This window comes from Telluria sp. ZB2R32 (genome assembly GCF_059685715.1).
The window spans coordinates 1-57,671 of the sequence record NZ_JCASIG010000011.1 but is presented as its reverse complement, the minus strand read 5'-3'; the positions used below and the strand labels follow the sequence as shown (position 1 = coordinate 57,671).

Genomic DNA, 57,671 nt, shown 5'->3' with positions numbered 1-57,671 from the left:
CCCAGCCACAGGTAGCCGAAAAAGGCGGCCGCGGCCGGCTCGAAGGCGTAGACCACGGCCGCTTCGTTGGCCGTGGTGCGCGACTGGCCCCAGGTCTGCAGCGCGATGATGGCAGCGGTGGCGACCACGCCGAGGTAAGCGAAATTCCAGCCGTGCTGGCCGATGGCGATCATGCGTTCGCCCAGCCAGGCACTGCGCGCGGCGGCTTCGCCCGGCAGCTCGCGCCCCAGCAGCCAGACCAGCGCGCACAGGGCGACGGTGCCGATCTGGGCCGCAGTGACGCCCAGCAGGCGCGTGGCGCGCCGGGTGCGCACTTCCATCACCTTGATGTAGACGCCGAAGCACAGCGCGCTCATCAGCGCGAGCGAGTCGCCGGTGCCCCAGGCGCCGCCATCCCAGCACAGGGCAGCCAGGCCGGCGATCGACATGATCAAGGCCAGCACGATGCGCCGTTCGGGCAGGCGCCCGGCCAGCACGCCGAGCAGCGGCACCACCAGCACGTTCAGGCCGCAAATGAAAGCATTGCGGTTCGAGCTGGTCAGCGCCAGGCCCTCGACCTGGAACACGAAACAGAAAAATAGTAACAAGCCGAGGATGGCGCCCGAGCGCACATCCTGCCCCCTGGCGCGCCACAGGAAGGGCGACAGGATGCACGCCGCCAGCGCGAAGCGCACCAGGATGATCCACACTGCCGAAAAGTGGCCGGTCAAATCCTTCATGGCGGGAAAGGTCGTGCCCCAGACCAGGGTGACGAGCAGCAGCGCGAGGATGCCGTGGAAGTGGCGGTGCATAAATAGCGGAATGCAGGATGACGGATCGGCAAAAACGCGTATGGTACGCGCCTCGACCGTAAAAGGCGAACGGTGAACCTTGCCGGCTGCGCGGACGGCTATAATCCCGAGTCATGGGGGAACGATATTTAAAGAGCGTCCGCTTGCTGGCCGAATGCCTGCAAGGCTTCGAGCGGTATTCGGGCGAGTCGGTGCGGCGCTACGGTTTGACGCACGCGCAATTCGACATCATCGCCACGCTTGGCAACACGGATGGCATGAGCTACAAGGAACTCGGCGAGCGTACCCTCATCACGAAGGGAACGCTGACCGGCGTCATCGAACGCCTCGAGCAAAAGGGTATCGTGCTGCGCGAGCGTAGCAGCGACGACAAGCGCTCGTTCCACGTGCGCTTGAGCGATGCCGGCGATGCCGTGTTCCGCGAGGTGTTCCCCAAGGTAATCGCCCATGGCAAGCAATTGTTTGCGCAGTACAGCGACACCGAATTCGACGAGTTGAACGGCGCCTTGACCCGGTTGCGCGAGCGCATCGGCCAGGCCGGGCGCCCTCTCCCGTTATTACCCCAACAAAAGGAAAAATCTTGAAAACGACCCTGATCGACGGCATGACGCCCGCCCATTTCGACAAACACATCATCGGCAACATCCTGCTCGACGTCGCGCCGGAAGACGAAGTGCGCCAGCACAAGATGCTGATCGGCGTGCGCAACGAGGCCGGCGACATCTATCGCCTCATCGGCGCGGCCAAGATCAACAGTTTCATGAACGCCGTCGAAGAACTGGCCGACCTCGGCCTGGTCGACGAGCTGGAAGATACCGAAGAGCCGAAGGATGGCTGCGACGCCATCTTCAGCGAGCCTGATTAAGTATAAGAGCCGTTGTAAAAGTGCCCCAGAGCAAAGTTTGCCTGGGGTACGTTAATACATCCAGAGTATAATTTTTGGATGGACAGACTCGACGCCTTTAAGAGTATCGCGGCCCAGGCCATCCGCGGCGAACTCAGCTTTCCGACGAATGTCGATGCCACGCTCAGGCTGCAACAAGCCCTGAACGACCCCGACTGCCACGCCGACGCGGCCGCCCGCCTGGTGCAGGCCGAGCCGCTGCTGGCGGCGCGCACCGTCGCCATCGCCAATTCCGTGACCTATAACCGCTCCGGCAACGACGTCACCAACGTGCGTGCCGCAGTCCAGCGCGTGGGTTTCAGAACGCTGGGCGCGCTGGCGGCCTCCGTTATCGTGCGCCAGCTGAGCAGCGAAATCGTTGACCCCGCCCTGCGCAAGCGCACCGACGCCCTGTGGCGCCACTCGGCCCACGTGGCGGCGCTGGCGCAGGTAATCGCACGCCGGGTCTCGTTTGTCGATCCGGAAACGGCAATGTTCGCCGGCATCGTGCATGAAGTCGGCGGTTTCTACATGCTGTCGCAGGCGCACTTGTATCCGGGCCTGCTCGACGGCGATGCCGACGAGTGGCTGGAACATGGCGAAGTCGCGGTCGGCCGCGGCGTGCTGCTGCGCCTGGGCGTGCCGGCGCCGGTAATGGGCGCGATCGAAGCCATGTGGAACGGCATGCGCGCCCTGCCGCCGGAAACCCTGGGCGACACTTTATTGCTGGCAAACGACCTGTCGCCGGTGGCCTCTCCCCTGCTCGAGCGGCCGGGAGCGACCACGGTGGCGGCCGCGGCATCGATCGATTTCGCGGTGGGCGACGGTACCCTCGCGCGCATCATGGAAGAGTCGGCGCACGAGGTGCAGAGTTTGACGTCGGCGTTGTTGTAAGCCCTGCTTACCGTTGGCGTCTGCAGCAAAACGTAAGGTGGGCGGATTCTCCGCCCACGCGTTCAATCAGTCCATGATCAGCCTATCCGGTATTTCATCCGATCGTTGAACGCGTGGGCGGAAGACCCGCCCACCTTACGTCCCTATGCTCATACCCACAAAAAAAATGCCCGCTCGGGAAGAGCGGGCAAAGTCCAAAACTAGGGATGTCCTGAAAGAGACAGGTCCATATTAGTTCCCGGTTCTCGCACACTCTGTGCGCCAGTTCACATTTGTGACATTTTGTTGACATATGTGTCGCAGGCTGGACGGGCAAAAAAAAACCCGCTCCGAGGGGGAGCGGGTGAAGTCCAAAACTAGGGATGTCCTGAAAGAGACAGTTTCACTATAAGGTTCGGCCCTCTTCGTTCTCTGTGCGATAACTCACACATGAGACTGAAATTCGTTATTCAGACAATTTCCCTTGTAAAAAATCGGGCTTGCGCCAGGCTTGGGCGGGGCCAGCCTGTCGAAAAAACACGCCAATAATAAAAAATGCCGCCCGATTGAAGCCGGGCGGCATTTTTTTTTAGAAGCTGGACGATCAGACGACGGCGCCGTCGGTCTCGTCCTTTTCCTTGACCGGCTTGATCAGGTCTTCACGCTTGACGCCGAACCACATCGCCAGCGCGGCGGCCACGAACACCGACGAATAGATACCGAAGCAGATACCGATCGTCAGCGCCAGGGCGAAATGGTGCAGTGACGGGCCGCCGAACAGCAGCATCGACAGCACCATCATCTGGGTCGAGGCGTGGGTGATGATGGTCCGCGAGATGGTGCTGGTGATCGCGTGGTCGATGACCTCGGTCACGCTCATCTTGCGTTGCTTGCGGAAGGTTTCGCGGATCCGGTCGAAGATGACGACCGATTCGTTGACCGAATAACCGAGCACCGCCAGGATGGCCGCCAGCACCGTCAGCGAGAATTCCCACTGGAAGAAGGCAAAGAAGCCGAGGATGATGACGACGTCGTGCAGGTTCGCCAGGATCGCGGCGACGGCGAATTTCCACTCGAAGCGCACTGCCAGGTAGATGACGACGCCGACCACGACCATGATCAGCGCGTTCAGGCCGTCAGTGGCCAGTTCGTCGCCGACCTGCGGGCCGACGAAGTCGACGCGCTGCAAGGTCACCAGTTCGGCGCCGGCTGCGTTGGCGCAGGTGGTACGCGCCACTTGCTGGCCCTTTTCGGTCACAGCGATCTGCTTCGGCGTACCGCCTTCGGATGCGCAGATGGCATTGAACGCTTCCGACGACACGGTGGCGCCGGCGGCGGTTTTCACCGGCGGCAGGCGCAGCATGATGTCCTGGGCGGTGCCGAAGCTGGCCACTTCCGGCGCCTCGTGACCGATGCTGCGCAGCGTGGCGCGGATCTTTTCCTGGTCGGCCGCATGCGGATACCGCAGTTCCATCACGGTGCCGCCGGTGAACTCGACCGAGAAGTGCAACTGCTTGGTGATCAGGAAGAACACCGCAGCCACAAACGTCAGCGCCGAGATCACGTTGAAGATCAACGCGTGGCGCATGAACGGGATGTCCCGCTTGATTTTGAAAAATTCCATGACGATTCCTAATTATTTCTTTTCAGCGGGCAGGCCCGGGGTCCAGACGGTACCCACCGACAGCTTGGTGAGCTTCTTGCCGCGGCGGCCGTACCAGAAGTTGGCGATGCCGCGCGAGACGAACACGGCCGAGAACATCGAGGTCAGGATGCCGAGCGTGTGCACCACGGCAAAGCCGCGCACCGCGCCCGAACCGAAGATCAACAATGCCAGGCCGACGATCAGGGTCGTCACGTTGGAGTCGAAAATCGTGTCCCAGGCGTGGCTGAAGCCGTTGGTGATCGCCATCTGCGGCGTGGCGCCGGCGCGCAGCTCTTCACGGATACGCTCGTTGATCAGCACGTTGGCGTCGATTGCCATACCGAGCGCCAGCGCGATGGCGGCGATACCCGGCAGGGTCAAGGTGGCTTGCAGCATCGACAGCAGGGCCAGCAGGAACATCACGTTGGCGGCCAGCGCCAGCGCGCTGAAGATACCGAACATGTGATAGTAGAGAATCATGAAGACGGCGATCGCGACGAAACCCCATACCGTCGAGTGCAGGCCGCGGCTGATGTTTTCGGCGCCCAGCTGCGGGCCGACCACGCGCTCTTCGATGAATTCCATCGGCGCCGACAGCGCGCCCGAGCGCAGCAGCAGCGCCAGTTCGTTGGCGTCTTCGATGCTGCCGATGCCGGTGATCTGGAAGGTCGAGCCGAGTTCGCCCTGAATGGTCGGGGCCGACGGCACCGTGTACTTGCCCTTCTCTTTCAGCAGGATCGCCATGCGCTTGCCGATGTTTTCGCGGGTGGCGAGACGGATCTTGCGGCCGCCGTCGCCGTTCAGGTCGAGCGACACGGCCGGCTGCTGGTTCTGGTCGAAGGTGGCGACGGCGCTCGAGATGTAGTCGCCGGTCAAAATAATGTCTTTCGACACCACGACCGGGGCGCCGCGGCCTTCGGTGAACAGTTCCGAATTGAGCGGAATGGCGGCCGACAGTTCGGTGCCCGGGGTGATGGTCGAATCGACCATGCGCATTTCGAGGGTTGCGGTGCGGCCGATGATGTCCTTGGCACGGGCCACGTCCTGTACGCCCGGCAACTGGACGACGATGCGGTCGGCGCCCTGGCGCTGGATGACCGGCTCGGTCACGCCAAGTTCGTTAATACGCTTGGACAGCGTGGTGATGTTCTGGTTCACGCCTTCTTCGACGGTGCGCTTGAGCGCTTCCGGCTTCAGGGTGACCATCAGTTTCAGGTCGGTACCGTCGGCGGCATCGGCAAAGGCCAGGTCTTGCACCTGGCTCGACAGTGCCGCGCGGGCGGCGCTGCGGGTGGCGGCATCGCGGAAGGTGACTTCCACGGTATTGCCGACGCGCTCGATACCGGCATGGCGCACGTTCTTGTCGCGCAGGATGCTGCGCACGCTCGCTTGCGTGCCTTTCATCTTGGTTTCCAGCACGGCCTTGGAATCGACTTGCAGCAGGAAGTGGACGCCGCCGCGCAGGTCGAGGCCGAGGTTCATCGGCAGCGCACGCATTTTCTGCATCCAGACCGGGGTATTCTTCACCAGGTTGACGGTGACGATGTAATCGGGGTCGGCCGGATCGCGGTTGATCTGGCGTTCGAGCGCGAGCTTGGCCTTGAACTGGGCGTCGGTGGTAGCGAAGCGCGCACGCACGGCCGTCGAATTGCCCTCGCCATCGAGGGTGACCTGGGTCGCTGGAACATTTTCGCGCTTGAGCGCGTCCGCGACCCGGGCAGTCGTCTCGCTCGTGATCTTGACCGTCGTCTTGCCGGTCGTAACCTGCAACGCTGGCGATTCGCCGAAGTAATTAGGCGCCGTGTACAGCGCGCCCAGCAGCAGCGCGACGGCGATCAGTATGTATTTCCAGACGGGATAGCGATTCATAGTGTTCCAGCGTTGGGTGTTGAGCGGCAGCGGCCCTGTTGATACGAGGGCCGCGGCGCGGGCTTACAGGGACTTGAGCGTACCCTTCGGCAGCAGCGTGGTGACTGCGTTTTTCTGCACGACCATCTCGGTGCCGGTCGCGATTTCGAGGGTGACGTAGGCGTCTTTCACCTGCACGACGCGGCCCAGGATGCCGCCGGCGGTGACGACTTCATCGCCCTTGGCCAGCGCTTCCATCATTGCTTTCATTTCTTTCTGGCGCTTTTGTTGCGGGCGGATCATCAGGAAATACATGACCACGAACATGATCAGCAGGGGCGCGAAAGTCGTCAGGTTGCCCATCAGGCCAGGATCGGCAGCGGTGGTGGTTTGCGCGTACGCGTTGGAAATGAACACAAGGACTCCGATTGTGAGATAAAAAAAACAGCGCTGTATTCTAGCACCGGCGAATCGCCAGCGGCCATTTGCGGTAGATGGGATTGACAAGAATGAATTGCAAGGTGGAAATTAGGGATATTGCGTAGGGTATGCACTCGTGCACACGCGGTCGTGCTGTGGCGGACCGCACGATATGATTGCGCTGTGCCTGATGTGCATCCGCTTCAGGCCTGCTGAACCTGTTCGACCATTACCCGCGGTACCGCATGGGCACAAGTTCCCACCCTACAAATTGGGCCCTCGGCAGCAAGCATTTCGGGCCTGTGCGAAAATCTACCCAGGCGAAACGCAGTACCGCATGCGCATGCGGCAGACCTTTCGCCCCAATTCCCTTCTTACCCGCCGCCCGGCGCGCACTTGCGCGCTGGCTGCTTATCTATCGAAAAAAGATTCCCATGTCAGCATTGTTTTCCCCGTTTACTTTAAAAGACGTTACCCTGCGCAACCGCATCGCGGTGCCGCCGATGTGCCAGTACAGCGCCACCGATGGCCTGACGAATGGGTGGCACCAGACCCACTACGAAAGCATCGCCCGCGGCGGCGCCGGCCTGGTGATCGTCGAAGCGACCGGCGTCTCGCCGGAAGGCCGCATCACCCCGGGCTGCCTCGGCCTGTGGGACGACGGGCAAGTCGCCGGCCTGGCGCGCATCGCCGCCAACATCAAGGCGGCCGGCGCCGTGCCCGGCATCCAGATCGGCCATGCCGGCCGCAAGGCCAGCGCCCAGCGTCCGTGGGAAGGCGACGACCACATTCCGACGTCCGACCCGCGCAGCTGGGAAACCCTCTCCCCGTCCGCCGTCGCCTTTGGCGCCAACCTGCCGCAAGTGCCGCGAGCGATGACGATCGCCGACATCGAGCGGGTCAAAGCCGACTTCGTGGCCGCCGCGCGCCGCGCGCTCGACGCCGGCTTCGAATGGCTCGAACTGCACTTCGCCCACGGCTACCTCGGCCAGAGCTTTTTTTCGGTGCACGCCAATCAGCGCGACGATCGCTATGGCGGCGACCTCGCCGGCCGCAGCCGCTTCCTGCTCGAAACGCTGGCGGCCGTGCGCGCCGTCTGGCCCGAGCGCTTTCCACTGACGGCGCGTTTCGGCGTGATCGAATTCGACGGGCGCGATGAAGAGACCTTATCCGAGTCGATCGAACTGACCAGGCAGTTCCGTGCGGGCGGCCTCGACATGCTCAACGTCAGCGTCGGCTTCTCGACGCCGGATGCGAGCATTCCATGGGGTTCCGGCTTCCTGGCGCCGATCGCCGAGCGCGTGAAGCGTGAGACCGGCTTGCCAGTGGCCTCGTCGTGGAACATCGATTCGCCAAAGGTGGCCGAGCAGGTCGTGCTTGATGGCCAGATGGACCTGGTGATGATCGGCCGCGCGCACCTGGGCAACCCGCATTACTCGTATGCGGCGGCCAAGGCGCTGGGCGTGGACAAGCCGTCGTGGACGCTGCCGGCGCCGTATGCGCACTGGCTGGAGCGCTATCGCTCGGCGGATTAAGAAATGAAAAGCGCGGCCGACTGGCCGCGCTTTTTTTGTGGTGGCATCATGAAGTGGTTCGACGACGAGAACGTGCGTTGAACGAATGTACAAAACGCGTGGAGTCAGGACTCCACGCGTCCAAGCGGCATCAGCGCTGCCGCGCCGCCATTTACACCCCGCGCGCCCGGTCCGCCGCGAACTTCAAACGAAACGCATTAAACCCATCCGCATCGATCGCATCGCGCATCTCCTGCATCAGGTTCAGGTAGTAGTGCAGGTTGTGAATCGTATTCAAACGCGCGCCCAAAATCTCGTTCGAGCGGTGCAGGTGGTGCAGGTACGCGCGCGAGAAATTCTTGCAGCAGTAGCAGTCGCAGGACTCGTCCAGCGGCCCCGTGTCTTCCTTGTAGCGCGCGTTCTTGATCTTGACGTCGCCAAAGCGCGTGAACAGCCAGCCGTTACGGGCGTTCCGGGTCGGCATCACGCAGTCGAACATGTCGACGCCGTTGGCCACACCGTCGACCAGGTCTTCCGGCGTACCGACGCCCATCAGGTAATGCGGCTTGTTTTCCGGCAGGCGCGGGCCGACGTGGGCCAGGATGCGCTGCATGTCTTCCTTCGGCTCGCCCACCGACAGGCCGCCGATCGCCAGGCCCGGGAAGTTGATGTCTTCCAGGCCGGCCAGCGATTCGTCGCGCAGGTGCTCGTACATGCCGCCCTGGACGATACCGAACAGCGCGTTCGGATTGCCGCCGCCGGTGAATTCATTCATCGAACGCTGGGCCCAGCGCAGCGACATGCGCATCGACTTCGCCGCTTCTTCGGCGGTCGCGGCGCGGCCGTCGATTTCATATGGCGTGCATTCGTCGAACTGCATCACGATGTCCGAGTTCAGCGCGCGCTGGATCTGCATCGACACTTCCGGCGACAGGAACTTGCGCGAACCGTCGATCGGCGACGCGAAGGTGACGCCCTCTTCCGTGATCTTGCGCATCGCGCCCAGCGAAAACACCTGGAAGCCGCCCGAGTCGGTCAAAATCGGCTTGTCCCAGCCCATGAAGCCGTGCAGGCCGCCGAACTTGTTGAACACCTCGATGCCCGGGCGCAGCCACAGGTGGAAGGTGTTACCGAGGATGATCTGCGAACCGACCGTTTTCAATTCGGTCGGGTCCATCGCCTTCACGGAACCGTAGGTTCCGACCGGCATGAAGATCGGCGTCTCGATGGTGCCGTGGTTCAGGGTGAGGCGGCCGCGGCGCGCATGCGACAGGCCGCTGGTGTCTTTTTTAAGGAGCGTAAATTCGAGCATCAGTGTTATTGGCGGGATTGGGTGGTCAACAGCATGGCGTCGCCATAACTGAAGAAACGGTATTCGTTGGCGATCGCATGGGCATAGGCCTTGCGGATCTCGGCGTAGCCGGCAAAGGCCGACACCAGCATCAGCAGCGTCGACTTCGGCAAATGGAAATTGGTGATCAGGCGCGTCACCGTCTTGAATCGGTAGCCGGGCGTGATGAACAGCGCGGTGTCGGCGCTGCCGGCCACCAGCTCGCCCGATTGGGACGCCGATTCCAGTGCGCGCAAACTGGTGGTGCCCACCGCAATCACGTCGCGTCCGGCCGCTTTGGCGGCGCGCACCGCATCGACCGTCTCCTGCGCGATCGTATACCACTCGGTATGCATGTTGTGCTGCGAAAGGTCTTCCACGCGCACGGGTTGAAACGTGCCGGCGCCGACGTGCAGGGTGACGTAGGCGAAGTTCACGCCCTTGGCTTTTAATTTGTCGAGCAGCGGCTGGTCGAAATGCAGGCCCGCGGTCGGCGCGGCGACGGCGCCCGGCTCTTTCGAGTACACGGTCTGGTAGCGCTGCTCGTCGAATTCGTCGGCGGTGTGCTCGATGTAGGGCGGCAGCGGCAGGCGGCCGTGCGCTTCGATCAGGTCGAACACGTCGCCCTCGAAGTGGAGAGTAAAAAACTCGCCGGCGCGTTCGCCGGTGGTGACCTCGAAAGCGTCGGCCAGGCGGATGCGGTTGCCGGGCTTCGGCGACTTCGAGGCGCGCACTTGCGCCAGCACCGTGCGGTTGTCCAGCACCCGTTCGACCAGCACCTCGACCTGGCCGCCGGTTTCCTTGACGCCGAAAAAGCGCGCTTTTAATACCCGCGTGTTGTTCATCACCAGCAGGTCGCCGGCTTGCAGCTGGTCGAGGATATCGGCGAAATGGCGGTCAGTGATCTGCTCGCCATCGAGCTGCAGCAGGCGCGAGGCGCTGCGGTCCGGCAGGGGCAATTGCGCGATGCGCTCGGGCGGCAAATCGAAATCGAAGTCGGAAAGCGAATACATTCTGGTCAATTCTGGGAAAATGGTACTGGCAGCCTTACAATATGGCCCCAAATGTGTACGGCGAACCCTCTATTTTACGCTGTTGCGCGCCAAACTGCTGCATCTATGCCCGCTCCCAAGACTCCCCCCGCCCCGAAAACGACACAAACGAAACTCGCCAAGCTCGGCCTGCGCAGCGACATGGACCTGATCCTGCACCTGCCGCTGCGCTACGAGGACGAGACGAAAATCGTGCCGATCCGCGAAGCCTGCCTGCGCGGCGGCCACGTGTCGCAGGTCGAGGGCATCGTCATCAAGAACGAGATCGCCCTCAAACCGCGGCGCCAGCTCCTGGTGACGATCGCCGACGACAGCGGCGAGCTGCTGCTGCGCTTCATGAACTTCTACGGCAGCCAGACCAAGCAGCTGGCCGAAGGCGTGCGCGTGCGTGCGCGGACCGAAATCAAGCACGGCTTCTTCGGCGCCGAGATGGTGCACCCGACCTATAAAGTCGTGAACGAGAATGCGCCGCTGCCGACTTCGCTCACGCCGGTGTATCCGTCGGGCGAAGGCCTCTCGCAGCCGATCCTGCGCCGCGCGATCGCCGAAGCGATGCGGCGCGTGGACTGGACCGACACGGTGCCGGCTGCGATCCGGCGCCAGATGGACCTGATGGATTTCCAGCCGGCGGTGAAGCTGCTGCACTATCCGCCGGTCGACGTCGACGAATACGCGCTGATGGAAAAATCGCACCCGGCCTGGACGCGCATGAAGTTCGACGAACTGCTGGCGCAGCAGCTGTCGCTGAAACGCGCCCAGCGCGCACGCCGCGACAAGGGCGCGCCGCACCTGCGCGCGGTCGGCAAACTGTCCGAGGGTTTTCTCGGCGCCCTGCCCTTTGCGCTTACCGGCGCCCAGCAGCGCGTGGTACAGGAAATCCGCGCCGACCTGCGCGAAGGCTATCCGATGCAGCGCCTGCTGCAGGGCGACGTCGGCAGCGGCAAGACCGTCGTTGCCGCGCTGGCCGCGGCGCAGGCAATCGACAGCGGTTACCAGGCGGCGCTGATGGCGCCGACCGAGATCCTGGCCGAGCAGCATTTCAGGAAGATCGCGGCGTGGATGGAACCGCTCGGCGTGAAAGTCGCCTGGCTGACCGGCAGCCTGAAAAAGAAGGACAAGGCGGCGGCCAACGAGATGGTCGAATCGGGCGAAGCGAGATTGGTGATCGGCACCCACGCGCTGATCCAGGACACGGTGCAGTTCGCCAACCTGGGCCTGGTGATCGTCGACGAACAGCATCGCTTCGGCGTCGGCCAGCGCCTGACCCTGCGCAACAAGGGCAGCGACGGCCTGGTGCCGCACCAGTTGATGATGTCGGCCACGCCGATCCCGCGCACGCTGGCGATGACCTACTACGCCGACCTGGAAGTGTCGGTGATCGACGAACTGCCGCCCGGGCGCACCCCGATCGTCACGCGCGCCATCGACCAGAACCGGAGAGATGAAGTCATCGAACGCGTGCATGCGGCCGTGCTCGAGGGACGGCAGGCGTACTGGGTCTGTCCGCTCATCGAAGAATCGGAAGCGCTGCAGCTGCAGACCGCCACCGAAACCTACGAGACCCTGGCCGAAGCCCTGCCCGATCTGCAGGTAGGACTGGTGCACGGGCGCATGAAGCCGGCCGAGAAACAGGCGGTGATGGATGCGTTCTCGGCGGGCGAAGTGCACGTGCTGGTGGCCACCACCGTGATCGAGGTCGGGGTCGACGTGCCGAATTCGTCGTTGATGGTGATCGAGCACGCCGAGCGTTTCGGCCTTTCGCAGCTGCACCAGCTGCGCGGGCGCGTCGGCCGCGGCTCGGCAGCCAGCGTCTGCCTGCTGCTGTATCAGAGCCCGCTCGGCCAGGTGGCCAAACAACGACTGCTGACGATGCGCGAGACTACCGACGGTTTCGAGATTGCGCGGCGAGATTTAGAGATTCGCGGACCGGGCGAGTTCCTGGGCGCGCGCCAGTCGGGTCAGGCGATGCTGCGCTTTGCCGACCTCGAGACCGACCAGTGGCTGGTCGAACATGCGCGCGACATCGCGGCCAGCCTGTTGGAGAGCGAGACCGGGCCGAACGTCGAGATCGTCGATGCGCACCTGGCGCGCTGGCTGGGTGGACGCGAGGAGTTCCTGAAGGTTTGACGCCGGCTGGCCCGTCGGGTGTGCACGGGGCGCCCACCCTACATTTGAAACACTGCGGGCATTAATCCACCCGCGTCAGCTCCACCCCATCCACCGTCATCTTCCACTTGCCGCCCACGCGGTGCGGCGGTTTGCTGACGACGAAGGTCGACCGTACCAGGAACACGCCGACATCGAAATTGTCGCCCTTAAAACCCTGCAGGTCGACGCTCAGGTTCATCTGCTTGCCCGGCTGGTCGCGCTTGTACTGGACTTTACCGTCCTTGGCGAGCTGGATGCGCATGTCCTTGCCCTGCCAGTCGCCGACATAGGCCATTTTCTCGGGTGGGACAGGAACCGGGTCGGCGTGGGCCGCCAGCGGCAGCAGGCAGGCGGCGAGGATGGCGGTGCGAAGGCTATGCATACGGGGCTCCGGAAGACGGTGGATTCAGAATATCCTGCCGAGTATTCGCGCATCGCAAATTGTTGTCAACATGCATACGCCCCGTGGCGTGGCAGGTTCAGCGTGCGTCGTCGGCCGCGTAGCGCAGGCCGATCTGGCGCCGGATCTCGTCCATCACCGCCATCAGCGCCAGCGTTTCGTCGTGCGTCATGACCGGGCTTTCGGTCAGCCCCGCCAGGAAGCAGCGCTGCGCCTCGATCGCTTCGTGCACGTAGCCGTTACCGAGATACGGCGTCTCGATGGTACGGGTGCTGCCGTCGTCGAGCGCCACCGTAATGGAACGGGCGCGGTGGAACATGGTGTTCATGCGGATGTGGCCGCGCGAACCCGACACCGTCAATTCGCCCGGCGTGCGCGCCAGGAACGAGCAGCTGCACACCGACATGGCGCCACCCGCGTGCTTCAATGTAAAACCGGTCTGGACGTCGACGCCGGTCGGCCCCATCCCGGCCTGCGCCTGCACCGCCACGACAGGCCCCAGCAGGCTGGCGGCGATCGACAGCGGATAGATGCCGAGATCGAGCAGCGCACCGCCGCCCAGGTCCGGATTGAAGACGCGGTGTTCCGGGCCGAAGTTCGCGCTGAAACCGAAGTCGGCCACGACCTGGTGCACGCTGCCGATCTCTCCCGCCGCGATCAGGCATTTGACTTCAGCGAGGGCCGGCAGGAAGCGCGTCCACATCGCCTCCATCAGGAACAGCTCCTTCGCACGGGCCAGCGCCACGATCTGTTCGGCTTCGCGCAGGTTCATCGTGAACGGTTTTTCGACCAGCACACCCTTGCCGGCGCCCAGCACCAGCAACGCATTCTCCGCATGCTGCGGGTGCGGTGTGGCGACATAGACCAGGTCGATGTCGCCGGCCGCCGCCAGTTCTTCATAGGCGCCATAGGCGGCGCCTGCGCCGAATTCGGCGGCGAACGATGCCGCCTTGTCGCGGCTGCGCGAGGCGACGCCGGCCAGCACCGCGCCGGGCACATCCCGCAGTGCGCTGGCAAAGGCATGGGCGATCTTGCCGGTGCCGAGGATGCCCCAGCGGACCGGTGCGGGCATGGCGCTGTCCATCACGCTGTCCGTTTCGGGCGGAAGACGCCCGTGTCGAGGTAAAAGTCCTGGTCCTGGCCGGACCACCAGCCCGGCACGCCGAGCACTGGCAGCGGCGTGAAGCTGGAGGTACGCAGGCCTTCGTCACGCAGCAACTGCGCCATGTGCGCGTCGAGCCAGGCGCGGCGGGCGGCGGCGTCCAGCTCGAAATACGCTGCGGGCGCGAACACGATGCGCACGTGCGCCGTGATCGCCTTGCGCGGTGCGACCAGTTTTTCCATCAGCGCGTGACCGAACAGCCACAACTCGGCATCGCGGCCGAACATCGCGCGCCTTTCGAACAGCGCCGCTTCCCAGCAATGGGCACGCAGCTCGTCGGCCAGCGCGCGGCCTTCGCTCGATGCGCGCACCACCAGCAGCGCCGCGTTCTCGTCGAAGATGGTGGCGGCGTCGCGCGCCGGCCCGCGTGCCCTGGTCACGCTGCCGGCCGCCGCGATCTGCGCCGCCTGCAAGGCGTTCAGTTCGCGCTTGATCAGCGGGAAGGTCTGCCATACCAGGCCGTTGAAGAAGTCGTGCAGGTTGTCGCGCGTCGGCACATTGCCGGTGGCGCTGATGAATTCTTCATAGGCCATCCCCTCGGGCAGCGATTCCTGCGGCACGAAGGTGATCGGCAAGCCGCGGTGGTTGCTTAAGGCGAGCAGCGCGGCGTGGCGGTTGAAGGCGGCGGTGAAATCGACACCGTCCAGGCCGAGCGCGGCATAGGCGGGGCGCACCGCGTCATACCAGGGCCGCGCCCAGTCGACCTGCAGCAGCTCCGCCGCCACTTAGACCATCTTCCAGTCGATGCGCTCGCCCGCGTTCAGCGGCACCAGTTCGTTGTCGCCCATCGGCACCGTGGCCGGCAGCGTCCACGATTCGCGCGTCAGCGTGATCGTGCCTTCGTTCCTCGGCATGCCGTAGAAGGCGGGTCCGTTGAAACTGGCAAAGGCTTCGAGTTTATCCAGCGCGCCGGCATCGGCAAAGGCTTGCGTGTACAGCTCCATCGCGTGCAGCGCCGTGTAGCAGCCGGCGCAGCCGCAGCTCGATTCCTTGGCGCCGATCGCATGCGGGGCCGAATCGGTGCCGAGGAAGAAGCGCTCGTCGCCGCTGGTCGCGGCCGTCACCAGCGCCAGGCGGTGTTCTTCGCGTTTTAACACCGGCAGGCAGTAATAGTGAGGGCGAATCCCGCCTTTGAAAATCTCGTTGCGGTTATACAGCAGGTGGTGCGCGGTGATCGTCGCGGCGATCGGGCCTTCGGCTTCGGCCACGTACTGGGCCGCGTCCTTGGTCGTGATGTGTTCGAACACGATGGACAGGGCCGGCAGGTCGCGCCGCAGCGGACGCATCACGCGTTCGATGAAGACGGCTTCGCGGTCGAACAGGTCGATGTCGTGGTCGGTGACTTCCCCATGTACCAGCAGCGGCATGCCGACTTCCTGCATCACTTCCAGCACCTTGTAGCAGTTGCGCAGGTCGGTCACGCCGGCATCCGAATTGGTGGTGGCGCCGGCCGGATAGAGTTTGACCGCGTGGATGAAACCGCTGTCCATCGCCCGGCGGATCTCGTCCGGGTCGGTGTTGTTGGTGAGATATAGCGTCATCAGCGGCTCAAAGGCCATACCCTCCGGCAGCGCCGCCAGGATGCGCTCGCGGTAGGCGGCGGCGGCGGCGGTCGTCGTGACCGGCGGCTTCAGGTTCGGCATCACGATCGCGCGCGCGAACTGGCGCGCGGTATGCGGAAGCACGCTGGCCAGCGCCGCGCCGTCGCGCAGGTGCAGGTGCCAGTCGTCTGGACGGGTGATGGTGATGGAATTCGGGATCTCGATGGTGGACATGGCGGCTCTCGGATTGCGGGACGGCGTCATTTTACCCCTTGCATGCGGACCGAGGTGCTTGCAGGCGCTCGACCATGCGCGACAACGCGTAACACATCACGAAATACACTACCGCCACGAACAGGTACATCTCCACCAGCCGTCCGTCGCGCTGCGCGACCTTGCTGGCGGCGCCGACGAAATCCGGGATCGACAGCACGTACACCAGCGACACGTCCTGGAACAGCACGATGGTCTGGGTCAGCAGCAGCGGGATCATGTTGCGAAACGCCTGCGGCAGCACCACGTGGCGCATGGTCTGGCGGTAATCCATGCCCAGCGCCTGCGCCGCCCATGCCTGTCCGCGCGGCACGGAAGCAATGCCGCTGCGCATGATCTCGCAATAGTAGGCCGCCTCGAACAGGGTAAACGTGACCAGCGCCGACCAGAACGCCCCCACCCGCACCGGCTCGTCGGCGCCGATCGCCCACGCCGCCATGTAGGGCACCAGGAAGTAAAACCAGAAGATCACCAGCACCAGCGGCACCGAGCGCACCAGGTTCACGTAGGCGCCGGCCGCGAGCGCCAGCGGCCGGATGCGCGAAGTGCGCATCAGCGCCAGCACCGTGCCCAGCACCACGCCGCCCAGCATGGCCAGCGCCGTCAGTTGCAGCGTGAAGACCATCCCGACCCGCAGCAGGTAGGGCCAGGAACGCGCGATGACGTCGACGTCGAAGCCGGCGAACATGTCAGGCAGTCCCGGCGCTGGGCAGCGCGGCGCGGCGCTCCAGCGCGCGCATCAGCGCCAGCGCCAGCAGGTTGACGACCACATAGATGAGGGTCGCGGCGCTGAAGGCTTCGAACACCTGGAACGAGAATTCCTGCATCGCGCGCGCACTGGCCGTCAGCTCGACCAGCCCGATGGTCAGCGCAACCGAGCTGTTCTTGATGATGTTCAGGAATTCGCTGGTCAGCGGCGGCAGGATGATGCGCAAGCCGAGCGGCAACAGGACCAGCCGGTACACCTGCCCCAGGCGCAGTCCCAGCGCGACGGCGGCCAGCCTTTGTCCGCCGGACAGGGCGTCGATGCCGGCCGCCACCTGCACCGCCACCCGCGCCGACGTGAAACAGCCCAGGCACACGACGGCGGTGACGAACGGCGCGTCGGGCAAGGCCTTGATCCAGTCGCCCAGCGGCGTCGGCAGCAGTTCCGGCAGCACGAAAAACCACAGGAACATCTGCACCAGCAAAGGAATGTTGCGAAACAGTTCCACCCAGGCCTTGCCGAGCGCGCGCAACGGGCGCTGCGGCAGGGTGCGGGCAACGCCGACCGCAATGCCGAAGATGAGCGCCATGGCCCAGGCCGACAGTGCGGTGGCGATCGTCCAGCCGAGGCCGGCGAGCAGCGTCTCGAGGTAGGTATGCGTACCGTCGGGCGACATCTGCCGGAAGATGTGCCAGTTCCAGTGGTAGTTCATCGGGCACCGATGAATGTGTCACTTCAGCGCGTACGCCGCCGGGTCGCCCGAATCAGTGGGCTTGGCGATCGCGGCCTTCAGCGCCGGCGGCATGGGGAAATTGAGGTTGATGCCCCGCGGCGGAATCGGACTCGTGAACCACCTGGCATAAGTGGCCGCCCACTGGCCGGACTGATAAAACTTGTGCAGCGCGCTGTCGACCGCCGCCTTGAACTGGGGGTCGCCGCGCCGCATCATGATCGCGTACGGCTCCACCGACAGCGCCTCGGCCGAGAGCTGGTAGTCGCCCGGCGTGCGCGCGCCGGCCACCTGCGCGGCAAGCAGGACATCGTCGTTGGCGAAGGCCTGGGCGCGTCCGGTGTCGAGCATTAGGAAGGATTCGGGATGGTCCTTGCCGACCACGATCTTCATGCCCAGCCGGCGCTGCGCGTTCAGGACCGTCATCAGCTTCTGGCCGGTGGTGCCGGCGGTGACGACCAGCGTCTTGCCCTTCATGTCGGCCAGGCTGCGGATGCCGGAGGATTTCTTCGACAGCAGGCGATTGGCAACGACGAACATGGTCGGCGCAAAGGCGGCCTGCTGCTGGCGCTCGCGGTTGTTGGTGGTCGAACCGCATTCGAGGTCGATGGTGCCGTTGGCGATGAGCGGGATGCGGTTGGCCGAAGTGACCGGGTTCATCTTGACCTTCAGCCCGGGCAGCGCCAGCTGCGCGCGCAGCGCATCGACCACCTTCAGGCACAGGTCGACCGAGTAGCCGATGTAGCGCTGGTGGTCGTCGAGGTAGGAAAAAGGCACGGAACCGTCGCGCACGCCAAGGGTGATGGTGCCGGTTCGCTTCAGCTTGGCGAGGGTGCCGCTCGCTTCCTGGGCGCCGGCATGGGGAAAAGCGGCCCCCAGCAGGGCCAGCAGTGCAGTGACAGCGATTCGTCGCATGATGTCCTCCGGTCCAGGGCAGCAAGAGCGGTTAGAACGTCCAAAGCAGTCGGCTCGATCATATCACTGGACTGAACAACCTACGGAAAACGACTCAATGAATAATTTTGGCCAGGAATTCGCGCGCCCGTTCCGAGCGCGGCGCGCTGAAGAATTCCGCGGTCGGGCTGTCTTCGACGATGCGGCCGTGGTCCATGAAGACGATCCGGTCCGCGACCTTGCGCGCAAACCCCATTTCGTGGGTCACGACCATCATCGTCATGCCGTCCTGGGCGAGCTTGACCATTACGTCGAGCACTTCGCCGATCATTTCCGGGTCGAGCGCGGAGGTCGGTTCGTCGAACAGCATCGCCACCGGGTCCATCGCCAGTGCGCGCGCGATCGCCACGCGCTGCTGCTGGCCGCCCGAGAGCTGGGCCGGAAACTTGTCCTGGTGCGCCAGCAGGCCGACCCGGTCCAGGTAGCGCAGGCCACGCTCGATCGCCTCGCTCTTCGTGCGCCCCAGCACTTTTACCTGCGCCAGCGTCAGGTTTTCCGTGACCGACAGGTGCGGGAACAATTCGAAATTCTGGAACACCATGCCGATCCTGGCGCGCAGCCTGGGCAGATCGGTCTTGCGGTCGGTGACCTCGATGCCGTCGACCCGGATCGTCCCCTCCTGCACGGGTTCGAGGCCGTTCACCGTCTTGATCAGGGTCGACTTGCCGGAACCCGAGGGGCCGCAGACCACCACCACGTCGCCCCGCGCCACATGGGTGCTGCATTCGGCCAGCACCTGGAAGTCGCCGTACCATTTACTGACATTGTCGATTTCGATCATTTTTTATCATCCCTGCCACATTTCCGAGCGTGCTTGACAGCACTAACAGCCCCTAGGATACTGCGGAACTTGCCAAGATAATCAGATCGAAATCCATTCGCGCAAGCCGACCACAGGAAGCAGTCAATGAACAATCGCAACCGCCTTACCACCTATATCCTGATCGGCCTCGCGCTGGGGATCGTCGTCGGCTACTTCGTCAATGCGAATGCCGAGAATCCTACCGGCTTCGCCGACACGATGGCGCTGGTGACGACGCTGTTCCTGCGCCTGATTAAAATGATCATCGCGCCGCTGGTCTTCTCGACCCTGGTGGTTGGTATTGCCAAGATGGGCGACGCCAAGGAAGTCGGCCGCATCGGCATCAAGGCGCTGGGCTGGTTCGTGATCGCCTCGGTCATCTCGCTGTCGCTGGGCCTGGTGCTGGTGAACCTGTTCCGTCCGGGCGACGCCATGGCCCTGGCCGGCAACCTGCCGCCGGTCGGCACGGCGTCGGGCATCGTCACCACCGGCCTAACCATGAAGGAATTCATCACCCACCTGGTGCCGTCCTCGATCGTCGACGGCATGGCCAAGAACGAGATCCTGCAGATCGTCGTGTTCTCGCTGTTCTTCGGCACCGCCGCCGCCGCCGTCGGCGCGCGCGCCACGCCGATGATCGATGCCATCGACGGCGTCGCCCACGTCATGCTCAAAGTGACCGCCTACGTGATGAACTTCGCGCCGATCGCCGTGTTCGCGGCGGTGGCCGGCATCATCGCCAAGAGCGGCCTCGGCGTGCTCTCGACCTACGGCATCTTCATGGCCGAGTTCTACCTCGGCATCCTTCTGCTGTGGGTGATCCTGATCCTGATCGGCATGGCCTTCCTCGGCCCGCGCGTGCTGCGCCTGATCGGCCTGCTGAAGGAACCGACCCTGATCGCCTTCTCGTGCGCGTCGTCGGAAGCGGCCTTCCCGAAAACCCTGGAGGGTCTCGAAAAATTCGGCGTCAAGAACCGCCTGGCCGCCTTTGTCCTGCCGATCGGTTATTCGTTCAACCTCGACGGCTCGATGATGTACTGCACCTTCGCCGCCGTCTTCATCGCGCAGGCCTACGGCATCGAGCTGCCGATGACGACCCAGATCATGATGATGCTGGTGCTGATGCTGACCTCGAAGGGCATGGCCGGCGTGCCGCGCGCTTCGCTGGTCGTGATCGCCGCCACGCTGGCCCAGTTCAACATCCCGGAGGCGGGCCTGCTGCTCCTGCTCGGCATCGACCACTTCCTCGACATGGCGCGTTCGGCCACCAACGTGATCGGCAACGGCATCGCCACCGCCGTCGTCGCCAAATGGGAAGGCGACCTGGAAGAACCGGTGCCGCACAAGGACGTGGCGACGTCGCCGCTGCGCTAAGCGCTACGCATCGCACACGAGGCCTTCCAGCGATGGGAGGCCTTTTTTTTATAATAAGCATGGAGACGACACGATGAAACAGCTGGCCGCGGCAGCGATGCTGCTCGTATTGAACGGCGCCCACGGCGCCACGCAAACCGTCGATTGCGGGCGCCTGCTCGACGTGAAAAGCGGCAGCTGGCGCGAGCGCGTCAGCATCGTGATCGAAGACGGTACAGTGAAATCGATCGGGCCGATGGCGCCCGGCGCCGGCCACGTCGACCTGTCGACGCAGTCCTGCCTGCCCGGCCTGATCGACATGCACGTGCACCTCACCAGCGAGACCCAGCCTGCCATCGATGCCTACCGCGACCGCCTGACCGCCGACCCGGCCGACATGGCTTACCGCTCGGTCAAGTACGCCGAACGCACGCTGCTGGCCGGTTTTACGACCGTGCGCGACCTCGGCGCCGAGCAGGCATTGAACGTGTCGCTGAAGCGCGCGATTGCCGCCGGCGCCATTCCCGGCCCGCGCATGTTCACGGCCGGGAAGTCGATCGCCACCACCGGCGGCCATGCCGATCCGACCAACAACCTGTCGCACTTCCTGGGCGAGGCGATCGGCACGCCGGGACCGAGCGAAGGCGTGATCGACAGCCCCGAAGGCGGGCGCCAGGCCGTGCGCGCGCGCTACAAGGAAGGCGCGGACCTGATCAAGATCACCGCCACCGGCGGCGTGCTGAGCCAGGCGGCGAATGGCCAGAATTCGCAGTACACCGAAGACGAACTGCGCGCCATCGTCAGCACGGCGAAAGATTACGGCTTTCGCGTGGCGGCGCACGCGCATGGCGCCGAAGGCATGAAGCGCGCGCTGCGCGCCGGCGTCGACTCGATCGAGCACGGCACCCTGATGGACGAGGAGACGGTGGCGCTGTTCAAGAAGACCGGCCACTGGTACGTGCCGACCATCTCGGCCGGCCGCTACGTCGCCGACAAGGCGAAAGATCCAAACTATTACTCGGCGCTGGTGCGCCCCAAGGCGGCCGCCATCGGCCCGCAATTGCAGGCGACCTTTGCGCGCGCCCACAAGGCCGGCGTGAAGATCGCCTTCGGCACCGATGCCGGCGTGTTCCCGCACGGAGAGAATGCGAAAGAGTTCGGCTACATGGTCGAAGCGGGCATGAGCCCGATCGAAGCGATCCGCGCCGCGACCGTCAACGCCGCCCTGCTGCTCGACCAGCCGCAGCGCCTGGGCATGGTGGCGCCGGGCTTCGCGGCCGACATCGTCGCCGTCGACGGCGACCCGCTGCACGACGTCAAACTGCTCGAACGCGTGACATTCGTGATGAAAGACGGCGTCGTCTACAAGAAGCCGTGACCGATTTTAGTTAAAGGAGATGTATATGCTGTTCCAGAAAACCGCCCGCTCGGCCACTGCGCTGTTCGGGTTTCTGATGTGCCTTGCCTTCGCCGCACAGGCGCAGACCCAGGCCGCCGCCGTCAAACTGCCGAACGTGACCATCCTCGCCACCGGCGGCACCATCGCCGGCACCGGCGCCACCAGCACCACCACCGTCGGCTACACGGCCGCCACCGTCGGCGTGCAGGCGCTGATCCAGGCGGTGCCCGAGATGACGAAGATCGCGAATGTCAGCGGCGAGCAGGTGTTCCAGATCGCCAGCGAAAACATGGGCAACGAGCACTGGCTGGCACTGGCCAAGCGTGTGAATACCCTGCTGGCGCAACCGACCGTGGACGGCATCGTCATCACCCACGGCACCGATACGCTGGAAGAAACCGCCTACTTCCTGAACCTGGTCGTGAAAAGTAAAAAGCCGGTCGTGGTGGTCGGTTCGATGCGGCCATCGACCGCGCTGTCGGCCGACGGCCCGATCAACCTGTACAACGCGGTGATGCTGGCCGGCTCGCAAGAGGCGGTCGGCCGCGGCGTGCTGGTCGCGATGAACGACCAGATCAACGGCGCGCGTGACGTCAGCAAGACCAACACCACCACGACCGACACCTTCAAGGCGTCGGAACTGGGCATGCTCGGCTACATCCAGGGCGGCAAGCCGTATTTCTATCGCACGGCGACGCGCAAGCACACGGTCGAGACGGAATTCGACGTGATGGGCCTGTCGATGCTGCCGCAGGTGGAGATCGCCTATGCGCACGCGAACGTCGGTCCGGTCGCCGTCGAGGCGCTGGTGGCGGCGGGCGCCAAGGGTTTGATTCATGCGGGTGTCGGTAACGGCTCGCTGCCGGCCAAGGTGCGCCCTGCCTTATCAAGCGCGCGCAAGAAGGGCGTCATCATCGTGCGTTCGGCGCGCGTCGGCCAGGGCATCGTGGCAAGGAATGGCGAGGCGAACGACGACGAGCTCGACTTCGTGGCGGGCGATAACCTGTCGCCGCAAAAGGCGCGCATCCTGCTGATGCTGGCCTTGACCAAGACGACCAATACGCGCGATATCCAGAAGATGTTTAGTACGTATTGATGTCATTCGCAACGGTGCGTGGCGCTGTTGCGTGACCGGTTCGTGGTGGGTTGAATCCGCGTGGGCGGAGCCCACCCTGCACGACACGCTACTTATCCGGGTTGCGTATGATCTCGTTGTTGGCGGTGATCCTAGGGTGGGCTCCGCCCACGCGGATCAAACGAACCGATAACGCCTCACGCAACAGCGTCACAGCCGTCAATCACTCCCCCTGCAACTCCAACGGCGGACTCGCCAACTCTTCATCCGGCCGCGCCTGCTGGCGCTCCCACATCTGCGCATACAGCCCTTGCGCCGCGAGCAGGCTGCCATGCGTGCCGCGCTCGACGATCCGGCCGTGGTCGAGCACGATGATCTGCTGCGCATCGGCGATCGTCGACAGGCGGTGCGCGATCACCAGCGTGGTGCGGTTCTTCGCGATCTCCTTCAACTGCGCCTGGATCGCCTGCTCCGACTTCGAATCGAGCGCCGAGGTCGCCTCGTCGAAGATCAGGATTGCCGGATTCTTCAGCAAGGTGCGTGCGATCGCCACCCGCTGCTTCTCCCCGCCCGACAGTTTCAAGCCCCGTTCGCCGACCATGGTCGCATACCCGTCCGGCAGGCTTTCAATGAAATCGTGGATCGAGGCGGCGCGCGCCGCGGCGACGATATCCGCGTGGCTGGCGCCCGGGCGGCCATAGGCGATGTTGTATTCGATGGTGTCGTTGAACAGCACCGTATCCTGCGGCACGATGCCGATCGACGCGCGCAGCGAGGCTTGGGTGACGTGGCGGATGTCCTGGCCATCGATGCTGATCGCGCCCTTGTTCACGTCATAAAACCGGAATAGCAGGCGCGACAGGGTCGACTTGCCGGAACCGCTGTGCCCCACCACAGCGGTGGTGGTCCCGGCGGGAATCGTAAAATCGACGTCGAACAGGATCTGGCGCTTGGCTTCGTAGCTGAACTCGACGTGCGAGAACGCCACGCTGGCGCCGCGCGTGGCCAGCGGCTGCGCATCGGTCGCATCGGCCACTTCGCGGTTCTGGTCGAGCAGGCCGAACAAGCGCTCCATGTCGGCCAGCGCCTGTTTTATTTCGCGATAGATCACGCCCAGGAAATTCAAGGGGATATACAGCTGGATCATGAACGAGTTCACCAGCACCAGGTCGCCCAGCGTCATCGTGCCGGCGATCACGCCCTCGGTGGCGCGCCACAGGATCAGAGTGACGGCGGTGGCGATGATCAGCGACTGGCCCGTGTTCAGCACCGACAGCGAAGTCTGCGAACGCACCGCGGCATTCTCGTAGCTTTGCAGCCCCTGGTCGTAGCGTTTGGCTTCGTAATCCTCGTTGCCGAAGTATTTGACGGTCTCGTAGTTGATCAGCGAGTCGATCGCCTTGGTGTTGGCTTTCGAGTCGAGGTCGTTCATCGTGCGGCGGAAGTGCGTTCTCCACTCCGTGACCACGACCGTAAACGTGATGTAGGTGACCAGCGCCACCGCGGTGATGATGCTGAACCACTTGTCGTAGTTGAACACCAGGTAGCCCAGCACCAGCGTGATCTCGACCAGGGTCGGCAGCACGTTGAACAGCGAGTACGAGATCAGCGAATTCACGCCGCGCGTGCCGCGTTCGATATCGCGCGTCATGCCGCCGGTCTGGCGGTTCAGGTGAAAGCGCAGCGAGAGCGCATGCAGGTGGCGGAACACGCGCAAGGCGATGGTGCGTACCGCGCGCTGCGTCACGCGGGCGAACAGGAATTCGCGCAGCTCGGTAAACACCGTGGTCGACAGGCGCAGCAAGCCGTAGGCCACCAATGCGCCCAGCGGCAGCACCAGCAGCGCCTGCGGGTGCGCAGGGTCGATCGCCAGCTGGTCGATCAGTTGTTTCAGCACCAGCGGCACGCCGACGTTGGCCATCTTGGCGCCGATCAGCGCGCCGAGCGCGGCGATCACGCGCCATTTGTACACCCACAGGTAAGGGAACAGGGTTTTCAGGGTGGCCCAGTCCGTACGCTGCCGCTTGAAACCGTCGGGCGGCGGAGGAGGACTGGTGGAAGAGCGTCGCATGGCAGGGATCCGGGATCTATGGTTCAATTCGGGACGATTGTAGCTTTTCACGAGAATTCAAGATGACCACGCCAGAAAACACCGCTCCCACCAACAGCGACATGATGACCAACCGCCTGCCGGAAGGAAAAATGCCGCAACTGCGTGTGATGCCGGGCCCGCCTGATGCGAACGTGTATGGCGACGTCTTCGGCGGCTGGATCATGGCCCAGGTCGACATCGCCGGTTCGCTGCCGGCCACGCGCCGCGCCAATGGCCGCGTCGCCACCATCGCGGTGAATTCCTTCCTGTTCAAGAACCCGGTGTTCGTCGGCGACCTGCTGTCGTTTTACGCCGATATCGTCAAGGTAGGCAATACCTCGATCACCGTGTATGTCGAGGTGTATGCCGAACGCAACCGCCTGCAGTCGAACATCGTCAAAGTCACCGAGGCGACGCTGACCTATGTCGCCACCGGCCCCGACCGCAAGCCGCGCCAGTTGCCGCCGATCGAATCGCTGATCTCGCATCAGTGAAGGAAACGCGCCGCAGCTTCCTGCTCGACGCGGCGCGCCTGGCGGCCGCGGCGACGGGCGGCGCTGCTTTCGGTGCCGCCGCCGCGGGCACGACGTATCCCTTCTCGCTCGGCGTCGCTTCCGGCTCGCCGCTGCCGCATTCGGTCATCCTCTGGACCCGCATCCTGCCCGATCCGCTCAACGCAGCATCGGTTTCCGCGATCGCCTTGAGCGTGCGCTGGGAAGTGGCCGAAGACGAGGCCTTCCGTAAAGTGGTGGCGCAGGGCAGCGCGGTGGCGTCGCCCGACCTGGCGCACAGCGTGCACGTCGATGCGACAGGATTGCGGCCCGCGCGCTGGTACTGGTACCGCTTCATGCTGGGCGACGCCGTCAGCCCAATCGGCCGCACGCGCACCGCGCCGGCCGCCGACACGCTGCCCGGATCGTTGAAACTGGCGGTCGCCTCCTGCCAGCACTGGGAATTCGGCCACTACGCCGCGCACCGCCACATTGCCGCCGCCGCGCCCGACCTGGTCGCCTTCCTGGGCGACTACATCTATGAGTGGGGACCCTATCAACTGCGCCATCCGCAACGCGCGATTCGCAGCGACGAGTCGTTCACGCTGGCGCAGTACCGCGCGCGCTATGCGCAATACAAGAGCGACCCGGACCTGCAAAGCGCGCACCGCGCCGCGCCCTGGATCGTGACCTGGGACGACCACGAAGTCGCCAATGATTACGCCGGCGACGTCGACGAGCGTTTATCAAACGACTTCGCCGCACGGCGCGCCGCGGCTTACCAGGCGTTTTATGAACACATGCCGCTGCGCCTGGTCGCGCCGCGCCCCGGCCGCTTCGGCGCCATGCGCATGTACCAGCGCCATGACTGGGGACGGCTGGCGCGCTTCCACGTGCTCGACAACCGCCAGTACCGCTCACCGCTGCCCTGTTCGAAACCGGGACGCGGCGGCTCGAACGTGGTGCTGGCGCGCGCCTGCGCCGAACTGCGCGACCCACGGCGCACGATGCTGGGCAGCGAACAGGAAGCCTGGCTGGCGCAGGGGCTGGCGTCCTCGCGCGCACAGTGGAACATCCTGGCCCAGCAGACGCCGCTGGCGCAGTCGAGCGGGGTGCCGGTGCGCGCGCCCGACGATGGCCGCTTCTGGACCGATGGCTGGGATGGCTATCCGGCGGCGCGCCGGCGTTTGCTCGATACGCTGGTGCGCAGCGGTGCGAACAATCCGCTGGTGCTGGCCGGCGACGTGCACACCTTTTATGCGAGCGAATTGCGGCGCGATTTCAACCGCCCGGTCTCGCGCGCGAATCCGGTCGTCGCCGCGGAGTTGTGCGGTACCTCGGTCACCTCGAGTTCGCGGCCGCAGGCGCGCACGCAGGAAAACGTCGAGCGCAATCCGCACATGCTGTACGGGCGCAGCGACCGGCGCGGCTACATGCTGGTCGAGCTGACGCCGCAAGCGGCGCAGGCGCGCTTCATGGCGCTCGACGACGTGCGCGATGCGCGCAGCGGCCAGTCGCAGGCGGCCGTCTTTGCCGTCGCGAACGGCTCGCCCCGGATCCGGCGCGGCTGAGCCGCAACCCGCCAGCCACGGCGCCGCTTGTTACTCACGGTACAACGATATTTTGACAATGTCGATAAATATTGCTGAGTTAGCATAGAATGTGCTGCTAATTTCCGTTATTTCTTTCAATTAAGTCTGCTTGCCATGTCCCCATTTCCCTCCTCACCGGCCGTAAACGACGACCTCGGCTGGCTTGCCGGCGGCGGTGAAATGGGGGCGCTGATCCGCGCGATGGACTGGTCGACAACGCCGCTCGGCCCGCTGCAGGACTGGCCGCAGAGCCTGCGCACCTCGGTCAGCCTGTGCCTGTCCTCGACCTTCCCGATCCTGGTTGCCTGGGGCCCGGACGACATCCAGATCTACAACGACGCCTACCGCCCGATCTGCGGCGACCTGCATCCGCAGGCGATGGGTGCGCCGTTCAAGGAGATCTGGGCCAGCGCGCTGCCGGTGGTGGGCGACGCCTTCGACCGCGCCCATAAGGGAGAGGGCGCCTACATCAAGGACCAGCGCATGTTCCTCGACCGCCTCGGCTATCTCGAGGAAGCCTTCATGACCTTCTCGTTTTCGCCGATCCGCGACGAGTCGGGTGAAGTCGGCGGCATCTTCCACCCGATCACCGAGTCGACCGCGACGGTACTGAATGCGCGCCGCACGCATGGTTTACGCGACCTGAGCGTCGACATCGCCGACGCCCGCACCCTGGACGAGATCGGGCGCGGCATCGCCGCCCAGCACGCCAACATGGCGCTGGACCTGCCCTTCCTGCTGGTCTACCGGATCGACGGCGATGGCAAGCTGGAACTGTGCAGCAGCGTCGGCCTCGATGCCCACCCGGCGCTGGCGCCGGCGAGTCTCGACCTGGACGACGCCTGCTGGCCTTTTGCACGCAGCGCGCAGTTTGGCACGGCGCAGCGCATCGATGGCCTGGCGCCGCGCTTCGGCGCCGTGCCTTGCGGCGGCTATGCGGCGGCGCCGGATTCCGCGCTGGTGCTGCCGATCGCCCTGCCCGGCGAGCAGGCCCTGTTCGGCTTCGCCGTCGCAGGCGTGAGCGCCGCGCGCGCGCTCGATGCCGACTACCTCGGCTACTACGACCTGCTCGGCGCCGCCCTGAACACCGCCGTCGGCAACGTCGTCGCCTACGAAAAGGAGCAGCGCCGCGCCGAGGAACTGGCGCAGATCGACCGCGCCAAGACCGCCTTCTTTTCCAACGTCTCGCACGAATTCCGCACGCCGTTGACGCTGATCCTGGGGCCGCTCGACGATGCCCTGGCCGACCTGAATGAACCGCTCGGGCCGGTGCAGCGCAAGCGCGTCGACCTCACCCACCGCAACGCGCTGCGCCTGCTGAAGCTGGTGAATTCGCTGCTCGATTTTTCGCGCATCGAAGCGGGCCGGGTACAGGCGACCTATGTCGCGACCGACCTGGCGCGCCTCACCGCCGATCTCGCCAGCGTGTTCGAATCGGCCATGGCCAAGGGCGGCCTGCGCTACGAGGTCGATTTGCAAGACCCGGGCGAGCCGGTCTGGGTCGACCGCGACATGTGGGAAAAGATCGTTTTTAATTTGCTGTCGAACGCCTTCAAGTTCACGCTTGAAGGCAGCGTTTCCATCGCCCTGCATCGGCACGCGGGCATGGCGCGCCTGTCGGTGGTTGACACCGGCAGCGGCATTCCGGCAGCCGAACTGCCGCGCGTGTTCGAGCGCTTTCACCGCATCGAAGGCACGCCCGGCCGCACCTACGAAGGCACCGGCATCGGCCTGGCGCTGATCCAGGAGCTGGTGCGCCTGCATGGCGGCAGCATCGCCGTGCACAGCGTCGAAGGACAAGGCACCCGCTTCGACGTCGACCTGCCCTTCGGCCACGCGCACCTGCCCGAAGAACGGATCGTCGACGCCGCCGCTGCCGAACCTGTACTGGCGCAGCGCATGGGCGCCGCCTTCGTCGAGGAAGCGCTGCGCTGGCTGCCCGACGAAGAAGCGTCTGCGAGCACACGTACGGCGCCGGCCGGCACCCTGCTGCTGCCGGCCGCCCCGCTGCCGCGCATCCTGATCGCCGACGACAACAACGACATGCGCGCCTATCTGAAAGCGCTGCTCGATCCGCATGCCGAGGTGACGGCCTGCGCCGATGGCGAAGCGGCGTTTGAACTGCTGCTGCGCGACCCGCCCGACCTGCTGCTGAGCGACGTGATGATGCCCAAGCTCGACGGCTTCGGCCTGATCGCCCAAATCCGTGCGCACGCCACGCTGCGTGACCTGCCGGTGATGCTGCTGTCGGCGCGCGCCGGCGAAGAAGCCAAGGTCGAAGGCCTGCAAGCCGGGGCCGACGACTACCTCGTCAAACCCTTCGCCGCCGCCGAATTGCTGGCGCGCGTGCAGCGCCAGGTGCAGCTGGGCCGCGAACGGCGCCAGCAGCTGCAGGCCTCGGCCATGCGCGAGTCCTACTTCCATACGCTGGTCGACGTGGCGCCGGTCATGCTGTGGACCACCGACGAAAACAACCTGTGCACCTACCTGAGCCGGCGCTGGTACGAATACACCGGGCGCAGCTGGGAGCAGGACCGCGGCCTGGGCTGGCTCGAGAACGTGCATCCGGACGACTTGCCGCGCACGCGCGATACCTTCCTGGACGCTGTTGCGGGAGGAACGCCGTTCAGTATCGACTACCGCCTGCGCCGCCATGACGGTGCCTACCGCTGGTTCATCGATGCCGGCACGCCGCGCTACGGCGACGATGGGAAATTGAACGGCTATGTCGGCACCGTCACCGACGTGCATGCGCGCACCGAAGCCGAGGAGGAACTGCAAAAGAAGAACCGCATGCAAAGCGAGTTCCTGTACACGCTCGCGCACGAATTGCGCAACCCGCTGGCGCCGATTCGCACCGGCCTGGAGCTGATGCGCGTGAATCCGTCGGCGGCGCAGTCGGGCAAGGTGCAGGGCATGATCAAGCGCCAGGTCGACCACATGGTGCACCTGGTCGACGACCTGCTCGACATGGCGCGCCTGTCCGAGGGCAAGGTCGAGCTGCGCCGCAGCCACGTGGCGCTGGCCGACGTGGTCAAGGACGCGGTCGAGATGAGCATGCCGCTGGTGACCGCCGGCGCGCACCGGCTCGCGCTCGCACTGCCGGACCAGCCGGTGCTGCTGCACGTCGACCGCCACCGTATCGCGCAAGTGCTCAACAACCTGGTCAACAATGCGGCGAAATACACGCCGGCCGGCGGCCAGATCACGGTGCGCGCGCAGCTGCTCGGCGGCGAGGCCGTGCTGAGCGTGCTGGATAACGGCATCGGCATCGCCCCCGAGATGCTGCCGCTGATCTTCGACATGTATGCGCAGGCGCAGGATGGCGCCGCCATGGCCCAGGGCGGCCTGGGCGTCGGCCTGAACCTGGTCAAGCGCCTGGTCGAGCTGCATGGCGGGCGCGTGAGCGCGCACAGCGCGGGCCTGAAGCAGGGCAGCTGTTTTACCGTGGTGCTGCCGTGCGGATCGCTGTCGGCCGCGGACAGCGCGGACAGTGCGCCCGCCGCAGCGGCTGCGGCGGCGGTCAGCCTGCCGGCCACGCCGGGACTGAACATCCTCGTGGTCGACGACAACGTCGACGCCGCGCACATGCTGTGCGCGCTGCTGGAAATGAACGGGCACGCGGTGGAGGTCGCGCACGACGGCGGCGCGGCGCTGGCGGCGGCGGCGCGGCTGCGCCCGGACGTGGTCTTCCTCGACATCGGCCTGCCCGACCAGAGCGGCCACGACGTCGCCCAGGCGCTGCGCCGCATCGACGGCATGGCGCAGGCGACCCTGGTCGCCCTCACCGGCTGGGGCGCGCGCGAAGACCGCGAGCGCTCGTCGGCCGCCGGCTTCGATGCGCACCTGACGAAACCGGCGAACCTGGAGCACGTGCATGCCGTGCTGCAGGAAGTGGCCGAGCGGCGCGGCGCGGCGGCGCTCGAATAGATCCTACCCGTCCTCGCCATCGGGCCGGCGATTGCCGCGCACCTCGAAGCGGCTGACGGCGACCGCCTTGCCGTCCTCCCCGACCAGTTCGAGCCGGTGTTCGCCCGCCAGCGGGCGCCAGGCGAGCGCCGCGTCCGCCGCGCCGGCATCGGCGCCGTCGATGCGCCAGCGCAGGCCAGTCCCGGCCTGCGCGCGCAGCACGATGCGCTCCTGCTGCGCCGGGATGTCCGGATCGAGCGCAATGATGCTGCCGTCGAGCGGATACACGATGCGCGGCGCGCGCCGCACGGCCGGCACCGCCTCCACCACCGCGCTCTCGGTCCCGGCCAGGAACCATTCGGGCCGCGGCGGCTCGTGCGCCGGAATAAAACGCACCTCGCGCCGCAGCAGCGCGCGCGGCGCCGCGCCCTGCCGGCCGGGCCGGTCGCGGTGCAGGTAATCCATCACGTCGCGCCAGACCGGGGCCGCGCCGGAGACGCCGGACACGTCCCACATCGGCTGTCCATCGAAATTGCCGACCCAGACGCCGACCGTGTAGCGGTCCGAATACCCCAGGCACCAGTTGTCGCGCATGTCCTTGCTGGTCCCGGTTTTGACGGCGCTCCAGTAGGCGGTGGCCAGCTCGCTGCGCAGGCCGAAGGTCGGGCTGCGCGCGCCGCGGTCGGACAAGATGTCGCCGACGATGAAGCTGGCGCCGGCATCTAACACGCGCTGCCCGGCCTGCGGCGCACGCGGGCGCAGGGTAACCGGTCCCATCAAGCCGCCGTTCGCCAGCGTCCGATACGCGTTGGCCAGTTCCAGCAGCGACACGTCGGCCGAGCCGAGCGCCAGCGAAGGGCCGTAGAATTGCGCGTCCTGCGTCAGCGAGTCCAGGCCGAGCGCCTGCAGGCGCTCGTAAAAGCGCTCCAGGCCCGTCAGCAGCAGCGTGCGCACGGCCGGAATGTTCAGCGAGCTGGCCAGGCTGGTGCGCACGCTGGCATAGCCCTTGAACTGGCGGTCGTAATTCTGCGGCACGTACATGCCGGCGCCGGCGGCGACGTCGACCGGGCTGTCGTCGAGCAGCGAAGCCGCCGTCAACAGACGCCGTTCCAGCGCCAGCTCGTACAGGAAGGGCTTCAGGGTCGAACCGGCCTGGCGCAGCGCCAGCACGCCGTCGACTTCGCTGTTGCCGGCATTGCCGACATAAGCCAGCAATTCTCCGCTGGCGTTGTCGATCACGATCACTGCGCCATCGCCGGCATTGCGCCCGGCCAGTGCGCGCAGGTGGCGGCGCAAGGATTCCAATGTAAAACGCTGCAGGCCGGCGTCGAGCGTACTGCGGCCGGACAGGCCGGCCTCGCCCAGCAGCCTGCGCGCGGCCTGGCGCGCCAGGGGCTGCTGCGGCTGCGCCAGCGGCCGGCCCAGGGCCACCTCGGTTTGCCATTCGATGCTGGCGCACGTCGCCTGCGATTTGAGTTCCAGCGCCAGCGCGCAGGCGCGCCGCGCCACTGCCCGCGGCGCGGCGCCGGGTGCGCGCAGGAGCGCGGCCAGGATATTTGATTCGGCCTGGTCCAGTCCAGATGGCAGCTTGCCGAACAGCGCGGTCGATGCTGCGCGCACGCCCTGCAGCTCGCCGCGAAAAGAGGCCAGGTTCAGGTAAGCCTCGAGGATTTGGCGCTTGCTCCAGCCGGCCTCGATCTCGCGCGCGGCCAGCGCCTGGTTCCACTTCTGTGTCCACGAGCGTCCGCCACCGCCGGCGCGCAGTTCGGCGTCGAGCAGGCCAGCCAGTTGCATCGTGATGGTCGACGCGCCGCGTGGACGTTCGCGAAACAGGTTGTCCCAGGCGGCCTGGCCGGCGGCGCGCAGGTCGACGCCGCCGTGCTGCATGAAGCGCTGGTCCTCGGCCTGCAGCACCGCCGCGCCCAGCGCCGGCGAGATCTCGGCCAGCGGCGTCCAGGCCAGGCGCCGTACGCGCATGTCGACGCGCACGGCATCGATCGGCACGCCGTGGCGGTCGAGCAGCCGGGCGTCGGATGTGCGCCAGGCGGCCTGCACCTGGGCCGGGGTCGGCACGGCGGCCCCGACGGCCGCGCTGGCCAAAACGCACGCCGCCAACAGCACAGGCCGCAGCAAGGTCGGCATCAGCGCCCCACCACGACCACCGCATTCGGCGCTTCGCCGAACATCTCGGGGCTGTACATCGCTTCGACCCGCGTCGGCGGCAAATTGAAACTGCCTTCGTTATTCAGGCGCACCGTGTATTCGATGCTCCACATCCCTTTCGGGACCCAGGAATAATAGGCGCGGAAGGCGCCCTGGGTCCGTTCTTCATAGTCCGGCTGCACCCAGCCGCGCCGTGCTTCCCCGCGCGTGGCGATCTGCGCGTCGCGTCCAAGACCGGTGCCGAGGATGCTGGCGCTGGCCGGAATCGGATCGTCGACCACGACCCAGCTCATGTCGGCCTGCGCCTCCAGGTCGAGTTTTACACGGTACACGTCGCCGCGCGCCCAGCTGCCCGCCCTGGCCTGCTCGACCGGGGTGACGCCGCGCGCGATGCGGTAACCCGAGGACAGCGGCGCCTTCAATGGCACGGCCGCCAGGCTCTGCACGGTGGCCCACGGCTTGCCGCCGCCTTCGTGACGCAGCGTCAGCTGGGCGCGGCCCTCGGGCCAGGCTTGCAGCACGCTGTTCGGTACCGTGCCAGTCCAGCTGGCGGGTTTGCCGGGTTTGGCGACGCTTGCCAGCACGGCGCTGCTGGTGCCGGTGACGGGCTGCGCTTCGAACTTCGCCGAGAATTTTTCCAGCGCCAGCGTGCCCCAGGCATTGGCCAGGGTCGTGCTCCAGTGGCCCTTCTGCTGGCGTCCCAGCGTGCCGCGCGCGAGGCGGCCCATGTCGCCCTGCCAGGCCGGATGGTCCAGCATGGCCAGCAGCAGGCGGTTGGCGTTCACGTCCGGCGAAGCCATCAGCCACCACCAGTCGTCGCTGCGCTCGGTAGAAAAGCCCATCGTCGTGCCTTGCAGGTTCAGGCGCGCGCGCAGGATCTGCTGCGCCTGGGCCAGCAGGCTGTCGCGCCGCTCCAGCGCGGGCGAACGTTGCAGCACCAGGTACCAGTCGATGACGGCGGACGTCGGCCACAGGGTCGGTTCGACCGTGAACGATTGCAGCCAGTCCTGGCGCACCGGTTCGATGCGGGACAGCGCTTCCAGCGCGGCCAGCTTGCGCACCGCCAGTTCGCCCGTGCGCAGGCCGCTGCCGCGCACGATTTTTCCTTCGACAAAGGCGATCAGCCCGGCCTGCATGCGTTCGCGCGCTTCCGGCGCCATGGCGAAGCCGGCTTCCGCCGTCACCGACAGGATGTAGGCCGTGAGGCTGTCGCTGCCCTCCAACATCGACGCAAAATATTTGACCATGCCGTCGCCGTCGAGGTGGGCCGGCAGGGTCGCCGCGACCTGGATCCACTCCTTCTCGTCGCGCAGCGCCACCGCGCGCGAAGTGCGCTGCTCGAAACAGGAATACGGATAGGCCGCCATGTAGTCGCGCACGCCGGCGAGGCTGCCGCCCAGGCGCGGGCTGAAGGTCGTACGCACGCCGCCGTAGCCGGGCAGCGCGTCAGGCGGCCGCTCGACCTGCATCGCCTTTGGCCCGTCCAATTGGAGCAGGGTCGCCTGCAGCGTACGCAACGGCACCGCGGCGCCGACCTTTTGCACGATGCGGATGCTGTCGCTCGCTGATCCGCTCTTCGCATCGACCTGCCAGCGCAGTGCTTGCGCCTGCGGCACTGTTAGGTCCCAGAACAGCTCGCGCGATGCGCCTGCATCGAGCGTGACCGTCTGCGCGGCGAGGGACCGCGGCGCACCCGCATCTGCCGTCAGCTGCGCCGCCAGTTGCACCTGCTGCGCGCGCTCGGAGGCGTTACGGACCGTAAAACCGGCGCGCAGGCGGTCGCCGGCGCGCACCAGCTGCGGCAGCCCGGACAGCAGCATCAGGTCCTGTGTGCTGCGCACGTCGAGCGACCCGGTGCCGAACAAGCCGGCGCCGGCGCTGGCCACGGCGACAATGCGGAAACCCGTCAGCGAATCGTTCAGCGGCACCGTTACCTGCGCTTCTCCCCTGGCATCGAGCCTGACTTTTCCCTGCCACAGCAGCAGGGTGTCGAACAGTTCGCGGCCGGCGCCCTGCCCGCCGCCGCCGCCATGCGCAACCGCCTTGCGGCCGAAGTGACGCTTGCCGACGACCTGCATTTGCGCGGTCGATGTTTCCACCTGCAGGCCGCGCTCGCTCATCATCGTCTCGAGCAGCTTCCAGCTGTCGTTCGGTTTCAGTTCCAAGAGGCCGACGTCGACGGCGGCCAGTGCGATCTCGGCGCCAGGGGGCAGCGGCTTGCCGTCGGCGCGCGTGACCTTTACACGCACCGCGGCGCGCTCGCGCACTTTATAGACCGGCTTGTCGCTGGCGACCTGCACCTGCAATTCGTGCGCCGCCCAGCCGACCCGCACCGGGGCGATGCCGAGTTTATAGGCGGGCTTGCCGAGGTCGACCAGCGCGCTCGGCTGCACGCCGACCACGCGTCCGCGCACCACCAGCGCCGAAACGAACACGTTCGGCGCATAGCTCGCCTTGATCGGCAGGGTGATGGTCGGGTCCTGCGCCGAGACGCGCCGTAGATACGTGTCGAGGATGCCTTCACGCTCGACCGTCACCAGCACCGTGGCGGCGCGGAAGGGCATGCGCAACTGGAAGCTGGCGCGCTCGCCCGGCTCGAAGCGCGGTTTTACGGGCAGCAGGTCGATGCGGTCGTTGTCGGACGCCTCGAACCACTGCGCACCGCGCCCGGCCACCCAGACATCGCTGCGCGCCAGGCTCGGGCGGCCATCAAGGTCGACGGCGCGGGCGCGCAGGATCAGGTTGCCCTCGGCCGGCGCCTTCAGTTCGCACAGCAGCAGGCCGCGGGCATCGCTGGTGCCGGCGCAGGCGGCGCCGATGCGCTTGATCTCGCTGCTGTTTTCGTAGGCATAAAAGCCGCCGACCAGGCGCCGCCGGTGCGACCAGGTCACGCGCTGGAACACGTCGACGTCAATCCGGGTTCCCGCCACCGGTTTGCTCTTCACGTCGAGCACGGCGACCTGAAATTTCATGGTATCCCCGCTCAACCAGCTGCCCTGCTTGATGCCGACGGCCAGGCGCGACGGCCACAGCGGCACGCGGGTGGAGGCCGTCAGCGTTTCGCCATTCGCGTCCTGGTAGGTCAGCTCGGCCAGCAGGGTGCGTGGCTGGTCCAGCTGCGGCAGGTCGGGCACGATCATGCGCGCGCCGCCGGCGCGGTCGAGCGTCAGGCTCTGGGTGCGCGCGGCCTCGCCGCTGGCACCCTGCGCTTCGTCTTCGGCGCCATCCTCTTCGAAACCCTCGTTGTCCTGCGCGCCTTCCTGTTCGACGCCTTCCTTGACGTCGCCGCCGGCAAAGGCGAACCCCTCGTAATCGGCGAAGCGCAGCGCGGCCGGTTCCGAGACCGTGCGCAATTTGACCGGCGCACCGCCGGCCGGGCCGCCCGCCAGGTAGTTCACCTGGGCGTCGAGCACGATGCTGCGCGGCGCCACCGCGGGTTCGGCCGGCCCCTTGAGCACCGCCTTCATGGTCGGCACGCGGAACTGTTCGACCCGGAAGCTGCCGGCCACCTGGCCACCGATGACGACGTCGTACTGGCCCAGCCTACTCTCCGGCGGAATCGTCCATTCGCCAAGCGCCTGGCCGGCCGCATCCCAGGTCAAGTCAAACGCGACCTTGTCGCCGCTGCCCTGGTGCACCAGCACGCCTTTCGACGGCCGCGGCGCTTTATCGGCAGCAGCGTCCTGGTCCAGCATCGAAGGCACGTTGCGTGGCGCCGGGTCGCGCGCGTTCACCAGCGCCAGGCCGCTGCCGACGCGGCGGCGCAGGAAATGCTTCATGTGGACCGTTTCGCCGGCGCGCAGCAGGGTGCGGTCGAACACGGTGGCGACGAGGCGGCTGTCCTTGTCCAGCGATTCCGTGTTCAGGTTGAAGCGCCATGGCTCGATCCCGCGCTGCCATTCAGACAGGGTGAACGTAAAATCGTCGCCGCTGCGCGCGCTGACGAAGTAGCCGCCTTCATTACGGCATTCGCTGCGCGCCAGCGGCCGGGCGATGCGCGCCACGCCGCTGGCATCGGTGACACCGCTCCACAGCAGCTTGCCGGCGCAGTTGCGCACGCCGACCTGGGCGCGCGCCACCGGCCGCCCCTTGTCGAGCGAGGTGACCCACACCAGCGAGGACTCGGCGCCGTGCTTGAAATGCGCCGTCAGGTTGGTCACCAGCGCCGTCGTGTGCACATACGCCGTGCGCCCCTTGTCGTTGATGGCGCGGCCCAGCTGCGGGCTGGCCAGCTCGACGACGTAGAAGCCCGGCTGGCGCAGCGGAATGCCGACGACCTCGAAGGCGCGCCGTCCGTTCGGCTTGGGCAGCGCGAAGCGTTCGATGGCGCCGCCGGCCTTTGGCCCCAATACCTGTCGTTGCAGCGCCGCGCCGGACTGTTCGGGCGGGGTCGATACAGCCCCGCCATAGCTGTTGAGCTTGCCGAGCCAGGCCATCACGTCCTGCTCTTGCGTGAGGCGCAGGCTGGCGCCGCTGCTGCGCACGCTTGTGGCCAGCCTGGCCTCGACGTTGCGCACCGTGACCGGCAGCAGGCGGTCGCCGCCCGCTTCGATGATGCCGAACGGCGCCGAGAATTTGACCAGCGGTGGCTGGCGGTCGACGCGCAGCGCCAGCGCGCCCGGTTTGCGAATCGTCAGCGCGCGGCCGGCGTCGTCCTGCAAGCCGGCGGGCAAGCGCAGCTGCAAGGTCGCCAGCTCGGGGAAGGGTCCGGGGAAGGTCAACGCGCTGACGAAGCCGCCCTTCCCCTCGTCGCCGATGGTCGCTGCGAAGCGCTTGCCGCCTGGTCCCTCGAGATGGATCTTGCGCGCTTCGGCCAGCGCCACCGGCGCCCTGAAGTCGACCGACACCGGCAGGAAGGGCACGCAGCCGGCTTTCGCATTGACGCGCTCGCAGCGCAGGCTCAGGTTGAAGTCGGGCCGCGTGCGGTAGGCCAGGGTCTGGTCGGTGTCGACGGCAACACCGTTCGGCGCGGCGATGCCCTTGCCCCAGACCAGGGCGAGGTCGACGTCGGCCGGCAGCGTGCGGCGGCATTGCAGGGCGACGATCGGGAAGCCGTCGTCCAGCTTGTTCTTGAGTGGCAGCGCGGCCTGCCAGGTGCGGCCGCGCGCGCGCCAGTACACGGTCAGGTGGCGGTCGACGAACTCGCGCCGCTGCGCCAGCACGCGCTCGCGCTCCTCCCCTGCCAGCACGCGCACGCCGATCTTTTCGTTGACGCCGTCGGCGCGGCACCAGGCATGGTGTTCGATGTCTTTCGTGCGGGCCGGCGCATCCAGCGCGAGCAGGAAGATCTGCTGCTCGTCGACTTGCTGGCTGCCCTCGTGCGGCAGCGCGCGCACGATCGAGGGTCCGCCGGTGTTGAAGGCAAAGGCGCGCTTGCCGGCGAGCGGCTGGCCGGCGAGGTCGCGCGCGTCGGGACGCAGTGTAAATGTGCAGGCGACGGCGCCGGGGACGTCGCGTTCGAAGTCATAGCTCCAGGTGGAGCCGTCGATCCAGCGTCCGGTTCCCTTCTCGGCGCAGTCGGCGCTGAAGGGATCGGCGGCGCGCGGGTCGCCGAAGGCGACCATCTGGCTCGAGAAGCGCGCCGTGACCTGGCGCACGCCTTTCACGGCGCCCTCGGGCGAGAACGCGGAGACGACCGTTTGCCCCGCGGCGCCGCAGGCGCACAGTGAGAGAGAGAGGAAGGACAACACTCGGTACCAGGCGCGCATCTTGGCTCCGCAAGAAGGGAAACTGCCAACCCATGGTGGCGCGCGGGAGGCGCGTCTGGCCCAAGTCGACAGCCAGTTGAGTGTTGCAAAAAGGTGTGGAAGAGTCAACGAGTTAACACATCGGATACCAGCCGTGAGACGTTAGTGGGGCTGTCCGCGGGAGCTGCGCGAACGGAAACCACGCCTGCGGCAGCGGCGCACCGTAGAGGTTGTTAAAAAATCGTCAGGGCAAGGCGCGCCGCCGAAGACAGTACGTGGGTACGGCAAGGCGGTGCAACGCAGGCATGGCGATTTTTTCACAACCTCGTAGGGTGGGCACTTGTGCCCACGCGGATCACCGGGTGATTCGTGGAAACGGAAGCCGCAAGAGATTGCGTTCGCCTGTGGGGCTGATGCCTGTGCCGTTATCGGTATGTTCAATCCGCGTGGACACAAGTGTCCACCCTACGGGAAGCGCCACAGGCCAGGCGCCGTCAGGCGCTTTGCTGCTCGTCGCGCAGTTCGCGGCGCAGGATCTTGCCGACATTGGTTTTAGGAAGCGTATCGCGGAACTCGATCATGCGCGGGCGTTTATAGCCGGTCAGCTCGTCCTTGCAGAAGGCCATCAGGGTGTCCACCGTCAGCGCCGGATCCTTCTTGACCACATACAGCTTCACGGCCTCGCCCGAATGTTTATCCGGCACGCCGACGCAAGCCACTTCCAGCACGCCCGGATGCGAGGCGACGACGTTCTCGACCTCGTTCGGGTAGACGTTGAAGCCCGAGACCAGGATCATGTCCTTCTTGCGGTCGACGATGCGCGTGTAGCCGCGTTCGTCCATGATGCCGATGTCGCCGGTCTTCATGAAGCCGTCGGCCGTCATGACCTTGGCCGTTTCGTCGTCGCGCTGCCAGTAGCCGGCCATCACCTGCGGGCCGCGCACGGCGATTTCTCCGGACTGGCCGAAGGGGACAGGTTTGTCCGTTTCGTCGACGATCAGAACTTCGGTCGACGGCAGCGGCAGGCCGATGGTCCCCGTAAAATCGGTGATGTCGCAGCGGTTGGCGGTGACCACCGGCGAGGTCTCGGACAGGCCATAGCCTTCGACGATCGGGGTGCCGGTCATGTGCAGCCATTTGTCGGCCACCGCCTGCTGCACCGCCATGCCGCCGCCCGGACACAGCAGATAGCTCGAGTGGTCCAGCTTGGCGAAGCCGGGCTGGTTCACCAGGCCGTTATACAAGGTATTCACGGCCGGGAACACGTTGATGCGGTACTTGCCCAGTTCCTTGATGAAGCCGTCCATGTCGCGCGGGTTCGGGATCAGCACGTTCATCGCGCCCATGCGCATGCCGAGCAAGGCGCAGACCGTCAGCGCATAGATGTGGTACAGCGGCAGCGCGCACATGAATTGCAGCTGCTGTCCGCCCGGTACGCCGGCCAGCGACGGCCCGAACCAGCCTTCGTTCTGCAGCACGTTGGCCAGCACGTTGCGGTGCAGGAGCACGGCGCCTTTCGAGACGCCCGTAGTGCCGCCGGTGTACTGCAAAAAGGCGATGTCGTCGTGGCCGAGTTTGACCGGCTTGAAGGTAAGGCGTGCACCCTCGGCCAGCATCTTGTTAAAACCGGTCGAACCGGGCAACGACCAGGCCGGCACCATCTTCTTGACCTTGCGGACGACGAAGTTGACGATGGTGCCCTTCAGGCCGCCGAGCAGATCGCCCATGCTGCCGACGACGACATGTTTCACGCCGGTGTTGGCGATCACCTGCTGCACCGTATGGGCAAAATTTTCCAGCACCACCAGCGCTTCGGCGCCCGAGTCCTTCAACTGGTGCTGCAGTTCACGCGGGGTGTACAGCGGGTTGACGTTGACGATGGTGTAGCCGCCGCGCAGCGCCGCCGCCATCGCCACCGGGTATTGCAGCACGTTCGGCAGCATGATCGCGATGCGCGCGCCCGGCTGCAGGCCGCGGCTCTGGAACCAGGCCGCCATGCGCGCCGACATGCGGTCGAGTTCGGCGTAGGTGATGGTCTTGTCCATGCAGGCGAACGCATTCTGGCCGGCGTACTTGCGGAACGACTCTTCCAGCAAATGGGTCAGGGAGCGGTACTGCGTCGGGTCGATTTCCGCCGGTACACCAGCCTGGTACGACTTGAGCCAAAACTTGTCCATCTATGCCTCGCCTTCTATAACTCTGTGTGTCCAATAAAAATGCAAAGCCGCCCATCACCTGGGCGGCTTTGCCAGCCGGACGCGTGCTGTGTAGCGCTACAGCGTCAGGCTGCTTGCTTTTGCTTCTGCTGCTGTTCGTCGCGCAGCGCGCGCCGCAGGATCTTGCCGACGTTCGTCTTCGGCAGTTCGTCGCGGAATTCGATGTACTTCGGTTTCTTGTAGCCGGTGAACTGCGCCTTGCAGTAGTCCATCAGCGCACTCTCCGTCAGCGCCGGGTCCTTGCGCACCACGAACACTTTCACCGCCTCGCCCGAGTGCTCGTCAGGCACGCCGACCACGGCGCATTCGAGCACGCCCGGATGGCCGGCGATCACGCCTTCGAGTTCGTTCGGATAGACGTTAAAGCCCGACACCAGGATCATGTCCTTCTTGCGGTCGACGATTTTCACGTAGCCGCGCTCGTCCATGATGCCGATGTCGCCCGACTTGAAGAAACCGTCGGCGGTCATGACCTTGGCCGTTTCGTCCGGACGGTTCCAGTAGCCCGCCATCACCTGCGGCCCGCGGATCGCAATTTCTCCGGGTTCGCCCAGCGCCACCGGATTGCCGTTGTCGTCCAGGATCGCAATGTCGGTCGACGGCACCGGCAAGCCGATGCTGCCGGTAAAACCGGTTTCGTCCGAGCGGTTGCAGGTGGCAACTGGCGAAGTTTCCGACAGGCCATAACCTTCGATGATACTCTTGCCGGTGACCTGTTTCCACTTGTCGTTGACGGCTTGCTGCACCGCCATGCCGCCGCCGTTCGCCGTTTTCAGCTGCGAGAAGTCGAGGCTGGCGAAGTCGGGGTGGTTCACCAGCGCGTTGTACAGCGTGTTCACCGCCGGCAGCATGTTGACTTTGTACTTGCCGAGTTCCTTGATGAAGCCGGGGATGTCGCGCGGGTTCGGGATCAGGATGTTCAGCGCGCCGGCGCGCATGCCCCACAGGGCGCAGGCCGTCAATGCGAAGATGTGGTACAGCGGCAGTGCGCAGACGATGGTCTGGAATTCGACGTGCGGCGGCTGCGAGTTCGCCGGTTCGGCCCAGGCTTCGGCCTGCAGCACGTTGGCGATCACGTTGCGGTGCGTGAGCGTGGCGCCTTTCGAGACGCCGGTGGTACCGCCGGTGTACTGCAGGAAGGCGATGTCGGACTGGGTGATCGTTGGCTTGGCGAAAGGCATCTTGCCGCCCTGCGCCAGCGCATCCTTGAAACGCACCATGTTCGGCAGCGAGAATTCGGGCACCATTTTTTTCACGCTGCGCACGACGAAGTTGACCAGCATGCCCTTGGCACCGCCGAGCATTTCGCCCATGCTGGCCACGACCACGTGGCGCACCGGCGTGTTTTTCAGGACTTGCTGCACCGTGTGCGCGAAGTTCTCGAGCACGATGATCGCTTCGCTGCCCGAATCTTTTAGTTGATGTTCGAGTTCGCGTGGGGTGTACAGCGGATTGACGTTGACGACGGTGTAGCCGGCGCGCAGGATGGCCGCGATCGCGATCGGGTACTGAAGAATGTTCGGCATCATGACGGCCACGCGCGCGCCCTTGGCCATGCCGCGGCTTTGCAGCCAGCCGGCCAGGCGCTGCGAGCACGCATCGAGTTCGGCATAGGTGAGGAACTTGTCCATGCACACGTACGCATTGTTCTGCGCGTACTTCTGGAAGGATTCTTCCAGCAGGTGCACCAGCGACGTGTACTGGTCGGGATTGATCTCGGCAGGGACGCCAGGGGGGTACGACTTCAGCCAAATTTTGTCCATCGGTGCCTCTGTCTCCAATAGGATTGTCATCGTCCATGGGCGCAACATGCACAAACGCGCACAACGCCCACAGCGTACATTATGCGTTTGCTATTGATGCTATCGGGCAGCGCCCACGTATGCAAGCGCTTTTGGCACGATTGGAACACGCACTCTACGGCACGCGCTATGGCATGGCTGCATTGGTGCGTTGCACCATGTAGGTAGCCGGCGGCGCCGTCACGTCGATCATCCGCAAGGCATGCTGGCGTTCGGTCTTGTCGAGCTTGGCCAGGCGGTTCACCTTGCGGTAAAAGGCGCCGAAATTCTTTTCCTCGCGCAGCATCGCGCGGAAGGCCGGCACGTAATCGTTGTAGGTGGCGATCGAGGCCAGGTGGGCGTTCGAAAGCGGCTCGGCAAAGAAGCGGTCGTAGCCGGCGTAGCCGCCCCAGTTGGCTTTCAGGACTTGATATTCTTCCTTCAGCGCGATGAACAGGCGCGCCTTGCCGATGCGTTTATCCTCGTCGGGAACGATGGCCGCATAGGTGCGTTCGAGTTCCTTGCGGTACTTCAGCAGCAGTGTCAGGAAATCCTTGCGCCGCGCCGAGTAGCGCGCATAGCCCTCGCGCATCGCCGGATTGCCGAAGCGCTCCAGCCACAGCTCGACGCCGGCCTCTTCCACCGCGCTGGCGAAGGATTCGTTGAAGCGCGAGTCGCCTTGCACGTAGCTCACCTGGTGCGCCAGTTCATGGAAAATCAGGCGCGCCAGTTCGGCATCGGGATAGTTGATAAACGTGGAAATCAGGGGATCGCTGAACCAGCCGAGGGTCGAATAGGCGCTGACGCCGCCGACTTCGACGTCACGCCCCTCGGCACGCAACTGCTTCGCATACGCCTGGGCGTCTTCCTTGCTGTAGTAACCGCGGTAATTCACGCAGCCGGCCACCGGGAAACACCATTGCAAGGGTTTTAATGACAACTCGGGCGTGGCGACGACGTTCCACAAGACGTACTGGCGCTTGAGGGCCGCGTAGTTTTTATAGCTGTCGTTGTCGGGCAGGCCCATTTGCTGGACTGCGAAGCGGCGGATCTGGCGCGCCGTTTCCAGGCGGTGGCGCAGCGAGGTGTTGGTGGCCGGGTCGGCCAGCCAGTCATCGATGGGGCGGGCATCGGAGAGGAGAGCGAGCTGGCCCTGGGCGGCCTGGCTGTAGTAATTCAGCGTAGAACAACTGGCAAGTAATGCGACGGCGCCGGCGGCTGCGCTCATGCTGAGCGCGCGCCGGAACAAACGGGAGAGTTTAGGGGTGGGAGTTTTCATGTCCGGGTCGCGGTGCGGCTTTTTCGACCTGCACCAGGGTGTCGTAGAAAGTGGGCGCCCGTCCCATGTCGGTCAGGCGCTGGCTGGTCACTTCGTTGGCGTTCTTGCCGTCTCTGGAAAGCTTCTTCCACCAGATCGACAGACCCACCACGAGGCCCGGTCGCGCTTTCTCGGTCACGCGCGCCTTGGCAATAAAAGAGCCGCGGTCGTTAAAAATACGTGCCATGTCACCGTGGGCGATGCCGCGGGCGGCGGCGTCGTTCGGGTGGATGTCGAGGTGCGGCTCGCCCTCGGTTGCACGTAGGCTCTGTACATTGACAAAGGTTGAGTTCAGGAAGTTCCGTGCCGGCGGAGAAATCATCCCCAACGGATATTTCTTTGCCAATTCAGGATTCGATGCCGCCGATTCGTAGGGAGGAATGTAAGCCGGCAGCGGATCGAGGCCATCGTTCGCCATCGTGCTCGAATAAAACTCGCATTTACCGGAAGGCGTCGGGAAGCCACCCTCGGCAAAGGGCGCATCCGGCATGTTCAGCTTTTGCCAGCCTTTCTGTTTCAGCGACTCCCAGTCGAAGTGAATCGCGCGCGTGTGGGTTTTATCGAAGGCTTGCGCGGCCAGCTCGTCGTCGGATTCGAGGAAGCATGGATCGGTCAGCCCCATGCGCGCGGCCAGCAGGCGGAAGATTTCACTGTTCGGCTTGGCCTCGCCCATCGGAGCAATCGCCGCGTTATTCGCCATCATGTACAGGTGGCCATACGCCAGGTGTGCGTCGACGTGTTCGAGCTGGGTCGTGGCCGGCAGCAGGATGTCGGCATAGTCGGCGCTGTCGGTCTGGAACTGTTCCAGCACCACGGTGAACAAATCCTCGCGCGCGAAGCCTTGTTCGACTTTCGCGGAGTCGGGCGCGATCGCCAACGGATTGGCGTTGTAGACGATCACTGCTTCCACTTGCGGCCCGAATGCGGGCGAGGCCGGTTTCAATAAATCGTCGCCGATGGTGGTCATGTTGATCGTGCGCGGGGTACGTCCGGCCAGCAGGTCAGGGCGCTGCAGCTTTGCCTTATTCGCCGGGAACGAGCCCGAGGTCGACAACTGGATGCCGCCGGCCGGGTGGCGCCAGGCGCCGACCAGCGCCGGCAGGCAGCTCATGTTGCGCACCGCCATGCCGCCGCCGCGCGCACGCTGCACGCCGTAGTTGCAGCGGATCGCGACCGGTTCGCCGCGTTGCGCCATGCCGCCGTACAAGCGTGCGAGGTCGATGATTTCCTGGGCGGCGACGCCGCAGGTGGTGGCGGTGCGCTCGGGTGTCCACTCCGCTGCGCGTTCCTTGAGCTCCTCGAAGCCGAGCGTGTAGTTGGCGACGTAATCGTGATCCAGTAAATCTTCCGCGATCAGCACATGCATCAGGCCGAGCGCGAAGGCGGCGTCGGTGCCCGGCAGCAGCGCGATGTGCTGGTGGCACTTTTCCGCCGTCAGCGAGCGGTAGGGATCGATCGCGATCAGTTTGGCGCCGCGGCGTTTGGCTTCCTGGGCGCGCATCCAGAAGTGCAGGTTCGAGGCGATCGGATTCCCGCCCCAGATGATGATCAGCTTGGCATCCTGGAACTGTTCCATGTCGGTGCCGATCGAGGCGCCGATCGTGTACTTGTAGCCGGTAAAGCCGGCGGTGGCGCAAATCGTGCGGTCGAGTAGCGAGGCGCCCAGCTTGTTGAAGAAGCGCATCGACATCGCTTCTCCCTGCACCAGGCCCATGGTGCCGCAATAGCTGTAGGGCAGGATCGCCTCCGGATCGCGCGCGGCAATCGGTTTCAGGCGAGATGCGATTTCATCGAGCGCGGCGTCCCAGCTGATGCGCTCGAACTTTCCTTCTCCCTTGTTGCCGACGCGGCGCATCGGGTACAGCACGCGGTCCGGGGAATAGGTGCGTTCGACGTAGCGCGACACCTTGGTGCACAGCACGCCGGCCGTGGTCGGATGCGCCGGATCGCCGCGCACTTCGGTCGCGACACCGTCTTCGACGGTGACGAGCAAGGCACAGGTATCGGGGCAATCGTGGGGGCAGGTAGCGCGAACTTGGGTGATGGACATCTGGATCAATTCTAGGGAAAAACGTCGACAAACCAATACTTTAGCTGATTCGGCCGGGGTCGGTGCCTCAGGCCGTTACCGGGAGTGGATTTCCGATGTTGAGGCGGGCTACAATCTGTGTATAGACCTTGCAATCATGTCCATGCAAACAGGGAGAACAAGATGAGACTCGTGGAACCTATCCTTGCATTCCAGACCGAACTGGAACAAATCCGCCGTGATTTACACGCCCATCCGGAACTCTGCTACGAAGAACAGCGTACCGCCGACGTCATCGCTGCGCGCCTGGAAGACTGGGGCATTCCCGTCGTGCGCGGACTGGGCGGCACCGGTGTGGTCGGCATGGTCAAGAACGGTACGTCCAGCCGCGCAATTGGCCTGCGCGCCGACATGGATGCGCTGCCGATGCAGGAGCTCAACACATTTGACCATGCGTCGCGCCATCCCGGCAAGATGCATGCATGCGGCCACGACGGCCATACCGCGATGTTGCTGGGTGCAGCGCACTATTTGTCGCGTCATCGCAACTTCGACGGTACCGTGTACCTGATTTTCCAGCCGGCCGAAGAAGGCGGCGCCGGCGCGCGCCGCATGATGGAAGATGGGCTGTTCGACCAGTTCCCGATGGAAGCGGTGTACGGCATGCACAACTGGCCCGGCCTGCCGGCGGGCAGCTTCGGCGTGATCCCGGGGCCGATGATGGCCTCGAGTAACGAGTTCCGCGTGATGGTGAAAGGCAAGGGTGCGCACGCGGCCCAGCCGCACCGCGGCATCGATCCGGTGATGGTGGCGGTGCAGATCGCCCAGGCCTGGCAGACGATCGTTTCGCGCGAAAAGAATCCGCTCGATACGGCAGTCTTGTCGATCACGCAAATTCACGCCGGCAGCGCCACCAACGTGATTCCGAACGAAGCGGAAATGATCGGCACTGTGCGCACCTTCTCGACCGAGGTGCTCGACCAGATCGAGCGCCGCATGGAGCAGATGGCGAACGGCATCGCTGCCGGTTTCAATGCGCAGATAGAGTTCGGCTTCAAGCGCAACTATCCGCCGCTGGTCAACCACCCCGAACAGACCGCGTTTGCCATCGAGGCGATGCGCGCGGTGGTGGGCGCGGCCAACGTGAATACCGCGGTCGAACCGACCATGGGCGCCGAGGATTTCGCCTTCATGCTGCAGGCGAAACCGGGCTGCTACGTTTTCATCGGCAACGGCGACGGCGAACACCGCGCCGGCGGGCATGGTCTGGGGCCGTGCCAGCTGCACAACGGGAGTTATGATTTCAATGACCAGCTGCTGCCGATCGGGGCGAGTTATTGGGTACGTTTAGTCGAGACGGGGTTGCCGACGGTTTGAGGTTTGCCGTGCGGTTGATCACACGGTGATCCGCGTGGGCACAAGTGCCACCCTACGTTACGCCACAGCTGCGGGCTTGTAGGGTGGACACTCGTGCCCACGCGGTCGTACCCATGCACACCGCAACGCCAATTATGGCAACACATCCGGCCCACTACCCACCCTGTGCCCTGGATTGATTCGTTCTAACGCCAATAACGCCGCGGCGTGATCCGCATTGCCCAACTCCCCTTCGATCGACTCGTAACTGCGCGCCGCCGCCGCCGTCAGCGGCAGCACCAGCCCCGCCTCCCCCGCCGCGGCCAGCACGTTGCGCATGTCCTTCAACTGGCTTTTCACCTGCCCGCCCGGAATAAAATTGCGCTCCAGCATGCGCTGGCCATGCAGTTCGAGGATGCGGCTGCCGGCAAAGCCGCCGCGGATCGCCTCCCGCACGGCGGCCGGGTCGGCGCCGGCTGCCTGCGCCAGCAGCAGCGCTTCGGCCACGATGTTGATGGTGGCGCCGACGATCAGTTGATTGCACAGCTTGGCGACCTGGCCGCTGCCGGCCGGCCCCACCAGCTGCGCCGTGCCGAGCACGCCGAACACGGGTGCAGCATCGTTGAAATCGTGCAGGCTGCCGCCGGCCATGATGGCCAGGGTGCCCGCCTCGGCGCCCGGCACGCCGCCCGACACCGGCGCGTCGAGAAAGCGCATGCCCTGCCCTGCCAGGCGCGCATGAAAGGCCAGCGCTTCGTCATGGCGTGTGGAACTCATGTCGATCCACAGCGTGCCCGGCGCCATGCCGGGCAAGGCCGCGTCGATCGCCGCACCGACGACCGGCCCCGCTTCCAGCATCGAGATCACGATGGCGGCGCCGGCCACGGCCTCGTCGATGGACGCGCAGGCAGTGGCGCCGGACTCTGTTAGAACCTGTACCTTGGCGGCGGTCCGGTTCCACGCGCGCAGCGTCAATCCCGCTTGGGCGAGACGGGCTGCCATCGGCCGGCCCATCAGGCCGATACCAAGAAATGCGACAACGAATTGGGCCATATGGTTCCTTTCTACGAGTTGATGAACGAGCACGTGCGTGCGCAGCGCGTTTTTGTTGGTACCAGTACAATTATTGAATGCGCCAGCGTGGACTGGCGTCTACTTATGAAAGCAATTATGTTCTCTAATAAAAAATTTGGGGCCATGCTCGGCATGGCCGCTGCCCTGCTGGTGGGCCAGGCCAGTGCTGCCGGTTATCAGGACGCAGCTGGCACGCAGTCTGCCGGCGGCAACGGCTGGATCGACTCGGCCTCGTTCGAATTCGGCACCGGACCGAAAGTGCGCCTGGCGCGCATCGCCGTGCAAAAGAACTGGGAACGCCAGTGGTTCGCCTCGAACGGGCGCCACCTGGGCGGTTACTGGGACCTGTCGGCCGCCTACTGGCGCGGCACTGCCTACCGCAACGTGCCCGGCCAGCACCAAAACCTGGCCGTGGTCGGCATCACGCCGGTGGCGCGCTACCAGCGCGACGACAAGCTCGGCTGGTATGTCGAGGGCGGCATCGGCGCCAACCTGTTCTCGGAGTTGTACAACAACGACGACAACCGGCTGTCGACCGCCTTCCAGTTCGGCGACCACGTCGGCGTCGGCTATGTCACGCCGACCGGATGGGATTTCGGTGCGAAGATCCAGCATTATTCGAACGCCAGCATCAAGCGTCCGAACAGCGGCGCCAATTTCCTGGTCTTCGGCGCGCGCTACAAGTTTTAATCATCAAGCGGGCGCCGTATGGACGGTCCTTACAGGCCGTGTCCTCTTGAAAATCGGCATCGCATGATTTATGTGACAATCCAGACAAGCACGCGCGCCGCGCGTGCCAGTGTCGGATGAGGCCCGTTTGGATAGTTCCACCGTCAAGACCTATTTGCCCTGGCTGGTCGCCACTGCCCTGTTCATGGAGCAGCTTGACGCCACGGTCGTCAATACCGCGATTCCGAGCATCGCAGCGAGCCTCGGGGTCACGCCGCTGAGCCTGAAATCGGTCGTCACCAGCTATATCCTGGGGCTGGCCGTCGGCATTCCCGTCAGCGGCTGGATGGCCGACCGCTTCGGCACGCGCCGCGTGTTTCTGATCGCGATCGGCATTTTTACACTGGCTTCGGTGCTGTGCGGCCTGGCGCCCAATGCCCAGCTGATGACGGCCGCGCGCCTGCTGCAGGGCCTGGGCGGCGCGATGATGATGCCGGTCGGGCGCCTGGCGATCGTGCGCACCTTTCCCAAGGCCGAACTGCTCGGCGCAATGAACTTCGTCATCATCCCGGCACTGATCGGCCCGCTACTGGGACCGACCGTCGGCGGCCTGATCGTGCACTGGGCCTCGTGGCGCGCGATTTTTTTCATCAACGTGCCCTTCGGCCTGATCGCGATGTACCTGGTCTGGCGCCACATGCCGGACTACCACGGCGACGCGCGCCGCCCGCTCGACGTGCTCGGCCTGATCCTGTTCAGTTCCGGCACGGCGATCCTGTCCTGGCTGCTGGAGATATTCGGCGAACATACCCTCGGCGCCACCACCATGGCCCTGATGCTCGCGCTGTCGATCGGCCTGCTCGCCGCCTATGCCTTGCACGCGAATCGTATCGAGTTCCCGCTGCTGCGCCTGGCCCTGCTGAAAGTGCGCACCTTCCGGATTTCCGTGGTCGGCGGTTTCGTCACGCGCCTCGGTATCGGCGGCCTGCCCTTCCTGTTGCCGCTGCTGTACCAGCTCGGGCTCGGATTGCCGGCCTGGCAGTCGGGTCTGCTGATGATGCCGTCGGCCGCCGCCGCCATGGGCATGAAGATGATCGCGCCCAAGGTGCTGGCGCGCTTCGGCTACCGGCAAGTGCTGGTGTTCAATACCCTGTGCATCGGGGTGACGATTGCCCTATACGGCATGGTCGGGCGCGAGACGCCGCTGGCGGTGATCGTCCTCATCAGCCTGATGCAGGGCTTTTTCAATTCGCTGCAGTTTTCCAGCATGAACACGCTGGCGTATGCCGACATCGAAGCCGGCGACACCAGCATGGCGAGCACGATCTCAAGTTCGTTCCAGCAACTGTCGATGAGTTTCGGGCTGGCCGCGGGGTCGCTGGTCACCGCCTGGTTCCTGGGCCGGGTGCCGCAAACGAACCAGGTGCTGGTGGCCGGCGCCCTGCATCACGCGTTCTGGGCGCTGGCCATCATGACGGTGCTGTCGGCCGGGATTTTCTGGAGACTGCGCAAGCAGGATGGCGACAGCATCAGCCGCGGCCGCGCCGTCGCCAAGGAAGCGGAGCCGGTCGCGCAATAGCGCGCACAATAACGTGCTTCAACCGGCGGCGGCCGCCGGCTCGGTCGTCAGACGCACCAGCAATTTCTGGCGGTTGTTCATGACAAAATTGACGAAGGTGTGTTCCTTGAGCGCCAGGCGCATCAGTCCGGGCAGCAGCGGATAGCAGAACACGGCGACCTTGCGCACGGCATCGTCATTCGCCAGCGCCGCACGCGCCGCCGCTTCGCTGCCGCCGAGCATCGGCATCAGCGCGGCACGGTGGCGGCAGACGATGGCATTGAAGGGGGCGGCGAGCTTGTCGGCCAGGCCGGCCGGGTCAACGCTGTCAGACATATGTTCAGACATAAGTATCTCCAAGGAAAGAGAACCGGGAAATCATGCGCGCTGCGCCTCCAGCCATGCTGCGCTAGCGCAATCAGCCTGCGTCTTCAAGCGCCTCGTAGGCAGGCGCCACTCCCATGCGCCGCCGCGGTTGCCACTGCACGGCGGCGACGATCGCCAGTACGACCGCACAGGCGAGCCAGATCGACCACAACGTATGGGTCAGGAAATGCGCGCCACGCAATTGCTGCATCCAGCCGACCAGGCCGCCGAACAGCATCGCGGCCAGCGCCACCTGGTGCGCCCGCCGCGGCCAGGCAGGCAGCCAGTAAACGCACAGCGACACCAGCCACAGCGCACTCGACGCATGTCCCGCCGGCAGGCAGTGGCCGGCCGCTATGCCCGGCGGCAAGGCCTCGAACAGGCGCAGGTAAGGTGCGGTGCCGCCATAGCGTGCCAGGTCCCAGGGACAGTGGGCGACGCTCGCCTGCTTGAGGGTACTGATCACCATGGGCACCAATACCGCCGAAAGCCCGACCACGCGCAAGCGCAGGCGGTCGAGGGCCGTCCGCCCTGCGCGCGGGCGCCATGCGTCGCGAGCGGCGGCAAGGGCGAACCAGGCCGCCGCCAGCGTCAGCACCCCTTTCAGGATGGTGTGATTAAAAGTATCGGCCAGCCAGGTATAGCGCCAGGGAAAGGCGTGGATGCTGCTGTCGTAGAAGGCGTCGGCCAGGGCCAGGTCGAGGTCGGTGGCGCGGCCGATCCAGAGGATGACAAGGGCGGTGACCGCCAGCCAGGCGCACAGGCGCAGGAGCTGAAGCGCGCTGAGCAGGCGCGCTGGCGTATCGACGAGGGTGCGCATCAGGAGGGAGTCCGGGTACAGGCGCGGAACAGGTCCAGCTTCGGATTGAGCACCGCCGTGTTCACGTCGAGCATGCCGAGCACCGAGTGAAACACGTTATCGTGCGACATCGGCTGGTCGCGGCGCGCCATCAGGCAGGTACGGTCGATGCCGAAGCGCTGGCTGAAACCGTCCGACATCCATAGCATCATCGGCACGTGGGTCTGCTCGCTGGGCGCGAACAGGTAGGGGGCGCCGTGCAGGTAGATGTTGTTCTCGCCCAGCGACTCGCCGTGGTCGGAAAAATACAGCATCGCCGTGTCGACGCCCTCCAGCGCGGCGCTTGCGCGCAGCAAGTCGATCGTCTTGCTCAGGAAATAATCCGTGTAGAGAATCGTGTTGTCGTAGGCGGCTTCGATCGATGCGCGCGAACACTGTTCGAATTCGTTGGTCGTGCACACCGGGCCGAAGCGGCCGAACCCACTCGGGTAGCGGCGCGCATAGGCCGGGCCATGGCTGCCCTTCTGGTGCAGCACGATGACCAGGTCGCGCGTACTGTTGCGAATCAGCTCCGGCAGGCCGGCGAGCAGGCGTTCGTCGTGGCATTCGTCGCCGTCGCAGAAGGGGTCGCCGGGCGTGGGCTGCGACAGGTCTTCGAACGCGACGCGGTCGCAGACGCCCTTGCAGCCCGAATTGTTGTCGCGCCAGAGCACCTGAAAGCCGGCGTGCGCCAGCACGTCCAACAAGCCTTCCTGGCTGGCGGCCCGGGTGTCCGAATACTGCGCACGGCCGAGCGCGGAAAATACGCAGGGGACCGAGACGGCGGTCGCGGTACCACAGGATGCGACCTGCGAAAAATTCATCAGGCCGGGTTGACGCGCCAGCAGCGGATTGGTCTGGCGCCGGTAACCGTTGAGCGAAAAGTTTTTGGCGCGTGCCGTCTCGCCGACCACCAGGATCGTCACCGTGCGCCGCTGGTTCCCGGTCCAGGCCCTCCCCCGTATCGCATCGCGGCCGAGCGGCGCCACCACCAGCGGCGTACGCCACTTGTTGCGCAGGTAGCCGTGCAGCGCCTGGATCGTGTTGGTCGGTGTGAGCAGGAAGCGCAACTCGCGGTGTTCGCGCACGGCAGGCGCCAGGCTTTTGAAGAGCAGCACCAGCAGCAGCAGCGCCAGCGCCAGCGATCCGCCGGCGATGCCCGCGCGCGTAAACAGGCCACGCAGGCCCTGCGGAAAGCCGATATCGGCGCGCGCGATCAGCCAGGCCGGCAGCAGCCCGAGCAGGCCGACGCTGAACACCATGTGCCAGTTGAGGAGTTCGCACGCTTCGCGCGTATCGGTCTCGAACACGTTCTGCATCATGGCCTTGTCGATCACCACGCCGTAGTTGGCGATGAAATAGCTGGCGCCCGCCGCACACAGGACGAGCACGATCAGGACCGGCTTGGCGACGAAACGGAAACTGGCCAGCGTCAGGAAGGCGTTGAAGAACAGGGCAACGATAGCAAAGGCGCCCAGCAGGGACGGCAGGTTCGCGGGGCGCAAGCCGCCGACGGCGCGCGCCAGGGCCGACCAGAAGGGTACGTTGCCGGCCGACGCGAGCAGCATGGCCACGGCCAGGGTAAGGAAAGGCGCGCTGATGCGCCGGGCAAGCAATTTGTTCAACGTCGATCCATCGATGCGGCGCGGCCGGGCTTGGCCACGCATGCAACGAGGATAGCGAGGGCCATCTCAAGCCCCGGTCAGCCCGGCGTTAAGCACGCGTGAAATCAGTCGTGGAATGCGATGCTGAAGCGGCTGCCGCCGCCTGGGCGCTCTTCATAGCGCAGCATGGCGCCCAGGTATTCGCAGATGCGCAGCACCAGCGACAAGCCAAGTCCGGTGCCGGCCGAGTCGCGCGACGGGATCGTACCCAGGGCGGCGCCGGGCTGGGCCAGGGTCGCGCGCACCGCGGCGGGCAGGCCGGGGCCGGTGTCCTCGACCACGACACGGCCGGGTTCGAGCGTGACGACGACGCTGCCCTGCTCGGTGTACTGGCAGGCGTTGCGCACCAGGTTGCCGATGGCGGCGGCGCACAGTTCGGCGGGCGCCTGGACCGCAAAGGCGGGGCCGCCGCGGTAGTCCAGCGTGACCGGTTTAGTCGCGACCAGCGGCCGATAGCGCTCGGCTTCGCGGGCGGCGATGGCGTCGACCGCGACCGGCGCCAGGCGTTTCAGTTCGGGTTCGCGCGCCAGCAGCAGCAATACCGTGACGCATTCGGCCGCCTCGTGCGCGGCGCGGTAGATGCGCTCGGCCGGCGCGCGTGTCGTTTCGTTGGCGGCATTCGTCATCAGGATCTCGGCCGCGCCCATGATCACGGTCAGCGGGCTGCGCAGTTCGTGGCTGACGTCACCCGTAAAAAAGCGTTCGCGGTCGAGGAAGGCGCGCAGTTCGGCTGTATGCGCTTCGAGCGCGCGTGCCAGGATGCCGAGTTCGTCCTTGCGCTCCTGCAGCGGCAAGGGAGAATGGCCGCGGGCGACGGCGTCGGCCAGTTCGCGTATCGGGTTGACCACGCGGCGGGCGATAAAACCGCCGAGGGTGGCCGCCAGGACCAGGAAGCCGATGAAAAAGGCGGCGAACATCGAGTACACGACCAGTTCGACCTGCTCGTAATCGCTTTCGTGGTCGACCACGACATAGGCGCCGTGGGCATCGGCGCCGGAGAGCACGTGCAGCCCAACGCCGTCGACTTCGATTTCGCTGACGCCTGGCGGCAAGCCGCGCAGCGACAGCGGGATGGCCTCGCCGCGATGAAAACGCAGGCCCGCGGGCAGGTCGACCACCAGGCCGGCCGCCTGGCGCGGCAGCGACCATTTCGCGACCTCGTTCAGGCGGTTGTCGACCAGGTGCACTTCGATGCCTTCGACCGCGACCGCGGCCAGCACCGCGAAGAACAGAGAAAGCACGACGCCAAAGGCGACAAAGGCGACGACGATGCGCCGGCGCAGCGAATCAGCCGGCTGCATCGGGAAGCACGAGCCGGTAGCCGACGCCGGGAACCGTCAGCAGCATGGGATAAGTAAAAGGCTTGTCGATGGCCTGGCGCAGCGCGTGGATGTGGGTGCGCAGCGCGTCGCTGTCGGGGCGGTCGTCGCCCCACACGGCTTGTTCGAGGATATCACGCGAGACGATGCGCGGCGCGGCTTTGAGTAAAGCGTGCAGCAGCACGTAGCCGGTGCGGGTCAGGTTGACCGGCTGATTCTCGCGGCTGGCTTGCTGGGTGTCGGGATCGAAGACGAGTTCTCCGAAGCGCAGCTTGCTGCTGCCGGCATGGCGCCCTTCCGAGCGGCGCACCAGCGCTTTCAGACGCACTTCGAGTTCGACCAGGGAGAAAGGCTTGACCAGGTAATCGTCGGCGCCGCTGTCGAAGCCGGCCACCTTGTCGCCCAGGCTGTCGCGTGCGGTCAGCATCAGCACCGGCGTCGGGATCGACAGCTCGGTGCGCAGCTTCTGGCACAATTCGAGGCCGTTCAGGCCGGGCAAGCCGATGTCGAGCACGATGACGTCGTAATCGTTTTCCGAGGCCAGGCCCAGGGCGGCATACCCGTTGCGGGCGGAATCGAGGACGTGCCCTTTCGGCTCGAGGAAGCCGTACAGGTTGGCCAGGATATCCGGATGGTCTTCGACGATGAGAATGCGCATGCAGCTATTGTAAAGCGGCCGGCCGCCTGGCGCCGGTCAGGCGTAATCGCGTCACTCCACCGATTCCGCCACCGCAACCGGTTTGACTTGCGGTGTGCGCCTCTGCTGACGCCGGCGCAGCGCGATCGCCACCGCCAGCAGCGCACCCGTACCGAGGCCGGCCACCGGCAGCGGGATCACGGAAGGGTCGCCCTCGGCCTTGAAACCATTGCCCTGGAATGCGGTGGGAAACGGGCGCTCGCCGACCGGGACGATCTTCCAATCGGCCTGGTCGGCCGGCACCCGTGCGCGGAACTCGTCGAACGAGAACACCGGGGCCGAGCCCATCACACGGCTCGAAGGGATTTGCGGGATGCGCACCAGCACGATGGCCTCGACGTCGTCGCGCAGTTGCTGCTCGTAGGCGGACAGGTCGCGCTGCGGCTTGCCGCTGACGATGTTCAGCAAGTCCTGGCCGATGGCGTCGAAGGCAACCGCAGGCAAGAGGCGGGTCTGCTCTTCGTTCAGGTAATCGTAGATCTTGCGGCCGCTGGTCAGACTTGCCTCGCTGGCCGAGACGTAGGCGTAGGCAGCGACGGACTTCAGGGGCGCAGTCGGTCCGCGCTCGGGGATGCCCCAACCGAGCGCCTTGAAGACGTCGACGCTGATGCCGGCGCAGTTCGCGGCGGCGTGACGGTAGCGGAAGTCGTGCCGATAAAAATGATTGAACACGCGCTGGACGCCACCCTGGTAGGCGGCCGCAGTGCGCGCGTGGTTGAGGACCGCGACCAGCATGTACGAGGGACGATAGTATTGCTGGCCGCTGTTCAGGTCCATCAAATAGTTATCCATCGGGACCGTGGCAGCGACGATGCCCTTCTCGCTGACCGAGTCCAGGTTATAAAAATTGTTGACGGCCCAGCCGGACCAGTCGCCCTTCTCTCCCAGGCGACCGGTAGCGATGGCGAAGTGGCCGCCGAGGGATTCGTCGTCGTCGCCCTGGGCGCCGTTCAGGACGACGCCGAGGACCGGCTTATCGGTCCAGGCGCGCGCCTGGCCCGGGTGGCGTTCCCACAGCAGGCGCGTCTCGATGCCCTGTTGCTCCTTGACCGGCGCGCGCACGAAATCGGTAAGTTCGGACGCCTTTTTCAGGGGTTCCATTTTCAGGCTGACGGTGTCGAGGCCGAAGTCGGCGGGCCAGATCGTGCGGGCGGTGAAGGTCGTGCGGCCATCCACCTCGTTCGCCGTGCCGCGCATGCGCAGCGCGCGCCCTTTGAAATAATTGGCACTGGCGCTGTTGAAGTAGGAGCGGTTGGTGGACAGCTGCGGCACGAGTCTGAAGCCGAGCTCCTCGCCGGCAGCGGTGCGCACGCCCTTCCCTCCCGGCAAGAGAGTGGCGTGTTCGAGGATGCTCGGCGCGCCGATCCAGGTGACCGATGGATGGGCCAGCCGCGCGGCATCGGACGTTGCGGCCCACTGCGCGACGTCGGTGTTGCGGTCGACGCCTTTGCTGAGGCCGGCTGCCGTGGCCGCGCTGGCCGGTACGGCGATTACCTCGTTTTCGAAGTACCACAGGTTTTGCCTGGCCACGGCACAGTCGGCGCATTTACCGGTACGTAAATGAAAGCTATCGGCGGGCAACAAGCCGATGTACTCGTCTTTCAGTGCACCTTTGAGACCTGCGGCAGAACTGATGGCATTGGCATTGCCCGCCAATGTGGCGATACTAACGACGGCAATACCCAGGAGATGTCGGCGCATGCTGCTTCCCATTTCGGCAAAGTTAAAAACTTAGCTTAATGATGCCGCAGAGAATTGATTTAAGCCATTAAAAACGTGCGTGCGCGCAACAAGAGACAAAACCACGAGACGAAAAAAAACCCGCTGACATTAATCAGCGGGTTTTTCTCTTATAACTAGCCTGACGATAACCTACTTTCACACTGGTTGCAGCACTATCATCGGCGCAAAGTCGTTTCACGGTCCTGTTCGGGATGGGAAGGGGTGGGACCG

Annotated in this window: 43 protein-coding genes and 1 rRNA gene (1 of these 44 running past the window's edge); 15 read left to right on the top strand and 29 right to left on the bottom strand. The window is 65.3% G+C overall.

The window, feature by feature from the left end; translation table 11 throughout:
- Positions 1 to 791 carry the 5' portion of a DMT family transporter gene (locus AC56LG_RS23780; RefSeq protein ID WP_497168509.1) on the bottom strand. It extends 112 nt beyond the left edge of the window, so 791 of the gene's 903 nt are visible here — the first part of the coding sequence; the start codon lies at positions 789 to 791; its stop codon lies beyond the left edge, outside the window.
- A gap of 113 nt (positions 792 to 904) precedes the next feature.
- Between AC56LG_RS23780 and AC56LG_RS23775 the strand changes: the two genes are divergently transcribed.
- The 3 genes from AC56LG_RS23775 (at position 905) to AC56LG_RS23765 (ending at position 2,568) form a co-directional block, all read left to right on the top strand.
- The gene (locus AC56LG_RS23775) at positions 905 to 1,375 is read left to right on the top strand and encodes a MarR family winged helix-turn-helix transcriptional regulator (RefSeq protein ID WP_497168508.1); all 471 of its coding nucleotides are present in this window, start codon (positions 905 to 907) and stop codon (positions 1,373 to 1,375) included.
- Positions 1,372 to 1,656: a hypothetical protein gene (locus AC56LG_RS23770; RefSeq protein ID WP_192052858.1), complete on the top strand. Its 285-nt coding sequence runs from the start codon at positions 1,372 to 1,374 to the stop codon at positions 1,654 to 1,656. Before AC56LG_RS23775 ends, AC56LG_RS23770 begins: the two co-directional genes overlap by 4 nt.
- Positions 1,657 to 1,734: 78 nt before the next feature.
- Positions 1,735 to 2,568, top strand: a complete 834-nt coding sequence (locus AC56LG_RS23765; RefSeq protein ID WP_497168507.1) for an HDOD domain-containing protein — start codon at positions 1,735 to 1,737, stop codon at positions 2,566 to 2,568.
- Positions 2,569 to 3,151: 583 nt separating this feature from the next.
- On the opposite strand, the gene secF is transcribed toward AC56LG_RS23765, so the two are convergent.
- The 3 genes from secF to yajC all read right to left on the bottom strand — a co-directional run bounded on the left by secF (position 3,152) and on the right by yajC (position 6,457).
- Positions 3,152 to 4,171, bottom strand: a complete 1,020-nt coding sequence (gene secF, locus AC56LG_RS23760; RefSeq protein WP_497168506.1) for a protein translocase subunit SecF — start codon at positions 4,169 to 4,171, stop codon at positions 3,152 to 3,154.
- 12 nt (positions 4,172 to 4,183) lie between these two features.
- Entirely contained in the window at positions 4,184 to 6,061 is a 1,878-nt protein-coding gene (gene secD / locus AC56LG_RS23755; protein ID WP_497168505.1) for a protein translocase subunit SecD, read from the bottom strand.
- Positions 6,062 to 6,124: 63 nt separating this feature from the next.
- The gene (gene yajC, locus AC56LG_RS23750; RefSeq protein WP_497168504.1) at positions 6,125 to 6,457 is read right to left on the bottom strand and encodes a preprotein translocase subunit YajC; all 333 of its coding nucleotides are present in this window, start codon (positions 6,455 to 6,457) and stop codon (positions 6,125 to 6,127) included.
- A 437-nt stretch (positions 6,458 to 6,894) separates the two neighbouring features.
- Between yajC and AC56LG_RS23745 the strand changes: the two genes are divergently transcribed.
- On the top strand, positions 6,895 to 7,995 hold the full coding sequence (locus AC56LG_RS23745) for an NADH:flavin oxidoreductase/NADH oxidase (RefSeq protein WP_497168503.1): 1,101 nt from the start codon (positions 6,895 to 6,897) through the stop codon (positions 7,993 to 7,995).
- Positions 7,996 to 8,146: 151 nt separating this feature from the next.
- On the opposite strand, the gene tgt is transcribed toward AC56LG_RS23745, so the two are convergent.
- Together tgt and queA are read right to left on the bottom strand one after the other, a co-directional pair.
- Positions 8,147 to 9,286: a tRNA guanosine(34) transglycosylase Tgt gene (gene tgt / locus AC56LG_RS23740; RefSeq protein ID WP_497168502.1), complete on the bottom strand. Its 1,140-nt coding sequence runs from the start codon at positions 9,284 to 9,286 to the stop codon at positions 8,147 to 8,149.
- A gap of 5 nt (positions 9,287 to 9,291) precedes the next feature.
- A complete protein-coding gene (gene queA, locus AC56LG_RS23735) occupies positions 9,292 to 10,317 on the bottom strand; it encodes a tRNA preQ1(34) S-adenosylmethionine ribosyltransferase-isomerase QueA (RefSeq protein ID WP_497168501.1) in 1,026 nt (341 codons plus the stop codon).
- Between the two features lie 105 nt (positions 10,318 to 10,422).
- Between queA and recG the strand changes: the two genes are divergently transcribed.
- Positions 10,423 to 12,483, top strand: coding sequence for an ATP-dependent DNA helicase RecG (gene recG / locus AC56LG_RS23730; RefSeq protein ID WP_497168500.1), 2,061 nt, complete (start codon positions 10,423 to 10,425; stop codon positions 12,481 to 12,483).
- A gap of 61 nt (positions 12,484 to 12,544) precedes the next feature.
- Here recG and AC56LG_RS23725 read toward each other — a convergent pair whose 3' ends face one another.
- From AC56LG_RS23725 to AC56LG_RS23690, 8 genes are all read right to left on the bottom strand, one after another.
- The gene (locus AC56LG_RS23725; protein ID WP_497168499.1) at positions 12,545 to 12,886 is read right to left on the bottom strand and encodes a hypothetical protein; all 342 of its coding nucleotides are present in this window, start codon (positions 12,884 to 12,886) and stop codon (positions 12,545 to 12,547) included.
- Positions 12,887 to 12,983: 97 nt separating this feature from the next.
- Positions 12,984 to 13,976 carry a Gfo/Idh/MocA family protein gene (locus tag AC56LG_RS23720; protein ID WP_497168498.1) on the bottom strand — a complete coding sequence of 331 codons (993 nt, stop codon included), beginning with the start codon at positions 13,974 to 13,976 and terminating at the stop codon, positions 12,984 to 12,986.
- Between the two features lie 11 nt (positions 13,977 to 13,987).
- The gene (locus tag AC56LG_RS23715; protein WP_497168497.1) at positions 13,988 to 14,791 is read right to left on the bottom strand and encodes a DUF3025 domain-containing protein; all 804 of its coding nucleotides are present in this window, start codon (positions 14,789 to 14,791) and stop codon (positions 13,988 to 13,990) included.
- Positions 14,792 to 15,841 carry a dihydroorotase gene (gene pyrC, locus AC56LG_RS23710; RefSeq protein WP_497168496.1) on the bottom strand — a complete coding sequence of 350 codons (1,050 nt, stop codon included), beginning with the start codon at positions 15,839 to 15,841 and terminating at the stop codon, positions 14,792 to 14,794.
- Positions 15,842 to 15,872: 31 nt separating this feature from the next.
- Complete coding sequence (locus tag AC56LG_RS23705; RefSeq protein WP_497168495.1) at positions 15,873 to 16,568, bottom strand: amino acid ABC transporter permease; 696 nt, start codon at positions 16,566 to 16,568, stop codon at positions 15,873 to 15,875.
- Between the two features lies 1 nt (position 16,569).
- Entirely contained in the window at positions 16,570 to 17,298 is a 729-nt protein-coding gene (locus AC56LG_RS23700) for an amino acid ABC transporter permease (RefSeq protein ID WP_497168494.1), read from the bottom strand.
- An 18-nt stretch (positions 17,299 to 17,316) separates the two neighbouring features.
- Positions 17,317 to 18,231, bottom strand: a complete 915-nt coding sequence (locus AC56LG_RS23695; RefSeq protein WP_497168493.1) for a transporter substrate-binding domain-containing protein — start codon at positions 18,229 to 18,231, stop codon at positions 17,317 to 17,319.
- A 94-nt stretch (positions 18,232 to 18,325) separates the two neighbouring features.
- A complete protein-coding gene (locus AC56LG_RS23690) occupies positions 18,326 to 19,051 on the bottom strand; it encodes an amino acid ABC transporter ATP-binding protein (RefSeq protein ID WP_497168492.1) in 726 nt (241 codons plus the stop codon).
- 126 nt (positions 19,052 to 19,177) lie between these two features.
- Here AC56LG_RS23690 and AC56LG_RS23685 point away from each other — a divergent pair, with 126 nt between their 5' ends.
- The 3 genes from AC56LG_RS23685 (at position 19,178) to AC56LG_RS23675 (ending at position 22,920) form a co-directional block, all read left to right on the top strand.
- Complete coding sequence (locus tag AC56LG_RS23685) at positions 19,178 to 20,446, top strand: dicarboxylate/amino acid:cation symporter (protein ID WP_497168491.1); 1,269 nt, start codon at positions 19,178 to 19,180, stop codon at positions 20,444 to 20,446.
- Between the two features lie 73 nt (positions 20,447 to 20,519).
- Positions 20,520 to 21,803 (top strand): metal-dependent hydrolase family protein, encoded by a 1,284-nt coding sequence (locus AC56LG_RS23680; protein WP_497168490.1) that lies wholly within the window; start codon positions 20,520 to 20,522, stop codon positions 21,801 to 21,803.
- 25 nt (positions 21,804 to 21,828) lie between these two features.
- Positions 21,829 to 22,920: a type II asparaginase gene (locus AC56LG_RS23675; RefSeq protein WP_497168489.1), complete on the top strand. Its 1,092-nt coding sequence runs from the start codon at positions 21,829 to 21,831 to the stop codon at positions 22,918 to 22,920.
- Between the two features lie 202 nt (positions 22,921 to 23,122).
- Here the strand turns inward: AC56LG_RS23675 and AC56LG_RS23670 are convergent, their stop codons facing one another.
- Positions 23,123 to 24,970, bottom strand: a complete 1,848-nt coding sequence (locus AC56LG_RS23670) for an ABCB family ABC transporter ATP-binding protein/permease (protein WP_497168488.1) — start codon at positions 24,968 to 24,970, stop codon at positions 23,123 to 23,125.
- A 62-nt stretch (positions 24,971 to 25,032) separates the two neighbouring features.
- Between AC56LG_RS23670 and AC56LG_RS23665 the strand changes: the two genes are divergently transcribed.
- The 3 genes from AC56LG_RS23665 (at position 25,033) to AC56LG_RS23655 (ending at position 31,004) form a co-directional block, all read left to right on the top strand.
- Entirely contained in the window at positions 25,033 to 25,485 is a 453-nt protein-coding gene (locus tag AC56LG_RS23665; RefSeq protein ID WP_497168487.1) for an acyl-CoA thioesterase, read from the top strand.
- On the top strand, positions 25,482 to 27,053 hold the full coding sequence (locus AC56LG_RS23660; RefSeq protein ID WP_497168486.1) for an alkaline phosphatase D family protein: 1,572 nt from the start codon (positions 25,482 to 25,484) through the stop codon (positions 27,051 to 27,053). The genes AC56LG_RS23665 and AC56LG_RS23660 overlap by 4 nt, the downstream gene beginning before the upstream one ends.
- A gap of 135 nt (positions 27,054 to 27,188) precedes the next feature.
- Positions 27,189 to 31,004 (top strand): ATP-binding protein, encoded by a 3,816-nt coding sequence (locus tag AC56LG_RS23655; protein ID WP_497168485.1) that lies wholly within the window; start codon positions 27,189 to 27,191, stop codon positions 31,002 to 31,004.
- Between the two features lie 3 nt (positions 31,005 to 31,007).
- Here the strand turns inward: AC56LG_RS23655 and pbpC are convergent, their stop codons facing one another.
- The 6 genes from pbpC to AC56LG_RS23625 form a co-directional block, all read right to left on the bottom strand.
- Complete coding sequence (gene pbpC, locus AC56LG_RS23650) at positions 31,008 to 33,125, bottom strand: penicillin-binding protein 1C (protein ID WP_497168484.1); 2,118 nt, start codon at positions 33,123 to 33,125, stop codon at positions 31,008 to 31,010.
- The gene (locus tag AC56LG_RS23645; RefSeq protein ID WP_497168483.1) at positions 33,125 to 38,854 is read right to left on the bottom strand and encodes an alpha-2-macroglobulin family protein; all 5,730 of its coding nucleotides are present in this window, start codon (positions 38,852 to 38,854) and stop codon (positions 33,125 to 33,127) included. Before AC56LG_RS23645 ends, pbpC begins: the two co-directional genes overlap by 1 nt.
- Before the next feature lie 473 nt (positions 38,855 to 39,327).
- Complete coding sequence (locus AC56LG_RS23640; protein WP_497168482.1) at positions 39,328 to 41,010, bottom strand: long-chain-fatty-acid--CoA ligase; 1,683 nt, start codon at positions 41,008 to 41,010, stop codon at positions 39,328 to 39,330.
- A 104-nt stretch (positions 41,011 to 41,114) separates the two neighbouring features.
- Positions 41,115 to 42,812, bottom strand: a complete 1,698-nt coding sequence (locus AC56LG_RS23635) for a long-chain fatty acid--CoA ligase (RefSeq protein ID WP_497168481.1) — start codon at positions 42,810 to 42,812, stop codon at positions 41,115 to 41,117.
- A gap of 166 nt (positions 42,813 to 42,978) precedes the next feature.
- On the bottom strand, positions 42,979 to 44,109 hold the full coding sequence (locus AC56LG_RS23630) for an aminopeptidase (RefSeq protein WP_497168480.1): 1,131 nt from the start codon (positions 44,107 to 44,109) through the stop codon (positions 42,979 to 42,981).
- Positions 44,090 to 46,198 carry a molybdopterin-containing oxidoreductase family protein gene (locus AC56LG_RS23625; RefSeq protein ID WP_497168479.1) on the bottom strand — a complete coding sequence of 703 codons (2,109 nt, stop codon included), beginning with the start codon at positions 46,196 to 46,198 and terminating at the stop codon, positions 44,090 to 44,092. Before AC56LG_RS23625 ends, AC56LG_RS23630 begins: the two co-directional genes overlap by 20 nt.
- 162 nt (positions 46,199 to 46,360) lie before the next feature.
- Between AC56LG_RS23625 and AC56LG_RS23620 the strand changes: the two genes are divergently transcribed.
- Positions 46,361 to 47,554: a M20 aminoacylase family protein gene (locus AC56LG_RS23620; protein WP_497168478.1), complete on the top strand. Its 1,194-nt coding sequence runs from the start codon at positions 46,361 to 46,363 to the stop codon at positions 47,552 to 47,554.
- 132 nt (positions 47,555 to 47,686) lie between these two features.
- On the opposite strand, the gene AC56LG_RS23615 is transcribed toward AC56LG_RS23620, so the two are convergent.
- The gene (locus AC56LG_RS23615; protein WP_497168477.1) at positions 47,687 to 48,586 is read right to left on the bottom strand and encodes an NAD(P)-dependent oxidoreductase; all 900 of its coding nucleotides are present in this window, start codon (positions 48,584 to 48,586) and stop codon (positions 47,687 to 47,689) included.
- A 117-nt stretch (positions 48,587 to 48,703) separates the two neighbouring features.
- On the opposite strand from AC56LG_RS23615, the gene AC56LG_RS23610 reads away from it, so the two are divergent.
- The gene (locus AC56LG_RS23610) at positions 48,704 to 49,297 is read left to right on the top strand and encodes an acyloxyacyl hydrolase (RefSeq protein ID WP_497168476.1); all 594 of its coding nucleotides are present in this window, start codon (positions 48,704 to 48,706) and stop codon (positions 49,295 to 49,297) included.
- Between the two features lie 127 nt (positions 49,298 to 49,424).
- Complete coding sequence (locus tag AC56LG_RS23605) at positions 49,425 to 50,855, top strand: DHA2 family efflux MFS transporter permease subunit (protein WP_497168475.1); 1,431 nt, start codon at positions 49,425 to 49,427, stop codon at positions 50,853 to 50,855.
- A gap of 18 nt (positions 50,856 to 50,873) precedes the next feature.
- On the opposite strand, the gene AC56LG_RS23600 is transcribed toward AC56LG_RS23605, so the two are convergent.
- The 6 genes from AC56LG_RS23600 to AC56LG_RS23575 form a co-directional block, all read right to left on the bottom strand.
- Positions 50,874 to 51,182 (bottom strand): hypothetical protein, encoded by a 309-nt coding sequence (locus tag AC56LG_RS23600; RefSeq protein WP_497168474.1) that lies wholly within the window; start codon positions 51,180 to 51,182, stop codon positions 50,874 to 50,876.
- Positions 51,183 to 51,252: 70 nt separating this feature from the next.
- Complete coding sequence (locus AC56LG_RS23595; protein ID WP_497168473.1) at positions 51,253 to 52,020, bottom strand: phosphatase PAP2 family protein; 768 nt, start codon at positions 52,018 to 52,020, stop codon at positions 51,253 to 51,255.
- The gene (locus AC56LG_RS23590) at positions 52,020 to 53,663 is read right to left on the bottom strand and encodes a phosphoethanolamine transferase (RefSeq protein ID WP_497168472.1); all 1,644 of its coding nucleotides are present in this window, start codon (positions 53,661 to 53,663) and stop codon (positions 52,020 to 52,022) included. The genes AC56LG_RS23595 and AC56LG_RS23590 overlap by 1 nt, the downstream gene beginning before the upstream one ends.
- A 104-nt stretch (positions 53,664 to 53,767) precedes the next feature.
- Entirely contained in the window at positions 53,768 to 55,003 is a 1,236-nt protein-coding gene (locus AC56LG_RS23585) for a sensor histidine kinase (RefSeq protein ID WP_497168471.1), read from the bottom strand.
- Complete coding sequence (locus AC56LG_RS23580) at positions 54,990 to 55,679, bottom strand: response regulator transcription factor (RefSeq protein ID WP_497168470.1); 690 nt, start codon at positions 55,677 to 55,679, stop codon at positions 54,990 to 54,992. Before AC56LG_RS23580 ends, AC56LG_RS23585 begins: the two co-directional genes overlap by 14 nt.
- A 51-nt stretch (positions 55,680 to 55,730) precedes the next feature.
- A complete protein-coding gene (locus tag AC56LG_RS23575; protein WP_497168469.1) occupies positions 55,731 to 57,248 on the bottom strand; it encodes a hypothetical protein in 1,518 nt (505 codons plus the stop codon).
- A 30-nt stretch (positions 57,249 to 57,278) separates the two neighbouring features.
- On the opposite strand from AC56LG_RS23575, the gene AC56LG_RS23570 reads away from it, so the two are divergent.
- Entirely contained in the window at positions 57,279 to 57,458 is a 180-nt protein-coding gene (locus AC56LG_RS23570; RefSeq protein ID WP_497168468.1) for a hypothetical protein, read from the top strand.
- Between the two features lie 119 nt (positions 57,459 to 57,577).
- Here the strand turns inward: AC56LG_RS23570 and rrf are convergent.
- Positions 57,578 to 57,671: ribosomal RNA gene (gene rrf / locus AC56LG_RS23565) — 5S ribosomal RNA — on the bottom strand; the annotation flags it as partial.

What these genes read in the sequence shown, in the direction of transcription:
- AC56LG_RS23775 (WP_497168508.1), top strand. Translation starts at nt 905, where the DNA reads ATGGGGGAACGATATTTAAAGAGCGTCCGCTTGCTGGCCGAATGCCTG.
- AC56LG_RS23765 (WP_497168507.1), top strand. Translation starts at nt 1,735, where the DNA reads ATGGACAGACTCGACGCCTTTAAGAGTATCGCGGCCCAGGCCATCCGC.
- secF (WP_497168506.1), bottom strand. Translation starts at nt 4,171, where the DNA reads ATGGAATTTTTCAAAATCAAGCGGGACATCCCGTTCATGCGCCACGCG.
- secD (WP_497168505.1), bottom strand. Translation starts at nt 6,061, where the DNA reads ATGAATCGCTATCCCGTCTGGAAATACATACTGATCGCCGTCGCGCTG.
- AC56LG_RS23745 (WP_497168503.1), top strand. Translation starts at nt 6,895, where the DNA reads ATGTCAGCATTGTTTTCCCCGTTTACTTTAAAAGACGTTACCCTGCGC.
- tgt (WP_497168502.1), bottom strand. Translation starts at nt 9,286, where the DNA reads ATGCTCGAATTTACGCTCCTTAAAAAAGACACCAGCGGCCTGTCGCAT.
- queA (WP_497168501.1), bottom strand. Translation starts at nt 10,317, where the DNA reads ATGTATTCGCTTTCCGACTTCGATTTCGATTTGCCGCCCGAGCGCATC.
- recG (WP_497168500.1), top strand. Translation starts at nt 10,423, where the DNA reads ATGCCCGCTCCCAAGACTCCCCCCGCCCCGAAAACGACACAAACGAAA.
- AC56LG_RS23725 (WP_497168499.1), bottom strand. Translation starts at nt 12,886, where the DNA reads ATGCATAGCCTTCGCACCGCCATCCTCGCCGCCTGCCTGCTGCCGCTG.
- AC56LG_RS23720 (WP_497168498.1), bottom strand. Translation starts at nt 13,976, where the DNA reads ATGCCCGCACCGGTCCGCTGGGGCATCCTCGGCACCGGCAAGATCGCC.
- pyrC (WP_497168496.1), bottom strand. Translation starts at nt 15,841, where the DNA reads ATGTCCACCATCGAGATCCCGAATTCCATCACCATCACCCGTCCAGAC.
- AC56LG_RS23705 (WP_497168495.1), bottom strand. Translation starts at nt 16,568, where the DNA reads ATGTTCGCCGGCTTCGACGTCGACGTCATCGCGCGTTCCTGGCCCTAC.
- AC56LG_RS23700 (WP_497168494.1), bottom strand. Translation starts at nt 17,298, where the DNA reads ATGAACTACCACTGGAACTGGCACATCTTCCGGCAGATGTCGCCCGAC.
- AC56LG_RS23695 (WP_497168493.1), bottom strand. Translation starts at nt 18,231, where the DNA reads ATGCGACGAATCGCTGTCACTGCACTGCTGGCCCTGCTGGGGGCCGCT.
- AC56LG_RS23690 (WP_497168492.1), bottom strand. Translation starts at nt 19,051, where the DNA reads ATGATCGAAATCGACAATGTCAGTAAATGGTACGGCGACTTCCAGGTG.
- AC56LG_RS23685 (WP_497168491.1), top strand. Translation starts at nt 19,178, where the DNA reads ATGAACAATCGCAACCGCCTTACCACCTATATCCTGATCGGCCTCGCG.
- AC56LG_RS23680 (WP_497168490.1), top strand. Translation starts at nt 20,520, where the DNA reads ATGAAACAGCTGGCCGCGGCAGCGATGCTGCTCGTATTGAACGGCGCC.
- AC56LG_RS23675 (WP_497168489.1), top strand. Translation starts at nt 21,829, where the DNA reads ATGCTGTTCCAGAAAACCGCCCGCTCGGCCACTGCGCTGTTCGGGTTT.
- AC56LG_RS23670 (WP_497168488.1), bottom strand. Translation starts at nt 24,970, where the DNA reads ATGCGACGCTCTTCCACCAGTCCTCCTCCGCCGCCCGACGGTTTCAAG.
- AC56LG_RS23665 (WP_497168487.1), top strand. Translation starts at nt 25,033, where the DNA reads ATGACCACGCCAGAAAACACCGCTCCCACCAACAGCGACATGATGACC.
- AC56LG_RS23655 (WP_497168485.1), top strand. Translation starts at nt 27,189, where the DNA reads ATGTCCCCATTTCCCTCCTCACCGGCCGTAAACGACGACCTCGGCTGG.
- pbpC (WP_497168484.1), bottom strand. Translation starts at nt 33,125, where the DNA reads ATGCCGACCTTGCTGCGGCCTGTGCTGTTGGCGGCGTGCGTTTTGGCC.
- AC56LG_RS23645 (WP_497168483.1), bottom strand. Translation starts at nt 38,854, where the DNA reads ATGCGCGCCTGGTACCGAGTGTTGTCCTTCCTCTCTCTCTCACTGTGC.
- AC56LG_RS23640 (WP_497168482.1), bottom strand. Translation starts at nt 41,010, where the DNA reads ATGGACAAGTTTTGGCTCAAGTCGTACCAGGCTGGTGTACCGGCGGAA.
- AC56LG_RS23635 (WP_497168481.1), bottom strand. Translation starts at nt 42,812, where the DNA reads ATGGACAAAATTTGGCTGAAGTCGTACCCCCCTGGCGTCCCTGCCGAG.
- AC56LG_RS23630 (WP_497168480.1), bottom strand. Translation starts at nt 44,109, where the DNA reads ATGAAAACTCCCACCCCTAAACTCTCCCGTTTGTTCCGGCGCGCGCTC.
- AC56LG_RS23625 (WP_497168479.1), bottom strand. Translation starts at nt 46,198, where the DNA reads ATGTCCATCACCCAAGTTCGCGCTACCTGCCCCCACGATTGCCCCGAT.
- AC56LG_RS23620 (WP_497168478.1), top strand. Translation starts at nt 46,361, where the DNA reads ATGAGACTCGTGGAACCTATCCTTGCATTCCAGACCGAACTGGAACAA.
- AC56LG_RS23615 (WP_497168477.1), bottom strand. Translation starts at nt 48,586, where the DNA reads ATGGCCCAATTCGTTGTCGCATTTCTTGGTATCGGCCTGATGGGCCGG.
- AC56LG_RS23610 (WP_497168476.1), top strand. Translation starts at nt 48,704, where the DNA reads ATGTTCTCTAATAAAAAATTTGGGGCCATGCTCGGCATGGCCGCTGCC.
- AC56LG_RS23600 (WP_497168474.1), bottom strand. Translation starts at nt 51,182, where the DNA reads ATGTCTGAACATATGTCTGACAGCGTTGACCCGGCCGGCCTGGCCGAC.
- AC56LG_RS23595 (WP_497168473.1), bottom strand. Translation starts at nt 52,020, where the DNA reads ATGCGCACCCTCGTCGATACGCCAGCGCGCCTGCTCAGCGCGCTTCAG.
- AC56LG_RS23585 (WP_497168471.1), bottom strand. Translation starts at nt 55,003, where the DNA reads ATGCAGCCGGCTGATTCGCTGCGCCGGCGCATCGTCGTCGCCTTTGTC.
- AC56LG_RS23580 (WP_497168470.1), bottom strand. Translation starts at nt 55,679, where the DNA reads ATGCGCATTCTCATCGTCGAAGACCATCCGGATATCCTGGCCAACCTG.
- AC56LG_RS23570 (WP_497168468.1), top strand. Translation starts at nt 57,279, where the DNA reads ATGAAAGCTATCGGCGGGCAACAAGCCGATGTACTCGTCTTTCAGTGC.